This window comes from Janthinobacterium sp. NKUCC08_JDC (assembly GCF_019345575.1).
GTDB classification, from domain to species: Bacteria; Pseudomonadota; Gammaproteobacteria; order Burkholderiales; family Burkholderiaceae_D; genus Janthinobacterium; species Janthinobacterium aestuarii.
Map to the genome: position 1 here is coordinate 1 of NZ_JAHKQW010000007.1, position 56,580 is coordinate 56,580.

Below are 56,580 nucleotides of genomic sequence, written 5' to 3' on the forward strand. Positions count from 1 at the left end.
GCCACCAGAGCAAGCTCCGTGCTGCCGTTCGACTTGCATGTGTAAGGCATGCCGCCAGCGTTCAATCTGAGCCAGGATCAAACTCTTCAGTTTAATCTCTGTTACTTTGCCGTTTTACCGGCATGGTCGAACTATTTAACTAGTTCAAACCCCTCGCATTGCGAGGTGTTTGCTCACTCAAAAAACTGACAGGCTACTTCCGAAGAAGTATCCTATTTCATTATTTCTTGTGAACATTTGATATTTTAAGTATTACGACAATCCGAAGATCATCGCTGCACTACATCAAATGCCCACACTTATCGACTGTTAATTGTTAAAGAACTGTATTCGGTTACTGCTTTCGCGCTATCGACAAAGCGTTGTGTTTGTCAGCTGCGAAGAAGGAAGAGTATGAAGCGTTTGCAGCATTTCGTCAACCTTCTTTTTTCTCGTCTCATTCAGCATTTGCATGCGTCGTTCAGCGAGGGGGCGAATTATAGCCCTGCCCCACATTCCCTGCAAGCGCTATTTATCGCCCCTCACCGCCCAGCAAGCCTGGCCTTCACTTCAAGCGCCTTTTTGTGCAGCCTGTCGCAATCGGCTGGCGTAGTTCGTGGTCTTTAGGCACAGTGGCAACATCAGACTCTGACGCTACGCAACAAGCGGTTAAACTTGCCCGCTGCGTCGATTAACTCTTGTACTTGAAAGTGCCCCCATGCTTCCGATTTCCAGCCTGCCCGAATTGTTGAAAACCATCCTCGCTTGGTTGCAACGGGCATTCGACGCGACGACGACCTGGGTCACCCAACTGTCCTGGTGGAAATTCTTCCTGTTCGCTGCGCTGGCCCTGATCGCCGGTTCCATTTTGCAAGATGAACTGTTCTCGTCCGGCCCGGACGAAGAAGTTGTCATCAAGTCGCATAAACGCAGCAGCAAGGGCTCGGGTGAAACCAATATCCTGATCGACGATACAGGCATTCATTTCAATCCCCGCAACAGCAAGAACCGGCGCAGCAGCGCGGCCGATGCAGCCAGCGATCCGGCCGACGCCGCCGAGGCGGACGCGCAAGCCAGTGCCGTGCCGCCGGCACCGCCTGAACCGCCGGCCGCCCCCGCCAAACCCAGCTATCCGGTGACCACCAATGCATCGGGCGAAGAAGTCCATATTGAATTGCCGCCGCAAATCGGCGAAGAGCTGTCAAATGCCATCGAAGAAGCCGTCGATGATGCGGCGGAACAAAAAGTGTCGCGTTATCACCAGCAAGCCTCGACCTGGTTCAAGAGCTTTGTCTCCTTGCTGGTGTTGGCCCTGTTCGCCATGAAAGCCCTGGTCGGCGGCAAGAAACGTGCGGAAGCGGAAACCGTCACGGCAAACGAAGCGGCCGAGCGCGAATCCATGCAGCGCCAGCTCAGCGAAGCGAAGATGCAGATGATGCAGGCGCAAGTCGAGCCGCACTTCCTGTTCAACACGCTTGCCTCCGTCGAACACCTGATCCAGGTTGATCCGCCGCGCGCGGCCAAGATGCAGCGCAGCCTGATTCAATATCTGCGCGCCGTGCTGCCGCAAATGCGCGACAACGCCCTGATTACCAACCTGGGCCGTGAAGCGGACATGGTGCAAGCGTATTTGAACCTGCTGAAAATGCGCATGGAAGAACGCCTGACCGTCGATTTCCAGATTCCCGATGGCCTGCGCAGCGCCGCCTTCCCGCCCATGATGCTGCAATCGATGGTGGAAAATGCCATCAAGCACGGCCTGGAAGTCAAACCGGAAGGCGGTACCCTGCGCATCGTGGCCGAAGTGGCGCACAGCAAATTGCGCGTGACGGTCACCGACGACGGCCTGGGCTTTGGCGTGGTGCCCAGCGATGGCACGGGCCTCGGTTTACCGACCATCCGCGAGCGTTTGAAACTGCTGCATGGCGACCAGGGCAGCCTGACCATTACGCCAAATCAACCGTCCGGCGTGTGCGCCGTGATCGAAGTGCCCTATCAATTGTCCAAATAAGACAGAGTAGTTGATAAAAACGCTAAATCATTGAATAATCAATCTTCGCCCGTTCACACTTGAGACTTATGCCTACCGCTATTATTGCCGACGACGAAAGACTGATGCGCGACCAGCTGCGCCTGCGCCTGGGCCAGGCCTGGCCTGAACTGGAAATCATCGGCGAAGCCAAGAATGGCGACGAAGCGATCGAACTGGTGGAACAACTCAAGCCCGACTTTGCCTTCCTCGATATCCGCATGCCGGGCAAGACGGGCATGGAAGCGGCGCAAGTAATAGGCAGCAAGACGCATATCGTCTTCGTCACGGCCTATGACAGCCACGCCGTCGAAGCTTTCGAGCGGGGCGCCGTCGACTACGTGCTCAAGCCGCCCGAGCACGAGCGCTTGCTGGTGACGGTGGAGCGCCTGAAAACGCACTTGAACAAGCCGGCCCTGGACGTCAACAGCAGCGTCACGGCCATGCTGTCGCAGCTGGCGGAAAAAATCACGGCCAAGCCCACGTATTTGCAATGGATACAGGCCAGCATCGGCCAGGACTTGCGCATGATTCCCGTGGAAGAGATCCTGTTCTTCCGTTCGGACGAGAAATACACGTGCGTGCAGACAGCCAAGTACGAGGCGCTGATCCGCAAACCCGTGCGCGACCTGGCTGAAGAGCTCGATCCTTCGCTGTTCTGGCAAATCCACCGCGCCACCCTCGTCAATGTGAATGCCATCGAAGGCGTGACGCGCGACATCCGCGGCCGCCACCTGGTCCTCATCAAAGGCAAGTCCGACAAGCTCGAAGTGAGCCGCAGCTTCCTGCACCTGTTCAAGCAAATGTAAGTCTCCGCCGCCCGGTCCAGGCCGGCGCGGCGCATGCCTCTCTTCTGCCCCCTTTCTGCGCCACATCAAACCACGCCGCGCCAGCAGGCATAGGCTATATCAAGTCCCGCCCGTCATTCCTGCACTGCCTGCCTTCGCCCACGTTCGCAAGGAGACCCCAATGCCCGACCGAGGCAGTCCCGCGCTGCTGCGCATCTTGCCGCTGGGTATGGCGGCGGCGCTTTTGCTGTGCCTGTTTCCTCCACTGAAAGCCCGCCGGCAACAGCAGGCGCGCGGCCAGGCCATCATCGACAGCGCCAGCGACGCCATCATCAGTATCGACAGCCGGCAAATCATCCTGCATGCGAACGCGGCGGCGGCCAGATTGTTCGACGACACGCCGGCCGCCATGTGCGGCATGCCCCTGGGCCACTACATCCTGCGCGACTTGCGTACCCTCGGCAGCCTGGGCACGCACGATGGCGATCCGCCGTTTGACGACATCAGCCTGGAGCTGCGCCTGACGGGCCGGCGCGCCACCGACTACACCTTGACGGGAAGGCGCAGCGATGGCGCCATGTTTCCCCTCGAAGGCTCGCTCTCGTCCATGCAGGAAGATGGCCAGAGCGTGTTTACCATCATCGTGCGCGACATCAGCGCGCGCCAGCAGATGCATGAACAGCTGGCCCGCTCCTTTTCGCAATTGCGTGAATTGTCGAGCGCGCTGCAAACCATCCGCGAAGAAGAACGCAAGCATATCGCGCGCGAACTGCATGATGACTTGGGGCAATTGCTCGCCACCTTGCGCGTCGACCTGACCCTCGTGCGCCAGCACACGGACACCACCGCCTCCCTGCAAGCGTTGCTGCACAGCATGGACGGCTTGCTGGTAACGGCCATCACCTCGCTGCGGCGCATCGCCAGCAACCTGCGTCCGCGCGCGCTCGATGAAGGGGGATTGTATTTTGCGCTACAAAAACTGCGCCACGACTTCCTGTTGCGCCGCGCCATCCATTTCGACTTGCTGGCCGACGAAGCCGACCTCGTGCTTGACGACGCGCGCAGCACGGCCATCTACCGCATCGTGCAGGAAGCGTTGACGAATATCGCGCGCCATGCCGAGGCCAGCCACATCACCATCGCCCTGCACCGCATCGATTCCTCGCTGGCGATCACCATCCAGGATGATGGCCGCGGCATTGCCGAACACGACCTGGAAAAAGCCACGGCACTTGGCTTGCTGGGCATGCGTGAACGGGTATGGGGCTTGAATGGCAATATCCATATCGGTACCGATAGCGAACTGGGCGGCACGCGCATCGAAATCTCGCTGCCCATGCATGCCGAGGCGGCCGCCGCGGCGATGCAATAAAAAAGGCGCCCGCAGGCGCCTTTGCTTCGTCACATCGAATGATGCTTAGAATTTGTGTGCCAGACCGATCTGGTACGAAGTCAGCGACTTGACGCGCTCGCGGCCAGCGTAAGCGTACACATCGGTGCGCTTCGACAGGTGGTAGTCGTAACCAACGCCGAATTCCTTGATGGTGTCCTGATCCTTGAACTTGTTGTTGCTTTGCTCTTGCTTGCCGTACGACACTTTGGCATCGCCACCGCCAACCGTGTAGTTCAGGCCGATCAGGTAGGACTTGAATTCGCCAGTCGTGGCAACCTTGGTGTCGCCTTTCGAATAGGCCGCCGTGATCTTCGCTGGGCCGAATTTATAGCCGCCACCGATGGACCACAGGTCAGGCTTGGCAGCCGTTGCCGTCGCTTGCACGGCTTTTTCGTAGCCGGCGTGCAAGCTGATCGGGCCATTGTCGTAGGTTGCCAGGCCGATCACGCCTGCGTCAGCGCTGTTGACTTCGCTCAGCACGTATTGCAGGCTGCCCACGAAACCGTCAAAGCTTGGGCTGTTGTAGGTCACGGCATTGTTGACGCGCGACGTGCCGACGCCCGAACGCAGCAGGGTTTCATTGTTCTTGCCGACCACGCCGTAGGTGTTGAATGGGTCGACGCGGGCGATGGTGCCGTCGACCAGATTCTTAGTGCGGCCCAGGATGGTGGTACCGAAAGCGCCTTTCAAGCCCACGTAGGCTTGACGGTCGAACAACACGCCTTTTTGCGCGCCGGTGTCAGCCAGGAATTCACTTTCCAGGTTGAAAATTGCGGACAGGCCGCCACCCAGATCTTCCGTACCCTTGAAACCGAGGCGCGAAGCATTGTTTTCGCGTTGTACCGTCGGCTGGCCAGTGGTCTTGGCAATACCGAGGTCAACCAGGCCGTACACGGTGACGTTCGATTGTGCTTGTGCCGTAGCTGCTGCGAAGGTGCCGATGATCAATGCTGCCAGAGTAATTTTTTTCACTTGAGATTCTCTACATTAGGTTGGACAAGAGTGGTGCTGCTTAGCTGCTGAACCGAATCATGCCCACCAAATACTTCAACAATATGACATCGACAAGATGTTGCTTTTTGGCACAACGTCATGTCAGATAAAAACAACAGACGAAAAAAAACCGCCCGAGGGCGGTTCCTGCGGCAACAGCTTACTTCAGGCGGCAGCTCAGCAGCCAGTAGTATTCCAGGCGCTTCATGCGGATTTCGCGGGCCGAGTGGGCAAACTTCTTGCGCAGGTGGCTATCCGATGGGAAATTCTTCAGTACTTCATAGCGCTCGCCCGCGTCCGTCGTGCGGAACTGGTGGGTGTTGCCTTCCAGGTCGGTACGCGCGATCACGGTGCTGCTGCCATCGACATAGGAATTATCGATCAGCACCAGCAGAATGTCCTTGCCCAGCTTGCTGCGCAATTGCTTCAGGTATTTGTCCTGGTCTTCGCGCTTGACGTGCGACCACCAGAAACCGGCGAACACGGCCGTAAACTTGCCCAGCAAGTCATCGGGCAAGTTGAAGGCATCGAGCTTGGCGAAACTGACGTTGTCGGGCAAGCCGCGCGATTGGGCCAGCGCCAGCATTTCATCGTTGATATCGGTGGCCAGCACGGAGTCGGCCGACTCGGCGACCACTTCCGTCCAGTAGCCGGTGCCGCAAGCCAGTTCCAGCACGGTGTGGCCTTCCAGCACGTCGGCGACCTTGTCGCGCAACACTTCCAGGTCTTCCTGGCGTTCGGGCTTGTCATAGACGCGCTCGTACTGCTGCGCGATGGTGGCGTAATATTTGGCAAGCTGATCGGTAATCATTGTTTCTTCTCTTCTTAAATAATCTTGGCCAGGCAACTCGCCCGGCCGGCTTCATGCATTGTTTATAGTTCGTAGTGCTCTTTATCACCGCTCATCGCCTGCTCGATGAGCTTGCGGTTCAGGGTCGGCGTCAGCAACTCGATAAAGGTATAGATATAGCTGCGCAAATACGCGCCCTGCTTGACGGCCACGCGCGACACATTCATGCCGAACAGATGGCCGACAGGGATGGCGCGCAAGCCTTTGTCGCGCTCGGCATCGAAGGCCATACCCGCTATGATACCAATCCCCATGCCCAACTCGACATAAGTCTTGATGACGTCCGCATCGATGGCTTCCAGCAAGATGTCCGGTTTCAGGCCGCGCAGCACGAAAGCGTGGTCGATCTTGTTGCGTCCGGCGAACGCGCTGTCATAGGTAATCAGGGGGAAAGCGGCGATTTCTTCCAGGGTCACGGACTTCGACTTGAGCAGCGGATGGTCGACGGGCACCACCACCACGTGCTCCCATTGATAGCATGGCAAGGTAATCAAGCCATCGATGGCGGCGATCGATTCCGTGGCGATGGCCAGGTCCGCCTGGTCGCGCTGCACCATCTCGGCGATCTGGCGAGGATTGCCTTGCAGTAAAGATAATCTGACCTTCGGGAACTTCAGCATGAAGGCTTGCACGACCTTGGGCAAAGTGTAGCGCGCCTGCGTGTGCGTAGTGGCGATCGTAAAGCTGCCGCTGTCCTGCGCTGCGAATTCCTTGCCGATGCGCTTCATGCTGTCGATTTCCTGCATGATCAGCTCAACCGACTCCAGCACCAGGCGGCCCGGCTCCGTCAAGCCGCGGATGCGCTTGCCATGGCGGGTAAAAATATCCACGCCCAGCTCTTCCTCCAGCTCGATGATGGCTTTCGATACGCCAGGTTGCGACGTGAATAGGGCCTTGGCGGCGTCCGTCAGGTTGTAATTCTGCCGGACCGCTTCGCGCACGAAGCGCAGTTGATGGAGATTCATTGCTGGTTTGCCCTAGATTGCCGTGATTTGCCGAGTTTCCGCCCCACCCATGATTTTGCGTTCATGCATATACGCATATCGCATATAAGCAAATGCGTACTTAGTAGTTTGGAATAAACACTAAGTTTATTACTATTGCGGGTACTTTGGGGGTGCAAGCATGACTTTGTCTTATATAGTCTCAGGATTTGCCGTAGGATTACTCGTAGGAATGACCGGCGTGGGCGGCGGCTCGCTGATGACGCCGCTGTTAACCCTGCTGTTTGGCGTGCCGCCTTCCGTGGCCGTGGGCACCGACCTCGCGTTCGCCTCGATCACCAAGAGCGCCGGCACGCTGACGCACCGCCTGCGCGGCACCATCCGCTGGGATATCGTCAAGCGCCTGTGCATCGGCGCCCTGCCCGCCGCCGTCATCGCGACCCTGGCGCTCAAATCGTTCGGCACCCTGTCGCCGGAAATCGGCCAGATCATCCGCTACTCGATCGCCGGCTCCGTGCTGCTGACCGTCGTGGCACTGATTTTCAAGGGCCGCATGCTGGCCTGGATCAATGCGCACCCCGAGAAACAATTACAAGGCAATAAGCTTGCCGCTGCGACCATTATTGCCGGCGCCGTGCTGGGCGTGCTGGTGACGGTCTCGTCGATCGGCGCCGGCGCCATCGGCGCGACCCTGCTGGTGATGCTGTATCCACGCATGAGCTCGGCCGAAGTGGCGGGCACCGATATCGCCTATGCCGTGCCTCTGACGGCCATCGCCGCCCTCGGCCACTGGTGGCTCGGCTCCATCCACTGGGAATTGCTGGCCTCCTTGCTGGTCGGCTCCCTGCCCGGCATCACGCTCGGTTCCTGGGTCGCCCGCTCCGTGCCGGAAAAGTTTTTAAGAGTGCTGCTGGCGATGACCTTGACCGGCGTGGCAGTGAAGCTAATCTATTAATTACCGAACAAGTGACAAGAGCAGTATCAAGAACATAATCCCAGGCAATCTTCCAGCACCCCGGCTTTTTTAGGAATTGATATGTACCATTACGATCAGTACGACCACCTCATCATCAAAGAACGCATCGCCCAGTACCGAGACCAGGTTGCGCGCCGTATCGCCAATGAACTGACGGAAGAGGAATTCATTCCGCTGCGCCTGCAAAACGGCCTGTACATGCAACGCCACGCCTACATGCTGCGCATCGCCGTGCCGTACGGCTTGCTGTCGGCTAAGCAGATGCGCATGTTCGCGCACATCGCGCGCAAGTACGACCGCGGCTATGGCCACTTCACGACGCGCCAGAACATCCAGTTCAACTGGATCGAGCTGGAGCAGACTCCCGATATCCTGACGGACCTCGCTTCCGTGGAAATGCACGCGATCCAGACGTCGGGCAACTGTATCCGTAATACAACATCGGACCCGTTCGCCGGCGTCGCGGCCGATGAAATCATCGATCCGCGCCCATACGCGGAAGTATTGCGCCAGTGGAGCACCTTCCACCCCGAGTTCATCGCCCTGCCGCGTAAATTCAAGGTCGCCATCAATGGCGCCGAGGAAGACCGCGCCGCCATCGCCGTGCACGACATCGGCTTGACGGCCGTGCGCAACGCCGCTGGCGAAGTGGGCTTCAAGGTCATGGCTGGCGGCGGCATGGGCCGCACGCCGATTTTGGGCAGCGTCGTGCGCGACTTCCTGCCGTGGCAGCATTTGCTGACGTATATCCAGGCGATCATGCGCGTGTACAACTTGCACGGCCGCCGCGACAACAAATACAAGGCGCGCATCAAGATTTTGCTGAAAGCCATCGGCGTCGAAGAATTCACGCGCCAGGTGGAAGCCGAGTGGGTCGACTTGAAGGATGGTCCGGAAACCCTGACGGCCGAGGAAATGCAGCGCGTGGCGGACTTCTTCAATCCGCCCGCTTACCTGCCCTTGCCGGAACTCGACTACAAGAACGAACACGCGGACAACAAGGCCTATGTCAACTGGCTGGCGCGCAACGTCAAGCCGCATCAGCGCCCAGGCTACGTGGCCGTGGTGCTGTCCCTGAAGAAAACGGGCGTGCCGCCCGGCGACGCGACGGCCGAGCAGATCGACTTCGTGGCCGATCTGGCCGACCGCTACAGCTTTGGCGAACTGCGCGTGACGCATGAGCAAAACCTCGTGCTGGCCGACGTGGAACAGTCGAAACTGTTCACGCTGTGGCAGGAAGCCAAGGCGCATGGCCTGGCCACGCCGAACATCGGCTTGCTGACCGACATGATCTGCTGCCCTGGTGGCGACTTCTGCTCGCTGGCCAACGCCAAGTCGCTGCCGATCGCGGCCGCCATCGCGGAACGCTTCGACAGCATCGACTTCCAGCATGACATCGGCGAGATCGAACTGAACATTTCCGGCTGCATCAATGCCTGCGGCCACCATCACGTGGGCAGCATCGGCATCCTCGGCGTCGACAAGGATGGCAGCGAATGGTATCAAGTGTCGATAGGCGGCGCGCAAGGCAACAACGCGGCCATCGGCAAGATCATCGGGCCATCGTTCTCTTCCCTGCAGATGCCTGAAGTCATCGGCCGCCTGCTGCACGTCTACGTGCGCGACCGCCACGAAGGCGAGCGCTTCGTCGACACGGCCCAGCGCCTGGGCCTGGCGCCGTTCAAGGAACACGTATATGCAACGCCGATCACCGTCGGCAACCTGGTGGGAGAAGACGAATATGTTTGAAGTACGCGAAGAAATCATCAAGAACGCCGCCGTGGTGCCGAATACCTGGGGCTTGCTGCGCCTCGATGAAAACGACACGCCGGAAACGGTCGTCGTGCCTACCGGCAAGGTCATCGTGCCCCTCCTCGTATGGCAAGCCCAGCGCGAGACCCTGGCCGCCCGCCTGCCCGACATCGGCGTATGGCTGGCCAGCGACGAGCGCCCGGAAGAACTGGCGGCCGACGTGGCGCAACTGCCCGTCATCGGCGTGGACTTCCCGAAATTCACGGATGGCCGCGGCTATTCCATCGCGTTCAACCTGCGCGCCCGCCTCGGTTTCCAGGGTGAATTGCGCGCGATTGGCGACGTACTGCGCGACCAGTTGTTCTCGATGCACCGGGTCGGCTTTGACGCGTATGCGACACGCCCCGACCGCAGCATCCATGACGCCCTGAAAGGTTTATCGGTCTTTTCGGAAACCTACCAGGCCTCGTGGGATCAAAAATCGCCGCTGTTCCGCCGCCACCAGCGCGAAGGCCAGAATCCTGACCTCGACAACGCGGCCGGCATCTGAGAAAGCGAGCCATGAGCGACCTCTCTACTTTAATTGACGCCACCCAGCAAACGCTGACACGCATCGCCGCGGACTTTTCGCCGGCCGTGTTCGCCTCTAGCCTGGCAGCCGAAGACATGGTGCTGACCGACATGATACTCAAGGCGAAGCTGCCCATCGGCATCTTCTCCCTGGAAACAGGCCGGCTGCACCAGGAAACCCTGGCCGTGCTCGACAAGGTCAAGACCCGTTACGACCACGACATCACCTTGTACCGCCCGCAACCGGAAGCCGTGGCCGCTTACGTGGAACAGAACGGCCTGAACGCGTTCTACAACAGCGTCGAGATGCGCCGCGAATGCTGCCGCATCCGCAAGGTCGAGCCGCTGGGCCGCGCCCTGGCCGGCAACAAGGCCTGGGTCACGGGACAGCGCCGCGCCCAGTCCACCACGCGCGCCGAATTGCACGTGCAGGAAGACGACGCGGCCCACGCCATGACGAAATTCAATCCGCTGGCGGACTGGTCGGAAGAAGACGTGTGGGCCTACATCCGCGCCAACGACGTGCCGTACAACGCGCTGCACGACCAGGGTTACCCATCGATCGGCTGCGAACCGTGCACGCGGGCCGTGCAGCCGGGCGAAGATGTACGCGCCGGACGCTGGTGGTGGGAAAACCCCGACTCCAAGGAATGCGGCCTGCACATGGTGGACGGCAAACTGATACGCATCAAATCCGTGGCAGCCTGAACAGACACAACAGACTCAGCAGAACAAGAAAGCACCCATATGAGCAATATTTTGAACCAGCGTCACCTCGACAGCCTTGAATCGGAAGCCATCCACATCATGCGCGAAGTGGCGGCCGAATCGGCCAACCCTGCGCTGCTGTTTTCCGGCGGCAAGGATTCCGTCGTCCTGCTGCGCCTGGCCGAAAAAGCCTTCCGCCCAGGCAAGTTCCCGTTTCCCCTCGTGCATATCGACACGGGCCACAACTTCCCCGAAGTCATCACTTTCCGTGACAAGAAAGTGGCGGAACTGGGCGAGCGCCTGATCGTCGGCTCCGTGGAAGACTCGATCAAGCGCGGCACCGTGCGCCTGCGCAACCCGGCCACGGATTCGCGCAACGCGGCCCAAGCCGTTACCTTGCTGGAAACCATCGCCGAATACAAATTTGACGCCTGCATCGGCGGCGCCCGCCGCGATGAAGAAAAGGCCCGCGCCAAGGAACGCATCTTTTCGTTCCGCGACGAATTCGGCGCCTGGGACCCGAAAGCCCAGCGTCCGGAACTGTGGGATCTGTATAACACCCGCGTCCATCCCGGTGAAAACATGCGCGTCTTCCCGATCTCCAATTGGACCGAGCTGGACGTGTGGCAATACATCGCCCGCGAGCAACTGGAATTGCCGCCGATCTACTTCGCGCACGAGCGCCAGGTGATCCCGCGCAACGGCTTGCTCGTGCCGCTGACGGATCTGACGCCGCCGCGCGAAGGCGAAACGGTCGAAACGCAAGTCGTGCGCTTCCGCACGGTGGGCGATATCTCGTGCACCTGCCCTGTCTCGTCCGATGCGGCGACGGTCGACGCCATCATCGCCGAAACGGCAATCACGCAAATCACGGAGCGGGGCGCCACCCGCATGGATGACCAGACTTCCGAAGCCTCGATGGAAAAACGCAAGAAAGCAGGGTATTTCTAATGAACGCAGCAATCCAGAACACCAACCTCACCGACAGCCTGGAGCGCGGCATGCTGCGCTTCATCACGGCCGGTTCCGTCGATGACGGCAAGAGCACGCTGATCGGCCGTTTGCTGTTCGACAGCAAGGGCATCTTCGCCGACCAGCTCGACGCCATGTCGCGCTCCAAGCACAAGCGCACGGTGGGCGACACGGTCGACCTGTCGCTGCTGACGGACGGCCTGGAAGCGGAACGCGAGCAAGGCATCACCATCGACGTGGCTTACCGTTACTTTGCCACGCCGAAACGCAAATTCATCATCGCCGACACGCCGGGCCACGAGCAGTACACCCGCAACATGGTGACGGGCGCCTCCACCGCCGACGCCGTCATCATCCTGATCGACGTGTCGAAAGTGAAACTGGGCGACGACGGCAGCGTGGAATTGCTGATCCAGACCAAGCGCCATTCGACGATTGCCCACTTGCTGCAGATCGAGCACGTGGTCGTGGCCGTCAACAAGATGGACCTCGTCGACTACGATGAAACGGTGTACAACCGCATCGTGGCCGCCTACCGCGAATTCGCCCAGTCGCTGGGCTTGAAGGACATCACGCCGATCCCGCTGTCGGCACTCACCGGCGACAACGTCGTCGAACGCGGCGACAAGCTGGGCTGGTACACAGGCCCGACCTTGATCGAGCTGCTCGAATCGCTGTCCGTCTACGACGAATCGCACGACACGCCCTTCCGCTTCCCGGTGCAGCTGGTGGCGCGCCACAACGGCCACGAAGCGAACGACTTCCGCGGCTACATGGGCCGCATCGAGGCGGGCAAGGTCAGCATCGGCGACACCCTCGTGGTGCAGCCATCGGGCCAGACGGCAACCGTCAAGGATATCGTCACCCTGGACGGCTCGCTGAGCACCGCCGTGGTGGGCCAGTCCGTGACCCTGCTGCTCAATGAATACCTCGACATCTCGCGCGGCGACTTGCTGGCGAGCAGCGAGCGCCCTGCCACCCTGCTGAAACAAGTGGTGGCCGACGTGTGCTGGCTGTCGGAAGACGCGCTCGACTTGCGCCGCAAGTACTGGATCAAGCACGGCACCAAGCAGACGGCGGCCAAGGTGACGGCGATCGAATCGATCCTCGACATCAATACGCAGCAGCGCCATCCGGCCGAAGGCTTGAAGCTCAACGATATCGCCCGCATCAGCCTGAACGTGCAGCAGGCGCTGGCGGCCGACGCGTATGCCGATATCCGCGCCACCGGCGCCTTCATCCTGATCGATGAAGTCACCCACCAGACCGTCGCGGCCGGCATGGTTCGGCTCTAATCCCGTATCGTCCAGGAAAGGCAGCCACATGAACAGCTCCCCATCTCTCCCCGGCAAGGTCTACCTGATCGGCGCCGGCCCCGGCGCGCAAGACCTGATGACCTTGCGTGGCGCGCGCCTGCTGGCGCAAGCGGACGTCGTGCTGCACGACGCGCTGGTCACCGAAGAGATGCTGGAGCTGTGCCCGCAGGCGCAAAAGATTCTGGTCGGCAAGCGCTGCGGCCAGTTGTCGACGGCGCAGGCCTTCATCAACAAGCAACTGGTCGACAACGCGCGCAAGCACGCCATCGTCGTGCGCCTGAAAGGGGGCGACCCCATGCTGTTCGGCCGCGCCGACGAGGAATTGCGGGCGCTGGAAGAAGCGGGCATCGCCGTCGAAGTGGTGCCCGGCATTACCACGGCCCTGGCGGCCGCGGCCGCTACACAGCAGCCGCTGACCAAACGGGGCGTGTCGCGCAGCGTGGCCTTTTTCACGTCCAGCACGGCGCCCGGCGAACCGGACCAGACGCGCATCCCCGACTGCGATACCCTAGTGCAATACATGGGTGGCCGCGAAGCCATCGCCACGGCCCAGCGCCTGCTGGCCCAGGGCCGCCTTGCCGACACGCCGGTGGTGGTGATTGAAAACTGCAGCCGTCCGGACCAGCGCATCGTGCGCCTGACGCTGGGCGCCCTGGCGCATGGCCTGGGCGACAACCACGGCCCCGTGCTGGTGATGCTGGGCGACGCCATGGCCGCGCGCGCGCACCAGGCCATCGAAGAAACGGCCGCCATGCTGGCGCGCCATGCTTGAATAAACACAGCGTATTTTACCGACTTTAAAGTCAGTAACCGACGTCTTCAGAGGAAACATGATACGATGCTCACGCATCTTTTCTCGAGAAGTTGTTGCGTGTTAGCAATAAATTCACGCTTCGCCCCGCCATAGCGCTTGCCATGCGGTCTCCCGGCTGACGGGAGCCACTGACACTCTCCCCGAAAAAAGCTGCGCCCGCAGGCTGCAATACCGCGCCGCGCAACTTTAGCCTTACGACCACACATGAATTTCACCTCCATGCGCGAAGCCCTGACTTCGCTCAGCCGCAGCAATGTCGGCGTCGCCAGCGCTGTGCTGTTAAGCATGCTCGCCTCCATCGCCCTGTGGACGGTGTTCCCGAATATCGACGACGAAAACCATTTGCTCGAATGGCTGCAGGCACTGTTCCTGGCCTTGGCCTGCACCGTGCATGGCGTGCGCGCCTGGCAAGAGACCGACCGCCAGTCCCTGCGTTTCCTCATGCATGCGGGCCTGTGTGCGCTGCTGTTCGGCTTCCTTCTGCGCGAACTCGATATCGACCAGTTCGGCACCGCGCCCGTCTGGGCGCAGCTGGAAAAAGCCCTGCGCGTGGTGGAGTTGCTGATCCTGATACGCTTGCTGATCTTCTTCGCGCCGCGCGCGCGCAAGGTGTTTGCCCATGCGGGCCTGATTTTCAGCATGCGCATCACCATCCTGACGGCCATCGGCGGCTTGCTGATGGTCGCCGGCTGGCCCTTCGACAAGAAGGTCTTCCATGGCATGCCGGACGCCTACGCGCTGCTGGGCGAGGAAGTCTTCGAACTGGGCGCCTATCTGCTGCTGTTCCTCGCTTCGCTGTCCGACAGCACGGCCGCCGCCCGCATCAGCCTGGCGCCGAAGAAAAAAACGGCTTAAGCACTTTCAAATGAGGATGGCAGCGGCAGCAGCCGCTGCAAGGTAGCGGCCACGCGCAGCAGGCGCGGGTCGTCATCGTCGGCCTCGTCGCAGGTATCGTTGATACAGAAAAACGGCAAGCTGCCGAAACGCGCCGCCAGCTCCTCCAGCTGCCGCGGCGCCGCCACATCGCCGCTGGCGATATGCAGCGGATCGAGCATGCGCGACTTCGCGAATCCCTGATGCACCATCCAGCGCGGCACCAGGTCGGGCAGCAGTGCCGGCACCTGCCACGAGCGGAATACCGTCGCGCGCACGCCGGCAAACATGGCCGGCGCCAGCCCTTCCAGTGCATGCAGCGCGCTTTTCAGCATGGGCCGCGGCGCATGCGCATACAGGCGCGGTTCATGCAGGTATTCGGGGTACTGCGCCGACAGCCATTGCCGCGACAACGTAGCGCAGTTGACTGGCGCGGCCACGTCGGCGCGCAAGTCCTGCACGTCATCGTGCGGCGCACTCTCCGTGAACACACTCAAACGCCCCTCCCCTTCCTCCCCGAACCAGAACGCGGGCTCGAACGGCGCGCCAAAAAATACGTCGTCGTTCAGATACAGGAAGCGTTCGGACAGGCCCGGAATATGGTGCAGATACGATTCGATATGGCCGGAGTCGAACACGGGCAGCGATGCGCCGGGCATCAGGCTCGCATGGTCGATCACCGTCAGGCGCGGTGAGGCGCGCAGCCAGTCGGGCACTTGCCGGTCCGTCAGCAGGTAGATATGGCCGTGGCCTGGGAAGAAACGCTCGAGCGCGCGCAGGTTGTAGCGCAGTTCGCCGTTGTCGCGGTAGCGCCCCGCCACGTTGCCGTGCAGGGCCAGCTGGCCCGGATGCGCCCGCGCCCAGGCGGCATAGGCGTGCTGCCGGCGCGCGCGCCAGGCGGGATCGGCGCCGTCTACCCACAGGTAGACGATGTCGATACCGCTCAAGGGATAGGGCTGGAGCCTGGCGCCGCCACGCAGTAATCGGCGATGGCGGCCAGCACGCTGGCGTTCTCGCCGACCGCCTCGACCACCTTCAAGCGCAGTGCCGGATGCTGCTGGCGCAGTTCCTCCAGCAGCAGCGGCAGGTCGCGCAGCACATGCCCGCCCTGCCCCAGGAACACGGGCACCACGGTGACGTCCAGGATGGCGCCGGCGGGCAGCTCGGCCAGCAGGGTCGCCACCAGTTCGGGCAGGCGTGGCGTCATCAGTTCCAGGAAGGCCAGGTGCACGCCGGTACCGGGCATGCGCGCCTGTGTCAGGTCGCGCAGGCGCTCGAAGGGCGCGGCCCACGATGCGGCGCGCGCGCCATGGGCAAACAAGATCAGTGCCTGTTTCACGTTCGTCTCCATCAGTGCCGCTCCACCCACCACAGGGCGCCCAGCGCCAGCAGCAGATACAGGGCGCTCGGCGCCACCGCCGTCAGGAAGGCCGGCCAGGTGCTGAGCAGCCCAAGATGCGAGAACAGGGTGTTGACCAGCATGAAGCTCACGCCGATCATGATGCCGATGAAGATCTTCAGGCTGATGCCGCCGCTGCGCGTATGCATGTAGGCGAACGGCAGCGCCAGCGCCATCAGCACGAAAATGGCCAGCGGATCGATCAGCTTTTTCCAGAAGGCGATGCGGAAACGCTCCGTTTCCTGCTTGTTCTCGGCCAGGTGGCGCGTGTACACGGCCAGTTCGCTGGCCGACATACGCTCGGGATCGGAGGCCGACACCGTCAGGATCTTCGGCGTCACTTCCGACGTCATGTCCTTGCTGGCGCTTTGCACCGTGCGCACCAGGCTCGTTTCCTGCCCATAGTAGTTCGCCAGCTTCGGCTCGAAGCCTGGCGCGGTGGCCGCGCTGTTCGAGAACGAGGTTTCCGTCACATCGGTCAGGCGCCAGATATTATTGCCCTGATACGTCGCGCCCTTGGCCACGGTCAGGGTGCGCAAGCGCATATCGGTGTCGAACTCATACAGCTTGACGTTTTTCAGCTGGCCGTCCGGGCGCGCTTCGCCCACATTGAAAAAACGCGAGCCGGTGACGGTGCCCGTCAAGCCATCGCTCTTGACCATGTCCTTGGTCCACAGGCCAGAGCGAAACTCGCTCGACACGGCCGCGCCGCGCGAGGTCAGCTTGAGGCGCTCGGCCAGCGGCTCCGTGCGCGGCGTGATCAACTCGCCGAAGATGAAGGTGATGACGACGAAGACGATACCGATGCGGAACAGGAAACCGGCCGCCATCGCCGTCGACATGCTCGAAGCGCGCATGATGGTGAATTCGGAACTGGCGGCAAACTGCGCCATCGTGTAGATGGTGCCGATCAGCGCCGCGATGGGCATCACCTCGTACACATGCCCCGGCACCAGTACCAGCACATACAGGAAGGCATACTGGATGGTGTAGCCGTTGCGGCCTACCTTGGGCAGCTCGCCCGTCAGGTCGATGAAGGCTTGCAGTGCCAAAAAGGCCAGCAGCACGAACAGCACCGCCTGGAATATCGAGACCGCAAAATAGCGCTGTAAAATCTTCATTTCGGTGCCGCTTTACTTGTATTGCCGGCGCGGCGCGCGCGCTTGAAAGCCGCCAGCAGGACCAGCGGATGATAGCGGTGGTTCACATTCAGGCGCCACGCAAACAGCACCACCACGGCCAGCGCCGCCAGCAGGTGCAGCGGCCACCAGGCCAGGCCGAAGGTCATGCGGCCCTGTTTCACGCTCGCTTCGATGACCTTGATCAGGTTGCTGTACGTAAAGAAAATCAGCAGCGCGATGATCAGATTGGTCGAACTGCCGGCGCGTGGATTGACAAAGCCCAGCGGAATGGCCAGCAGGATCAGCATCAGGCCGATCAGGGGCGCGCTGACCCGCCACAGCAATTCGGCCATGGTGAACTGGTTGTTCGCCTCGACCAGCGCCATGGTGCTCATGGCGCGCACGCCCAGGTCCGCGCCCATCTCCTGCTGCTTGCTCTCGATGCGCATGATGTACTGTTCGAATTCCATGGTCTGGAAGTCCGCCTGCGTCGGCACGCCCTGGTAGCGGCGGCCGCTCTTGAGCACGAGGAAGCGTTCGCCCTTGGCGTCGGTATTGATCACGCCTTCCCTGGCGACGACGACGACGGCGCTGCCTTTTTCATCGACGGTATTGACGAAGACGTTCTGCACCACGTTCTTCTCGCCGCTCACGCCCTCGACAAAGAAGATACGGTTGCTGCCGGCCGATTCGCGGAACTGGCCCGGCGTGACTTTCTGCAGGTCCTCGCGCTTTTCAAAGCGCGCCACATATTCATCGCTTTTCTTTTGCGCCCATGGCGTGGCGTACAGGCTCAGGACGCCGGTGGCCAGCACCAGCGGCAGGCCGAAGCTGAGCACGGGCCAGATCCAGCGCGACAGGCTCAGGCCGGAGGCGAACCACACCACCATCTCCGACTCCTTGTAGCTGCGGGTGACGACCATCAGCACCGAAATGAATCCGGTGAGGATGATGATGGTGGGCAGTTGCATCAGGGCGGAAAAAACCATCAGGGACATGACGTCGGACGATGCGATCTTGCCGCCCGCCGCCTTGCCGAGAATACCGATCAGCATCCAGGTGAGCAGGATGCTGAACAAAACTGTGAAGGTGGCCCCGGCGGCACTAGCCAATTCACGTCGAAGGGCGCGTTGAAAGATCATTCGGAGTTTATAATTCGGGTCAGTTAGTTGAGTAACACGTTACTAGTAAATGAAAACGGAGAACCAAATGGACTTTAGCATAAAAGCATTCGATACCAAGAGCACCCTCGGCACGGCCAAAAGCGGATGCATCGCGGTTGCGGTATTCGAAAACAAAAAACTGTCGCCAGCGGCAAAATCGCTGGACAGCAAGGGTGCGATTTCGGCTGCGCTGAAGTCCGGCGACATCAGCGGCAAGCCTGGCAGCACCTTGCTGCTGCGCGCAGTCGATGGCGTCGCCGCCGAACGTGTTCTGCTGGTAGGCATGGGCAGCGATGATACTGTCAGCGAAAAAAGCTTCACAACCGGCGTACAAGCCGCACTGAAGGCCTTCGGCTCGCTGGGCGCTGCGGACGCCATTATCGCATTACCGCTGGCTGAAGTGAAAGAGCGCGACGTAAATTGGGCAATCCGTTGCGTGGTGCAAGCCGCCCACGACAGCGAATACCGCTGCGACTCGCAAAAAAGCAAAAAAGATCCGGCGCCAGCAGGAGTGCGCAAGATCGTCCTGGCCGCTCCCGCAACGGCAGCGACGCGCGGCGCGCTGGCGCAAGCCATCGCCATCGCCAACGGTTCCGACCTGACGCGCAACTTGGGCGACCTGCCGGCGAACATCGCCAACCCGACCTACCTGGCCAACACGGCCAAGCAGCTGGCCAAGGATTACAAGTTCGAAGTCGAAGTGCTGGACCGCAAACAGCTCGAAGCGCTGAAGATGGGCAGCTTCCTGTCCGTCACCAACGGCAGCGAGCAGCCGCCGAAATTCATCGTCCTGAAGCATATGGGCGGCAAGGCCAAGGATGCGCCAGTGGTCCTCGTCGGCAAGGGCATCACCTTCGACACGGGCGGCATTTCGATCAAGGCCGGTCCTGGCATGGATGAAATGAAGTACGACATGTGCGGCGCCGCTTCGGTGCTGGGCACCTTCCGCGCCATCGGCGAAATGAACCTGAAGCTGAACGTCATCGGCGTCATCGCCGCGTGCGAAAACATGCCGTCGGGCCGCGCCACCAAGCCAGGCGACATCGTCACCTCCATGAACGGCCTGACCATCGAAGTGCTGAACACGGATGCCGAAGGCCGTCTGGTGCTGTGCGACGCGCTGACCTACGCCGAACGCTTCAAGCCGGCAGCCGTCGTCGATATCGCCACCCTGACGGGCGCTTGCGTCGTGGCCCTGGGCCACCACAACAGCGGCCTGTTTACGCGCAGCGATGCGGCGCATGACCAGCTGGCCAATGAATTGCTGGCAGCGGGCAAGCAGTCGAGCGACACGGCATGGCGCATGCCGATCGAAGAGGCGTACAACGAGCAGCTGAAGTCGAACTTCGCCGACCTGGCCAACATCGGCACGCCAGGCGGCGGTTCGGTGACGGCAGCGGCCTTCCTGGAAAACTTCACCAAGAAGTACACCTGGGCGCATCTGGACATCGCCGGCACGGCATGGAAATCGGGCGGCGCAAAAGGCGCGACCGGCCGTCCAGTTCCACTCTTGACGACGTTCCTGATCAACCGGGTCTAAGTTGACGCCTTGCCGGCAGCGCCCTGCGCTACCGGCGTCGCGAAGCAGCCGCCATGGTCACTGACCCTGGCGGCTTTTTTTCGTGTGTATGAATCAGTAGACGACGGGATTGGGCAACGGCGATGGCGCCACCTTGGGCTGCACCACCGTTTCCGGCACGGCGGGCGCCGGCGGTTTCACGGCAACGGGCGGAGGCGGCGGCGCCAGGCGCGCGGGGTCTTGCATGACGATGGTCAGAATAGATGGGTAGTCGAAGCCGGCGCCCGTGTTACGGTCGACGAAATAGCCGACGCCCAGGGTCAGGATGACATTGCCCCAGACGCTGCCATTGAGCTTGGGATCGATATGGTCATCCGTCGCGATGGCGGGAGAGCCATGCTTGCGGCAATCGACCTTCAACGGTTCCTGGCTCTTGCGGATGGTGATGCGTCCGGGCGTGGTGACGAACCACTTGCCCACGTCGTTGCTGAGGATGCAGCCGGCGCCCGTCAGCTCGCGGTTGTCCTGGATGGTTTGCACCAGCACCATCTGCTCGGTGTTGCCCGTCAACGTGGCGCAGCCGCCCAGGCCAAACAGCAGCAGCGTCCTGGCGGCAAGGGCTGCAGACGATGGCATGCGCATGGGTAGCTCGCTTAACGGACGGGAATCGGCTGGTCGCCGGGCACGGCGACGGCGGTGACGCTGTTCTTCGGACTGCCCTCGATCAGGCGGTCGGAATACACGAGGTAGACGAGCGCATTGCGCTTGCTGTCGACCATGCGCACGACGCGCACGTGCTTGAAGAAGATCGAGGCACGCTCGGTAAACACTTCTTCCTGGCGCGGCAGCTTGCCCTTGAATTGCAGCGGCCCCACCTGGCGGCAAGCCACGGACGCATCGGCCTTGTCTTCGGCCAGGCCGACGGCACCCTTCAGCCCCCCGGTCTTGGCGCGCGACAGATAGCAGCTGACGCCGGCAACGCGCGGATCGTCATACGCTTCGACGACGATCTTGTGGTCAGGGCCGATCAGCTTGAACACCGTGTCGACCGAACCGATGGTTTCGGCATGTGCCGCGGCGCAGGCAAAGCCCAGCACCAAAGCGGCAGGCAGCAATTTACGCATGAAGAAAATCCCGGGCACGCACGCGGGCGGCCATCAGTTGATGGGAGCGAAACGCTGAACCATGACGCCTTCGACTTCGATCAGTTGAAAGAACACGTCTTTCGGCCGAGTCCAGATGGAACCATCCTCGGCGCGATAGACGATCATCGGCGTCAGATCCGCTTCCAGCGTGGCTTCGCACACCAGTTCGTAAATGCCGCCCTTGTAGTGCCGATAACGCATCGCCGTCCCCTCAAGCCGTTGAATCTTCGCTCTTGTCGTCGGCCAGCGCCTTCTGCTTCTGCTTCAGGCCCTGGATCACTTTCAGTATGCCTTCCATGCCGGCCGCGCCATCGGCGCCGCTGAAGGCGTCGAGCACCTCATTGAGCACCTTGTTGCGCACGGTCGCTTCATCGGAAGACATTTCCAGCGCGCGCTGGGCTTTCGCCGCCTTTTCGGCCGCGCTCACGCGCGGCTTGGCAGCCGTCTTGCCATGCGTCAGAGCTGCCTGCCAGATAACCCAGCGGCGCTGGGTCTCGAAAATCAGGTACTCATCCGGTTTGTCTTCTCTTCGCCGCACAATGTGGCCGTCACGCTGCGCCCACGCTTCAAATGCAGTTCGCATTTTCTTCCTTTGCAAATGCTACGCGCAAGTCTCACTATTAAAACTGCAACATTTCAAAATAGTACCATCTATTGATGTCGCAAAACAGTCTCATAGATACAGTACTGCAATTTATATAACAAGTCTGGCGGCGCCAGGGATGGAATTGACACTCCGTCCCCGGCACAGTGGTCATGTAATCGGAATAGCAATTACAACTAATTACAACTGCTTCCTGTTCGGTTCTTAACTGGGCTGTAACAAAGCCGTATGACACAGTTGTTACATTGTGCCATTTTAGTAGTTTTTATTGCGTTTTAGCGAGAAACTTTACACCTTTGTCGCGCTAAACAGCGAGACGCAGCCTGCCACGCCAGCCACTTATGCCAAATCAAACATAGGGGTTGATCAATGATACACAAAAACATAATATTCATGCGCCACGATTGGTTAAATACAAATACTTTTGTAGCAGCGCTTTTTTCCTGCCAGTAAATAAAGCTTATGCCCGGCAAGCGGGCCGGACGCCATCTGCACGCATGCGGTAAGATTCGCGCCTATCGCCACCTATTCAAGCAAGGATTTTTCCCATGAAACTCGCCACCTGGAACGTCAACTCGCTCAAAGTGCGCCTGCCGCAAGTGCTGCAATGGCTGACCGACAACCCGGTCGACATACTGTGCTTGCAAGAAACCAAGCTCACGGATGACAAGTTCCCCGTCGCCGAAATCGAAGCGGCCGGCTACCAGGTGGTCTTCAGCGGCCAGAAAACCTACAACGGCGTGGCCATCCTGTCGAAGCTGCCAATCACCGACGTGGTCAAGAACAATCCCCGCTATGAAGATGCGCAGCAGCGCATCCTGGCAGCCACCATCGGTGGCGTGCGCGTCGTTTGCGCCTACGTGCCGAACGGCCAGAGCGTCGATTCGGACAAATACGAATACAAGCTGGGCTGGCTGTCCGCCCTGCACGACTGGCTGGCCGAAGAAGCGCTGCAGCACCCGCAGCTGGCCGTCGTCGGCGACTACAATATCGCGCCAGATGACCGCGACGTGCACGACCCCGTCGCCTGGGCCGGCCAGGTACTGGTCTCGGACAAGGAACGCGCCGCCCTGCAGCGCCTGTTCGACATCGGCCTGACGGACGCCTTCCGCCTGTTCGAGCAGGTGGAAAAATCATTCAGCTGGTGGGATTACCGCCAGCTGGGCTTCCGCCTGAACAAGGGCCTGCGCATCGACCACATCCTGCTTTCGCCCGCCCTGGCCGGCCGCTGCAAGGCTTGCGTGATCGACCGCGTGCCCCGCAAGTGGGAACAGCCGTCCGACCATGCGCCAGTCGTTGCCACTATCGACTGACCGATACGGGCATCATCGACAGGGGACCACTTGCAACTGGCAACAGCCGTCCGATCATGCACCCGTCATCGCGACGATCGACTAAGCAGGCAAGCGTTCCAGCAGCGATTGCGCATTCGCAGCTGGAATCGGCGCGGAAAACAGATAGCCCTGCGCATAGCGGCAGCCGTTCGCCTGCAGCAGCGCGAACTGTTCTTCCGTTTCCACGCCTTCGGCCACGGCCGACAATTGCAGGCTGTCGGCCAGCGCGATGATGGCCGCCACGATGGCGCGGTCTTCCGCGCTGTGCTCGAGGTCCTTGATGAAGGCGCGGTCGATCTTGACCTTCTTCACGGGGAAGCGCTTCAGGTAAGCGAGGCTGGAATAACCTGTGCCGAAATCGTCGATCGACAGGCGCAGGCCCATGCCATTGATCTGCCGCAAAATCTCCAGCGTATGCTCGCCGTGCTGCATCAGCGCCGTCTCGGTGATCTCGAATTCCAGCAGCGACGGATCGATGCCCGTTTCCCGCACCACGGCGCCAATCGCCGCCACCAGGCCCTTGTGCATGAACTGGCGCGGCGACAGATTCACCGCCAGCGGCACGGGCTGCAAGCCCTGGCGCTGCCAGGCCATGCTTTGCTCGCAGGCCTGGCGCATCACCCACTCGCCCACCGGCACGATCAAGCCGTTTTCCTCCATGATGGGAATGAAGCGGTCGGGCAGCACCAGGCCGTGGCCGGGACGGCGCCAGCGCAGCAGCACTTCCATCCCGTGCAGGCGGCGCGTGGCGATATCGATGACGGGCTGATAAACCAGCTCGAACTGCTGCAGCGCCAGCGCCGTGCGCAAGCTGCTTTCCAGATCAAAATGCAGGGCCGCCGCCTGGTTCATCGTCTGCGTGAAGAACTGGTAGTTGTTGCGGCCATTGCCCTTGGCGTGGTACATGGCCGCATCGGCATGGCGCATCAGGGCGTCGACGTCGCCGCCATCGTCCGGATACACGCAGATGCCGATCGATGGCGTCACGTGCAATACATGGCCGTCGAGCGGAAAGGCGGGCGTGAGCGCCTCGATGATTTTCTCGGCCACGCGCGCCGCTTCGTCGCCACCGCGGATACCCGGCACCAGCACGACGAATTCATCGCCGCCCAGGCGCGCCACCGTGTCGCTGGCGCGCACGGCGCCGCACAGCCGGGCGGCCACTTCCTTGAGCAGCAAATCGCCCGTCATGTGGCCGAGCGAATCGTTGATCGTCTTGAAGCGGTCGAGGTCGATGAACATCACGGCCAGCTTGCGCCCCGAGCGCTGCGAGGCCAGCATGGCCCGTTCCAGCCGGTCCGACAGCAGCGCGCGGTTCGGCAAGCCCGTCAGGTTGTCGTGGTAAGCCATGTGGTGCACGCGCGCCTCGGCCTGGCGCCGCTCGGCGATCTCGCCCTGCAGCAGCAAGTTGGCGCCGGCCAGTTCGGCCGTGCGTTCCTGCACGCGCAATTCCAGTTCGTCGCGCGCGCGGCGCACCGCCTCGGCCGCCTCGCGGCGCGCCGTCACGTCGTCGACCAGCCACACGGAACGGCCATGCGCATGCGCCAGGTCGAACGGCCGGCCGGACAGGCGCGCCCAGAAGCGGCTGCCATCCTTGCGCACCAGCTGGTATTCCGACATGTGTACCCTGCCCGCCTCGAAATCGCGCGCCGTCTCGCCGCGCGCCACCTTCCACGCGGCCACGTCCGGATACAAGGCCCGCACCGACAGGCCGTTGATCTCGCCAGGCCCATAGCCGAACAGCTCTTCCATCTTGCTGTTGGCGCGCAAATTGTAGCCGCCCTCTATCACCGAGATGCCCAGCACGGCGCTGTCGAGGATGGCCTGGTTTTCCAGCAGCGCGTTGCGCAGGGATTCTTCGGCGCGCTTGGCTTCCGTGCGGTCCTCGATGATCCAGATGGTGCCGGCGGCCGGGTCGTCCGGGTTGACGACATAGGCGATCAGCTGCGCCCACAGCGTGCTGCCGTCGCGGCGCATCATCTCCACTTCCGTCTGGAACGGCTTGCCGACGGACAGGAAGGGAAACGCGGCCGCGCCCAGCAAATCGTAGGACTGCTGCGACACGTACAGCGCGCGCCCGGGCAGGCCCAGCGCCTCGTCGCCGCTGTAGCCGAACATCGCGGCAAAGCCCAGGTTGTAGCGCGTGATCTGGCGGTTCTTCGTGTACAGGATGCTGACCGAGGCATTCGTCATGATGGCCGCCACTTCCATCTGCGCCTGGCGGCTGGCCGTGATGTCTTCGAGGATCCAGATGGCGCCCTGCTCGCTGTGCGTCTGATCGACGGCCTTGGCGCGGATGCGGCACCAGAACAGGCTGCCGTCGCGGCGGCGGAACAGCGATTCGTCCTGCTCGTAAGGCAAGCCCTGTCCCAGCAGCGGAGTGGCTTGCACGCCGAATGCCTCGTAGGCGGCGGGCGAGGGAAACAGCTCGGCGGCGGGCAGGCCGATCATCTCGTCCTGCGTGTAGCCGAACATTTCGGCGAAGCGGGGATTGCAGCGCAGGATCAGGCGCGAACGCGAAAACAGGATGCCGACGGAGGCATTGTCGAGGATGGCCTGCTGCTCGAGCATCAGCTGGCGCGTCGCCTCCTCGGCCGCCTTCTGCGCGCTGCGGTCGTCGAACAGCCAGATCGTGTCGCGCAGCGCGCGGTCGGACTGGTTTTCCGGATTCAGCACATAGCCGTAGGCCAGCGCCCAAAAGGTCGAACCGTCGCGGCGGCGCATTTCCATCTCGCCCTGGAACGGCAGGCCGCGCCGCAGCAAGGGAGCGGCCTGCCGCACGACGCTCTCGTACGCCGCGCGCGACGGATACAGGTCGGCGACGGCCAGGCCTACGCCGCTGTCGCCATCGAAGCCGAAGCATTCGGCGAAGCGCCGGTTGTAGCGCAGCACGCCCTTGTCGCGCTGGAAGCCGATGGCCAGCGGCGCGTTGTCCATCACGGCCTGCATTTCCAGCATGGCGCGGCGCAACTGGTCCTCATCGCGCCGGTGGTCGCTGATATCTTCGATGATCCAGACCGTGCCGTCATGCGTATTGAGGGGATCGACGGCGCGCCCGTGCAAACGGCTCCAGAACAAGCTGCCGTCCTGGCGCCGCAATTCCAGCTCCGTGCGGTATGGCTTGCCCTTCGAGAGCAGCGGCGCCGCTTCCAGTCCCAGGGCGCGGCAATGCTCGGCGGAGCGGTACAGCACCGCGCCCGGCATGCCCGTCAGCTGGTGGCGCGCATAGCCGAGCATCTCGGCGGCGCGGATATTGCACTCCTCGATGAAGCCGCCCTTGGAAAAGATGATGCCGACGGCCGCGCTTTCCAGGATGGCCTGCTGCTCGAGCATGGACTTGCGCAAGGCTTGCTGGTCGCGCTGCTGCACGCGGATGTCGGCAAACACGAGGGTCGCGCCCGGCAAGCCGTCGTCCACCAGCAGCGGCCTCGACCAGACCTGCACGGCGATGGCGCCAGATACCCCTTGCAGACTGCTGTCCCACTGCCGCTCGCGCCCGGCCGCACCGAGCGCGCCGCGCAGCATGCTCGTGCTCGACGCGCGGTAGGCGTCCGTAAAACAGTCGGCCAGCAGCCGGCCCGCTATATCCGTGCCCAGCAAGGATTGCAACGCGCCATTCGCCGCCACCACCATGCCGCAGGCATCGCAGGCGCAGGCCGGCAAGGCGATCAACTGCAAGGCATCGGCGATGAAATCGGGACTGGTCGGTACGCGGTTCATGGACACCATGTGACGGTTAAGGACAAGATAAACATGTGCCTGGGCAAATACTCCTCCAAGCATCATGGTGCTGTCAGATCATAAACCAGTTTCCCGGGGTTTTTTCATATTCCTCATTGGCAATATCTGAAACGCCACAGACCACTTGCAACACGTTCGTTGCAACCCCGTTGCATGGCAAGAAAATGAAACAAATCGTTTAGAATAAAGTATGCGCCGCCCTCCCCAACCTCCGCTTGACCACCGCGACAAACCCGTCATCTGGACCGTCTCCGTCTCGCGGCTGTTCGACCTGTTCCGCGACATCACGCTCGAGTACGATGACCTGGCGACGATCGAACCGATCAACCTGGGCTTCGACGACGCCGTGCGCCATATCCGCGAACGCATGGCCACGGAGCGCTGCGACGCCGTCATCGCCGCCGGCTCGAACGGCGCCTACCTGAAAGGCCGGCTGTCGGTACCCGTCATCATCGCCAAGGCCAGCGGCTACGACGTGATGCAGGCGCTGGCGCGCGCGCGGCGCATCTCGCCGCACATCGGCGTCGTCACCTACCAGGACCCGATGCCGGAACTGGCCGAATTCGCCGCCACCTTCGGCTTCCAGATCGCGCAGCGCACCTACGCCACCGAGGAAGACGCGCGCGCGCAGATCAATGAACTGAAGGCGGCCGGCGTGAAAGCCGTCGTCGGCGCGGGCCTCGTCACCGACCTGGCCGAAGAGGCCGGGCTGGCCGCCGTCTTCGTGTATTCGGCCACGGCCATCCGGCGCGCCTTCGACGATGCGCTGGAGCTGGCGCGCCTGACGCAGATCGAATCGACGCGGGGCCGCCGCGCGGTGGTGGCCGACACCCTGCGCGCACGGCACGGCCTGCACGATCTGCGCGGCGAATCGGAAGCGATGGAAGCGCTGCGCCAGTCGGTGGTGCTGTATGCGCGCTCGCCGGCGACGGTGCTGATCCAGGGCGAGACGGGCAGCGGCAAGGAACTGGTGGCTCAGGCCATTCACCGCGAAAGTCCGCGCAGCCTGGGCGCGAACCGGCCCTTCATCGCCATCAATTGCGGCGCCATCGCCGAGTCCCTGCTCGAGTCGGAGCTGTTCGGCCACGAGGACGGGGCCTTCACGGGCGCGCGCCGTGGCGGCCATGCGGGCCTGTTCGAAGCGGCCAACCACGGCACCCTGTTCCTCGACGAAATCGGCGAAATGCCGCTGGCCCTGCAAACGCGCCTGCTGCGCGTGCTGGAAGAGCGCGAAGTGGTACGCGTGGGCGGCACGCGGCCCATCGCCATCAATGTGCGCATCATCAGCGCCACACACTGCGACCTGGAGCAGCGCATCCGCGAAGGACGCTTCCGCGCCGACCTGTTCTACCGCCTGGCCGTGCTGCGCCTGCATTTGCCCGCCTTGCGCGAACGCGCCAGCGATATTCCCGGCCTGGCCGAATGGTCGCTGAAAAATGCGCTGGCCGCGCTGGGCGCGCGTCCGCACCCCAACCTGCACGCGGAAATCCAGGCTTGCGCGCCGCTGCTGCGCCGCTACGGCTGGCCCGGCAACGTGCGCGAACTGCGCAACCTGGCCGAGCGCCTGGCCCTGTTCCTGGCCGCCGAACCGCTGCAGGCGCTGACGCCCGCCTTCGTGCTGGGCGTGGCGCCGGAACTGGCCAACGCTGCCGGCACGCCGGCGCTGCCGCCGCAGCCTGCCGCCACCGCACCGCGCCTGGAAGTCGAAAGCGCCAGCGCCGTGCTGGCGCGCTTCGGCGGGCGCCGCGACGCCACCGCCCACTACCTCGGCATCAGCCGCACCACGCTGTGGCGCCGCCTGCGCGCCGGCTGATTTTTCAACCATTCCCTACTCACCATGGACGACTGGCCCCACTTGCACGAGTTATGGCAACGCTGCACGGGACATGGTGGCGCGAGCGGCAACCAGGGGCTGGCGCGCGACCACCGCGACATCAAGGCGCTGTACGCGCGCGGCATTTCGATGGAAGACGCCATGCAGTTCCTGTTGCAGCAACGCCCTACCATGGAAGCCTTTCAGGCGTGGCTGGCTGGTCGCACGCGCGTGCGTCCTGCGCACGCCGCCAGCCCTCACCAGGACGTGCTGTCCGCCGCCGAGCTGCGCCATTTCGAGGAGCACGGCTATCTCGTGCTGCGCGGCGCCGTGCCGCGCGCGCAGTGCGCAGCTGCCCGGGCGGCCATCTGGGAATACCTGGTCGCCAGCCCCGATGATCCGGCATCGTGGTACCAGCCGCACCCGGGCAAGCGGGGCCTGATGCTGCAGTTTTCCGACCATCGGGCCCTCGAGGAAAACCGCCACAGCACGCACATCCGCCACGCCTGCCAGCAGCTATATGACACCAGCGCCGGTACCAGCACCGGCATCTACGCCAGCATCGACAAGGTCAGTTTCAATCCGCCGGAAACGCCGCAGCACCGTTTCCTGGGCAGCGCCCTGCACTGGGACGTCAGCCTACAACAGCCGGTACCCTTCAAGCTGCAAGGCATGCTGTACCTGAGCGACTGTCCCGCGCAGCATGGCGCCTTTCACTGCGTGCCCGGCTTCCAGCACCACATGGCCGACTGGCTGCGGCAAGTGCCGCCGGGCCGCCAGCCGCGCGAATGGGCCGTCGACAACTTGCGGCCCGTGCCCGTCGACGGCATGGCCGGCGATTTCATCATCTGGCACCAGGCCCTGCCCCATTGCGCCACGCCCAACCGCGGCCCGGCGCCGCGCATGGTGCAATACCTGACCTACCTCCCCGACCATTGCCAGGACCAGGATGTGTGGATATGAACCACTCATCCCGCCCTGCCGCCGCTCATCCCGCGGCGCTGGCGGCCGCACGCCGGCGCCGCTAGCATGGTCGTCAAGGAGGAGTACCCAATGAAACGAACACTGCACACTTGTATCCTGCTCGCCAGCGTGCTGCTGGCGGGGGCCGGCCAGGCCGCCGCGCCCACAGCCTTCACGGCCGAGGTCACGGGCCAGGGCCGCCCGCTGATCCTGATTCCCGGCCTGGCGTCATCGGGCGAAGTCTGGCAAGGCACGGTGGCCCGCCTGTGCGGTCCGCAAGCCAAGCGCCAATGCCATGTACTGACCCTGGCCGGCTTTGCCGGCGTGGCGCCCATCGAAGGCGACCTGCTGGCGCAGGCGGAACACCAGCTGGCCGACTACATCGTGGCGAAAAAACTGGGCCAGCCGGCCATCATCGGGCATAGCCTGGGCGGCTTCCTGGCCCTGAAAATGGCCATCGACCATCCGGCGCAAACGGGCAAGCTGGTGATCGTCGACTCGCTGCCGGCGCTGGGCGCGACGCAGCTGCCCTCCATCACGCCGCCGCAGCTGCAAGCCATGGCGACGCAGATGCAATCGGCCATGCGCGCGCAGGATGGCGCCACCTACGCCGCCAGCCAGCGCCGCGCCGTGACCAGCATGGCCAGCGCGCCGGCCGACGTGGAGCGCATCATCGGCTGGGGCCAGCGCTCGGACCGCGAGACGGTGATCAAGGCCATGGGCACCCTGATGGCCAGCGACCTGCGCCAGGACGTGGCGAAAATAAAATCGCCGACCCTGGTGCTGGGCACCTGGATCGCCTACAAGGACTACGCGCCGCGCGCCGCCATCGAAGCGACCTTCCAGCGGCAGTATGCACAACTGCCCGGCGTGCAGATCGCGCTGGCCGACACGGCGCGCCACTTCATCATGTACGACCAGCCGGACTGGATGGTTGCGCGCATCGAACAGTTCCTGGACTAGGCGGTGAACGCACCCTTGCACCGGCCGCCGCTGCTGGCCAGGATCAACTGGTACTGGACCTTCCAGCTGGCCGGCTGGGGTGCGCTCGCCCTGTTCAACAGCGTGTATGGCGGCGCCTCGCAGCTGCGTATCGTCGTGACGATTGCCTGCTGGGGTTCGCTGGGCGGGCTGCTGCTGTCGCACCTGTGGCATGGCGTCCTGCTCCGGCGCGGCTGGGTGGCGAGCGGCATGCGCTGGACACGCGTGCTGCCATCATTATTGCTGTTGGCCGCCATCCAGACGGCCAGCGTGACGGCCGCCTTCCACGTCATGTATCCGCCCGATGTCCTGCGCGGCCTGGCCTGGCTGCCCGGTGCGCTGCTGTTCTGGTTCGGGGTATTTTTGACCTGGACGGTGTTTTACTTTACCGCGCTGTCGCTGCGGCGCGCCGCCCACCTGGAAGCGGAAACCCTGCGCCTGCAGCTGCATGGGCGGGAAGCGGAACTGCGCGCCCTTCAGGCGCAAGTCAATCCGCATTTCTTCTTCAACAGCCTCAATAGCGTGCGCGCGCTGATCTTCGAAGACCGCGACGCGGCCGCGCACATGATCGACCAGCTGGCGGGCCTGATGCGCCACGCGCTGCAGTCGGGCCAGCACGCCACCGTGCCGCTGGCGGCCGAACTGGACGCCGTGCGCGCTTACCTGGCCATCGAGCAGATACGCTTCGAGGAACGCCTGCGCGTCAGCTTCGCGATCGAGATCAGCGCGCCCACTCTGGAACATGTGCGCGTGCCGCCCATGGCCGTTCAAACGCTGGTGGAAAACGCCGTCAAATATGGCGTCGAAGCGAGCGCCGATGGCGGCGACATCCGCATTGCCGCGCAGCGCAGCGCTGGCACGGGTACGTTGCAGATCGAGGTGGCCAACACGGGCCAACTGCGCGGCGCGTCCGGCTCCACCGGCATCGGCTTGCGCAATGCGCGCCAGCGCTTGCAGCTGGCCTGCGGCGAGCGCGCCAGCCTGGCCTTGCGCCAAGAGGCGGGCTGGATCTACGCCACCATCGACCTGCCGGAGCCGCCATGAATGGAGCGCCGCTCAAGGTCATGCTGGTCGATGACGAGCGCCTGGCGCGCGCCGAGCTGCGCCGGCTGCTGGCGCCGCATGTGCAGCACGGCGCCGTGGAGATCGTCGGCGAGGCGGCCAGCGCGGCCGATGCCGTCGCGCAGATCGGCAAGCTGCGCCCCGACCTGCTGCTGCTCGACGTGCAGATGCCGGGCGGCTCCGGTTTCGACCTGCTGGCCGCGCTCGATGAGGCGCCCGACGTCATCTTTTGCACGGCCTTCGACCAGTACGCGCTGCAGGCGTTCGAGGTGAGCGCCCTCGACTACCTGCAAAAACCCGTGCAGGCGGCGCGCCTGGCCACGGCGCTGGCGCGCGCCGGCGCGCGGGTGCAAGCCGTGCCGCCGCCTGCGCCGCGCAAGGTATTCATCAAGGATGGGGAACGCTGCTGGTTCGTCGCGTTTGGCGATATCCGCCTGCTGGAATCGGAAGGCAACTACACGCGCGTGCATTTCGGCGCGCAGCGGCCGCTGATGCTGCGCACCCTGAACCAGCTGGAAGAAAAGCTCGATCCCGCCCTGTTCCTGCGCGCCAACCGGCGCCAGATCGTCAACCTGGCGCAGGTGGCGCAGCTGGCGCCGAACGCCGCCGATGGCCTAGCCCTGCACCTGCTGGACGGCAGCGTGGTCGAGGTGTCGCGCCGCCGCGCGCAGCAGTTCAAGGCCGCCTGCGGCCTGTAGCGGGACTACCTGAGCGCGGGGATCGGCTGCGCCTGGAAAGCGGGGCGCGGCTGCTCCTTGAGCTTTTTCGCCAGCATGTCGAGCGCCACTTCCAGCTGGCGGTCGGCGCCATTGAAGGTGGCATGCGGCGGGTTTTCCACCTCCACGTCCGGCACCACGCCCACGCCTTCGATCAGCCACTGGCCGTCGATGCCGAACTGGCCGTTTTCCGCCACACGCGCCATGCCATTGTCGGCCAGGCGCGTATTGTCGCTGAGCCAGACGCCGGCGCCGGCCGTGCGCTTGCCCACCAGCGGCGCCAGTTTCAATGCCTTGATGCCGGCGGCGAAAGTCTCGCCATCGGAATACGTGAGTTCATCGACCAGCACCACCAAATGGCCGCGGAAGGTGTTCTGCATGTTCGACGACGGCTGCACACCCGGCGGCGCCCAGTAGGCCCAGGCCTTGCGCAGCAGTTTTTCGATGATCCAGCTGTCGATATTGCCGCCGTTATTGCGCCGCACGTCGATGATCAAGCCTTCGCGGTTGATATTCGCGTAAAAATCGCGCGCGAACGAAGCGATGTCATTGGCGCCCATGGCGCGCAGGTGCAGGTAGCCGATGCGCCCCTGCGAGGCGGCCGCCACCTGCTCGGCGCGGCTCAATTCCCAGTCGCCATAGCGCAGCGCCGTCTGTTTCGCCATGTTGACGGGCGTGACGATGACGGCGCGCGGCGCGCCCTTGCTCCGTTTGACTTGCAGCAGCACCTGCTTGTCGGCCTGGTTCAACAGTAAATCGCTGATGTCGCGCGCGGCCAGCACGTCCTTGCCGTTGACGGCCGTGATCACGTCGCCCGCCTTCACGTCCACGTCGGGGCGCGACAGCGGTGCGCGCGCCGACGGCAATTCCGCTTCGCTGCGGTAGACATGCTCGACCCGGTAGCCCTCGCTGGTGCGCGCCAGCACGGCGCCCAGGCCCGCCGGCGTGCCTTCCTGCTCCGTGCGGCGCAATTCGCCGGGACGGATCTGCGAATGCAGGGCGCCCACTTCGGCCACCATCATGCCCAGCACGTCATTGAGTTCGGCGCGGTCCGTGACCCGCTCGACCAGCGGCGCATATTTGTCGCGCGCCGCCTTCCAGTTCACGCCCCGCATCTTCGCGTCGTACAGGAAGTCGCGGTGCAGGCGCCAGGCATCGTTGAACATCTGCTTCCATTCCAGGCGCGGATTCGACACAAACGTCCAGTCGTCGACCTTGACCTTGGCTTTCGACAGGTCGGCCGGCAGCTTGGCGCCCGCCTCGATCACCAGCATCTCGCCCGGGCCGGTGGCTGCCGCCGTCCTGTAGTACAAATGCTTTTTATCTTGCGCCAGGTCGAATTCGCGCACATTGGCCACAAGCAGTTCCGGCTTGGAGCCGGTATTGCCAATCGCTAAGGTCTTCAGGCTGGACTTGTTCTCGCCGCTGTCGCGCTCGAGGAAATACAGGCGCTTGTCGTCGGCGGCCAGCGCGCTGTAGTTGCCCGCCGCCAGCGGCACTTCATACAAACGCTCGGCCAGGCCCTGGCTGACGATGGCCGGCAAGGCGGCCGGCGCTTTCTTCACGGCCGACTTGCCGCCGGCCTTTTCCAATGCCTTTTCCGCCGCCTGTTCGGCCGCCTTTTCATCGTCCGTCTCGGCCGGCTTGACGCCAGGACGGCTCAGCTCATCGTCGGGCTGGAACGGGAAACGGTTGCCCGGCTGCAGCGCCAGCGCATACACGCCGACGCGCTTGTCGAACACGGGACCCATGTTGCGGTCGCCCCATGGCGAGCCGTTGGCCAGCTGGAAATTGCGCGCCGACAGGAAGTACAACCACTTGCCGTCGGGCGAAAACACGGGCGAACCGGACGTGTAGCGGTCGCTGGTGACGAACTGCAGCTGTTTCGATGCGAGGTTATACAGGCCGATCTGCTCGCGCTGCTCGTTGCTGGCCACGCGCACGATGGCCAGGTTGCGGCTGTCGGGCGACCATTGCACTTCGTCATGCTTGTCCACGCCCGCCTTGCCCGCATCGTCGATCAGCTGATTGCCCCTGGTCGTTAGGTCCAGCAGCCAGAAACGGCCCTTCTTGTCCGTGTGGGCCAGCCAGCGCCCGTCCGGCGACGGGTACAGTTTCCAGCGGTGGTTATCGCCCTGCGTCGTCAGCTGCTCGCCCTTGCCCGAGCCATCGGCGGCGTATTTCCAGATTTCATTCTCTCCGCTCGTGTCGACGATGGCGAACACGGATTTTTCGTCGCTGGAAAAGACGGCGTCGCGCGCCCTTGCCCCGTCGGGAATGGCGATGTCGACACGGCGCAGGCTGCCCGTGCCGGCGATGCTGACCTTGCCGCGCGCCGTCAGGATGATGCGCTCATCCTTGCCCGAGAGCTGCACATTGGAGAGGGTGTCGAGCGGCGAACGGATCTGGCGCGCGCGCTGCTGGTCGAAGTCGGACACGAGGCTGATCGGCAATGGCGGCGAGTCCGTCCCTGCCGCCAGGTCCAGCACGTGCAAATCAGCGCCCAATTGATACACGATCTTGCCATCGCCCAGCTGGGCATTGCGCACATCCCACTGCGTATGGGCCGTCAAGGCGCGGCGGTCGGCCCCGTCGGGCAGCATGCTCCACAGATTGTCGCTGCCGCCCTCGTCGCTGATGTAATAGACGCGGCCCTGCCACCACATGGGGCGCTTGTTGTTGCCAGCCGACACGGCAGGCTGCGTATGCATGCGCACGGCCTCGCCCTTGCCATCGAGCTCATAGCGCCACAGCGTGGCATGCGCGCCGCCCCGGTAGTTGCGCACGTTGTCGTTGGTCATGGCCAGGCCGAAGCGCGTGAAGAACAGCGTCTTGCCAGAGTCGTCGAGCACGGCGTCGTTGGCGTCGGCCACGGGAAATACGCGCCGCGTCTGTTTCACGGGATCGATGGCGGCGACGATGCGGCGCGAAGCGGGACCATCCGTATTTTGCGTGCTGACCAGCACCTCGCCCTGCGCCGTCCAGCCCAGCACCAGCACGCCGCCATTGTCATACGAAATGCGGCGCGGCAAGCCGCCTGCCAACGGCATCACATACGCTTCCTGCGCCCCTTCATAGGCGGCGGAAAACGCCAGCCACTGGCCGTCGCGCGAAATCGCCGCGTTCGTTTCATAGCCGGGATGCGTGGTCAGGCGCTGCGCCGCGCCACCGCGCAGATTGCTTTTCCACAAATCGCCTTCGGCCGTGAAGACGACGGTGTCGCCGCGCACGGCGGGAAAACGGAAATAGCTGGCAGCAGGAGCGGCGGCAGCCGCGTCAGCCAGCAGGCCGGCGGACAACAGGAGCAAGGCAAGATTGCGGGAAATTTTCATGTGGGCATCCAGATAGCGGTCAGGCGGCACGGACATCATGTCGATACCGGACAGCAATTCTGGCATAACTACGACCAAAGAAAACCTTCTTTATTGCCCACAAAGACGTAAAAAAACCCGCGCCACTTGCGTGGGCGGGTTTCTGGATCGCACTTGGCGAAGGAGCCGATTACTCCACTTCCACCGTTTCCGGTGCAGCCGTCGGCGCCGCGTCTGGCGGTTCCGGGAATTCCAGCAAGACCTGGTCCTTGTCGTCGAGGTCGACCGTGACACGTCCACCGGTGACCAGGCGGCCGAACAACAGCTCGTCGGCCAGGGCCTTGCGGATCATGTCCTGGATCAAGCGCGCCATCGGCCGCGCGCCCATCAGCGGATCGAAGCCTTTCTTGCCGAGGAAAGCACGCAGCTTCTCGGTAAACACGGCTTCGACCTTTTTCTCGTGCAACTGCTCTTCCAGCTGCATGAGGAACTTGTCGACCACGCGCAGGATGATTTCCTGATCCAGCGCACGGAAACTGATGGTCGCGTCGATACGGTTGCGGAACTCCGGCGTAAACATGCGCTTGATGTCGGCCATCTCGTCGCCAGCCTGCTTCGAGTTGGTGAAGCCGATCGACGTCTTTTGCAAGCTTTCCGCGCCCGCATTGGTCGTCATGATGATGATCACGTTACGGAAATCGGCTTTGCGGCCATTGTTGTCCGTCAAGGTACCGTGATCCATGACTTGCAGCAGGATATTGAAAATGTCCGGATGGGCTTTTTCAATTTCATCGAGCAGCAAGACTGCATGCGGCTTCTTGGTGATCGCTTCCGTCAGCAAGCCGCCCTGGTCGAAACCGACATAGCCCGGTGGCGCGCCGATCAAACGGCTGACGGCGTGGCGTTCCATGTATTCCGACATGTCGAAACGGATCAGCTCGATACCGAGGATAAACGCCAATTGCTTGGCCACCTCGGTCTTGCCGACGCCGGTCGGACCGGAGAACAGGAAGGAGCCGATCGGCTTGTCCGTCTTGCCCAGGCCTGCACGGGCCATCTTGATGGCCGAAGCCAGCGCGTCGATGGCGGGATCTTGCCCGAACACGACATTGCGCAAGTCGCGGTCGATCGTCTGCAGCTTGCTGCGGTCGTCCTGGTTGACCGTTTGCGGCGGAATGCGCGCGATCTTGGCGATGATGTCCTCGATCTCGGCCTTGCCGATGGTTTTCTTTTGCTTCGACTTCGGCAAGATGCGCTGCGCCGCGCCCGCTTCATCGATGACGTCGATCGCCTTGTCGGGCAGATGGCGGTCGTTGATGAAGCGCGCCGCCAGTTCGGCCGCCGTCGACAGGGCCGAGGCCGAGTATTTCACGCCATGGTGCTCTTCGAAGCGCGATTTGAGGCCGCGCAAGATTTGCACGGTTTGCTCGACGGTCGGCTCGTTGACGTCCACTTTCTGGAAGCGGCGGGAGAGCGCATGGTCTTTCTCGAACACGCCGCGGAATTCCGTGTACGTGGTCGCGCCGATGCATTTCAGCTGGCCATTCGCCAGTGCCGGTTTCAGCAGGTTGGACGCATCGAGGGTGCCGCCCGACGCCGAGCCCGCACCGATGATGGTGTGGATCTCGTCGATGAACAGGATCCCGTTCGGATTGTCCTTCAACTGTTTCAGCACGGCTTTCAGGCGCTGTTCGAAGTCGCCGCGGTATTTGGTACCGGCCAGCAAGGCACCCATGTCCAGCGAATACACGACGGCATTCTGCAGGATTTCCGGCACGTCGCTTTGCGTGATGCGGTAAGCGAGCCCTTCGGCGATGGCCGTCTTGCCCACGCCCGCCTCGCCGACGAGCAGCGGATTGTTCTTGCGGCGGCGGCACAGGATCTGGATCACGCGGTCGACTTCTTCCTCGCGGCCGATCAGCGGATCGATCTTGCCTTCGGCAGCGGCCTTGTTCAGGTTTTGCGTGAACTGGTCGAGCGGGCTTTCCTTCGGCTGGCCATCGACGGGCGCTTCTTCCACGCCTTCGGAAGCTTTCGCGCTTTCCGTCGACTGGTCCTTGCGCACGCCGTGCGAGATGAAATTGACCACGTCCAGGCGCGTCACGCCCTGCTGGTGCAGGTAGTAAACAGCATGCGAATCCTTTTCGCCGAAGATGGCCACGAGCACATTGGCGCCCGTGACTTCCTTCTTGCCGTTCGAGGCGGACTGGACGTGCATGATGGCGCGCTGGATCACGCGCTGGAAACCAAGCGTCGGCTGGGTGTCGACTTCGCCCGTGCCAGGCACGGTCGGCGTGTTATCGCCGATGAAATTGGTGAGGGTCTTGCGCAGGTCTTCAATATTGACCGCGCAGGCACGCAACACCTCGGCAGCGGAGGGATTGTCCAGCAGTGCCAGCAGTAAATGCTCAACCGTGATGAATTCGTGCCGTGCCTGCCGAGCTTCGACAAACGCCATGTGCAAACTTACTTCTAATTCCTGCGCAATCATACTTCCTCCATCACGCACTGCAGGGGATGCCCCGCCTTGCGCGCATGCGTTAAAACGAACTCCACTTTGGTACACGCTATATCTTTAGAGAACACGCCGCACACTCCTTTGCCGTAGCGATGAACACTGAGCATGATTTGCGTCGCCGTTTCACGGTCCTTGTTGAAATACTCCTGAATGATGGCCACCACGAATTCCATCGGGGTGTAGTCGTCATTGAGCAAGGCCACCTGGTAGAGCGGTGGCGGCTTCAGCACTTGCCGCTCCAGCAGGGTTTCTGTGTCGTGCTTGGTTGCCATACGCTTATTCTAATGCTTTCACAGTGGTTGTCATGCGCAATATCTACGCCTTTCCAATTGTTTTCAATCTTACGCGTTTTCTTAATAGTGCGCAGATGGCGACCTTGCCGCCAAAATCAAGAGTTGCTTTTTTGGTTGTCGTGAAGAATTTGGCAATATCGATGGAAAAGCGCTTGACTTCATTATTTATTCCGCCAACAATGCTGTATCGACTGTTGCAGTAATGTACAGCTTGATAAGAAGTGAGACGTCGAGGAGGGGGCAAGAAGCTTCTTGCTTTTATGGCTCGTGTGATTTGTTTTAATTTTGAAAGTTCTTTTTATGGCAACAGGTACAGTTAAGTGGTTCAATGATTCCAAAGGTTTTGGCTTCATCACTCCAGATGATGGCGGCGAAGATTTGTTTGCTCATTTCTCCGCAATCAACATGAACGGTTTCAAGACCCTCAAAGAAGGTCAAAAAGTTCAATTCGAAGTCACGCAAGGCCCTAAAGGCAAGCAAGCTTCCAACATCCAAGCAGCCTAAGCATCGCCGGCCCTCAGATGTGAAAAACCCCGTTTTCGAACGGGGTTTTTTTTCGTCCGCAGGGCGCACGGCGCCCTACCCCTCTATTACATGTGCTCGATCATCACCTCGCCGAAACCGGAGCACGACACTTGCGTCGCGCCTTCCATCAGGCGGGCGAAATCATAGGTGACGCGCTTCGAGGCGATCGATTTTTGCATCGAGGAAATGACCAGATCGGCCGCTTCCAGCCAGCCCATATGGCGCAGCATCATTTCCGCCGACAGGATCAGCGAACCGGGATTCACATAATCCTTGCCCGCGTACTTGGGCGCCGTGCCGTGCGTCGCTTCGAACATGGCGACGGAGTCGGACAGGTTGGCGCCCGGCGCGATGCCGATGCCGCCCACTTGTGCCGCCAGCGCGTCGGAAATGTAATCGCCGTTCAGATTCAGGGTGGCGATGACGCTGTATTCGGCCGGACGCAGCAAAATCTGTTGCAGGAACGCGTCAGCGATGGAATCCTTGACGATGATGTCGCGGCCCGTCTTCGGATTCTTGAACTTGCACCATGGACCGCCATCGATCAGCTCGGCGCCGAATTCCTTTTGCGCCAGCGCATATGCCCAGTCGCGGAAGCCGCCTTCCGTGTACTTCATGATATTACCTTTGTGCACGATCGTCACGGATGGCTTGTCATTGTCGATCGCGTACTGGATGGCCTTGCGCACGAGGCGCTCCGTGCCTTCGATGGACACGGGCTTGATGCCCAGGCCCGACGTGGCCGGGAAGCGGATCTTCGTCACGCCCATTTCATTGACGAGGAAATCCATCAATTTCTTGGCTTCGGGCGAGCCTTGCTGGTATTCGATGCCGGCATAGATATCTTCCGAGTTTTCGCGGAAAATCACCATGTCCGTCTTTTCCGGCTCTTTCACGGGCGACGGCACGCCCGTGAAGTAGCGCACGGGGCGCAGGCAGACGTACAGATCGAGCTGCTGGCGCAGGGCCACGTTCAGCGAACGGATGCCGCCGCCGACAGGCGTCGTCAGCGGGCCCTTGATGGACACCACGTAATCTTTGAGTACTTCCAGTGTTTCTTCCGGCAGCCACACATCGGGGCCGTACACATTCGTCGATTTTTCGCCTGCGTAGATTTCCATCCAGATGATCTTGCGCGCGCCGCCGTAGGCCTTGGCCACGGCAGCGTCGATCACCTTGATCATGACCGGGCTGATATCGATGCCCGTGCCATCGCCTTCAATGAAGGGAACGATGGGATTATCTGGTACATTCAGCGAAAAATCGGCGTTGACGGTGATTTTTTGGCCGTCAGCAGGTACAGTGATATGTTGATACATCGTGATCTCCGAAGTGGGACACACCGCTGGCGGGCAACACAGGCCGGCGACGCGCTCTGCGGTTGCAGAGTTTACAAAAACAAGTCCGAACAGGGCGGCAACAACGCACTTTAGCAGGGAAAGAACACCCGGGCCATCCGCATCGCCAAAGAAGCGCATCGCCATAGTCTTCTATAAGACATAAGACTAACGTTTCACATTATGCACCAGTATCTTACAGGGCGCCACGCTTTTGCGGCGCCGACCAGCAGCCACCATCGTTTGCATCCATTTATCCAGCATGCCACTCATTCTCTTCAATAAACCATTCCAGGTCCTGTGCCAGTTTTCGCCGCAGGATGGCCGCACCACCCTGGCCGACCATCTCACCATCCCCGGCATCTATCCGGCCGGCCGGCTCGACGCCGACAGCGAAGGCTTGCTGCTGCTGACAGACGACGGCCGCCTGCAGCACGAGATCAGCCACCCGGACCGCAAGGAAGCGAAAACCTACCTGGTGCAGGTCGACGGCGTGCCCGATGCGGCCAGCCTGGCGCGCCTGCAAGCGCCGCTGGACCTGGGCGACTTCATCACCAAGCCGTGCAAGGCCGTGCGCATCGCCGAGCCTGACTGGCTGTGGCCCCGCAATCCGCCCATCCGCGCGCGCGCCGACAAGCCGACCTCGTGGCTGGCGATCACCTTGAAAGAAGGAAAAAACCGGCAAGTGCGGCGCATGACGGCGGCCGTCGGCCTGCCCACCCTGCGCCTGGTGCGCAGCGCCATCGGCCCGTTCTCGCTGGCCAGCCATCCATTGATGCCCGGCGAATGGTGCGAAGTGCCGGCCGAGAACATTGGAAAGATGTGAACAGGCCAGGAAAAGACGGCTGCGGCGCTAAATTTTGCCAACAAGAACTATTTATTTTTAGATAATGTATTAAAATCATCTGACCTTCACATGACGGAAAAGGAAAGATGATGAAAAAAGTAATTTCGAGCCTGGCCGCATCCCTGCTTGCCGGCGCCGCACTGGCCCAGTCGGGCGCCCAGGTGCACGCATCCGCCGCAACCGATGCCGTCAAGCCGCCACCCGCATCGGCAGCCAGCCACGCCTCGGCCGCCACCGACGCCAGCAAGCCCGTGCCGCCGGCGTCCGCCTCCGTCAACGCATCGGCCGCAACCGATGCGCCGCGCCTGATTCCCCAGGCGCGCAAGACGAAGCAGCCGGCCGCTGAAGCGGGCAAGCCCGTGAAATAAGCGCAGTCCCGGGCTGACGACGGCGAGCATGTTGCTGTAACCCCACGCTTTCGATGCGGCCGGGCAGCATGCTTGACCAGCCGGCCGCCAGCGTGGCTTAATCGCCGCTTCGCAGCCACCGTCCCGCCCCATGAAAAATTCCCTTTGCCGTCTCAGCCTGTCCATCGCCCTGCTGTCTTGCGCCAGCATGGCCCAGGCGCAAACAAAGAGCTTGCAACTGTCGGCCGGCATGCATTTGATCCAGGCGGAAGTGGCCGCCACGGAAGAGCAGCGCGAACAGGGCTTGATGTACCGTGAAAAGATGCCGGCCAATGCAGGCATGCTGTTTGTCTTTGGCAATCCGTCCACGCAATGCATGTGGATGAAAAACACGCCGCTGCCTCTGTCGGTGGCCTTTATCGATGCCAGCGGCAAGATCGTCAACATCGAAGACATGCAGCCGCACACGCTCGACAGCCATTGCTCCACGAAGACCGTGCCTGTGCGCTATGCGCTGGAAATGCATCTGGGCTGGTTCAAGCAAAAGAACATCAAACCGGGCATGAGCATCGGCAACTTGCCGGCGGCGCGCTAGGCCATGGCGGCGGGCCGCTAGCGGATGCGGCCTTAAAAATCAGAATAAAAACGCGAAAAAACCCGCCAGAACGAATCTGCGGGTTTTTGCTTTTCAACCAGTGCCAGCGTACCGGCACAGACAAGGCCACCGTGGTGGCTTGCCTGCTGGCGAATATTAAGCGGACAGTGCTTTCAAAGCAGCTGCCAGACGGCTCTTATGGCGAGCTGCCTTGTTTTTGTGGATGATCTTCTTGTCAGCGATACGGTCGATGGTCGACACGGATGCTTGGAAGATTGCAGCAGCAGCTGCCTTGTCGCCGCCCTGGATCGCTTTGCGAGCAGCTTTGATAGCCGTGCGCAAGGTCGAACGTTGGGACGAATTGTGTGCGTTTTGCTTAACTGCTTGACGAGCGCGTTTGCGCGCTTGTGCGGTATTTGCCATGGAATTTCCTAAAACAGGGTCAAAGTGCGTTTGCAAACATTAGTGTTTGCCAACCGGTGCGTTCTGTGCGTCTGCCGAACCATGTGTGCCAAACCAGTGCCTGTCAAACATTAGTGTCTGCGTAACAGAATTCTGTACAGCCTTCGATTATAGCGATATTTTCAAGCGGGGGCAAATCAAAAAACCGTGTGTCACGCCAAAAACACGTGAAAATGGGGCGGGCAAGGGCGAATCGGTGGCAATTGTTACCATATTTTAACCGTTTGCCAGTACCGCTCCCGGCTATAATCTGGCCCCATGAACTTGCTTAAAACCCTCGCCGCCATCTCCAGCATGACCATGCTGTCCCGTGTAACCGGATTATTGCGCGAAAGCCTGTTCGCGCGCGCCTTTGGCGCCGGCGCCTACACGGACGCCTTCATTGTTGCCTTCCGCATCCCCAACCTGTTGCGCCGCTTGTTTGCCGAGGGGGCGTTCTCGCAAGCCTTCGTGCCGATCTTGTCTGAATACAAGAACCAGCACGGCCAGGAAGCGAGCAAGCAGCTGGCCGACCACGTGGCCACCACGCTCGTCTGGGCCACTCTGCTCGTGTCCGCCATCGGCATCATCGGCGCGCCCTGGTTCGTGTATCTGATCGCCACGGGCCTGACCAAGGATGCGGGCGCTTTTGACGCGGCCGTGTGGATGACGCGCTTGATGTTCCCTTATATTACTTGCATGTCCTTCGTGGCCCTGGCTGGCGGCATCTTGAATACCTGGCGCGAATTCAAGATTCCCGCGTTCACGCCGGTGCTGCTGAACCTGTCGTTCATCGCCGCCTCGCTGTTCCTCGCGCCCTATTTGAAACAGCCGATCTACGCCATGGCGATTGCCGTGTTCGCCGGCGGCCTGCTGCAGGTGGCCATCCAGATTCCCGCGCTGATCAAGATCGGCATGCTGCCGCGCCTGTCGATCAATCCCGCCATCGGCCTGTCCGACGGCGGCGTGCGCCGCGTACTGAAGAAGATGGGACCAGCCGTGTTCGCCGTCTCGGCGGCACAGATCAGCCTGATGATCAACACGAGCATCGCGTCGCGCCTGGCCGAGGGCAGCATTTCCTGGCTGTCGTATGCGGACCGACTGATGGAGTTCCCCACCGCCATGCTGGGCGTGGCCCTGGGCACCATCTTGCTGCCCAGCCTGTCGAAGGCGAACGTGGATGGCGACAAGACGGAATACTCGGCCTTGCTGGACTGGGGCTTGCGCCTGACTTTCCTGCTGGCCCTGCCCGCCGCCGTCGGCATGGCAACCCTGGCCACGCCGCTGATCGCCACCCTCTTCCACTACGGCAAGTTCACGGCCGAATCCGTGACCATGTCGACGCAGCCGCTCGTGGCCTACAGCCTGGGCCTGATCGGCATCATCCTCGTCAAGACCCTGGCGCCCGCGTTCTACGCGCGCCAGGACATCCGCACGCCCGTGAAGATCGCCATCGGCGTGCTGATCGCCACGCAGTTGATGAATCTGCTGTTCGTGCCCTACATCGCCGTGGCCGGCCTGGCCCTGTCGATCGGCCTGGGCGCCTGCCTGAACGCCAGCTTCCTGTACTGGGGCTTGCGCAGGCGCGGCATCTACCAGCCGAAACCGGGCTGGGCCAAGTTCTTCCTGCGCCTGCTGCCGGCACTCATCGTCATGGGCGGCGTGGCGTATGCGGGCGCCGTGCGCATCGACTGGATCGCCATGCAAGCCCATCCGTTGCTGCGGGCCGGCGCACTGGCCCTGGTGGTGGCCCTGTGCGGCGTGGCGTACTTTGCCACCTTGTTCCTCGTTGGCTTCCGCTTCCGCGATTTCAAGCGCCACGCGTGATTGCGCAGGACGCTGTTGCCGGCGTCTTGCATCAAGCAGCTGATCCAGACGAAAAAAAACCCGCCGAAGCGGGTTTTTTTCATTGCAGCGAAAGCTTAGTCAGCTTTCTTGGCGCGGCGGCGGGCCACGGCGCCAACCAGCGCCAGACCGCCCAGCAGCATGCCATAGGTTTCTGGTTCTGGTACTGGCAGGGCCGAAACCGTGCCTACGTACTGAACATTTTTCACCAGGGTCAGGCCCGTGACTTGCACCGTGTAGGTGCCTGCGGCCAATTGACCTGCCCAGCTCAGATTCTGGATGCCGCTAGCCGTGCTCTTGGTCAGGTCGCCATAGCCGACCAGAGTAGCAGCGAAATCCTTGATCGCGCCGTTAGCAACGGAGAACGTTTGCAATGCACCGAACGAGGTCGACGATGGGGCCAGCAACTGGAAAGTCCACGAATCATTGATATCCGAATTGATGGCGAACTTGGTCGTGAAAGCCGACAGGGTATCGGAACCGGTTGGATCCAGGATGCCCAGGTCATAGGTTGCTGCCGATGCGCTGAACGATGCTGCTGCCATGATACCTGCAGCGATAAATTTCAATTTCATAGTTTATCCCTTAAAAAGTAATTTATGGCTGCAATGCGCAGGCCACCAATAGTTTTAGTACCGGAAGTACTGAACAGAATGGTAGCATAATCACATCAAATTACTTATAAATATTTTATCGAAGTTTCATCTGAGATAAGTATTTTCGAAATGAACTATTTGCCGCTATCTATTAATTTCCACACAAGAATAGTTACCGGCGCATACATTTATTTTTGTTACGTTTTGAGGTGAAAACGCCTACTCGGCAGTGTTTTCATCTGAATTTTGCGGTTCAGGCTGCTCAATTGGCGCTGATGGCGATTGTTCTTGCGGTGGAGTAACAGGGCGAGAAAACAACGGTGGCACCGGCAAGACAGGCGCGATGCCCGCCTCATCACTCGCCGGCACAGCTGCCGGTCCCGCAGTCGGCACGGAAGACACCCGGGCATCGACCATGAAGCGCCATTCCGAGAAATGCGCCTTGCCTTCGAAGCCGGCGAACCGGGCCTCGAAATTGCCGACCTTTAATGGCGCCGCCTGCGACAGGCTGTGCACGCCAATGATGCCGTTGCTGCCGGGCTGGTAAAGCAAGCCCCACTCGGCGCGGCCCGTGATGGGGTCGACAAACAGCTTGCGCAGATGCCGGCGCAACTGGGGCGTACGGGGATCGCGCAGCAAGGCGGCAAGGCTGGGCGGCTGTTGCGGCTGGCCCGGCGGCGTGGCGGCCGCATAACTGTAGAGGGCATCCGAAAACTGCGCGCCGATGTCGAGCAATTCCTGCTCGGCCGCCTGGCGCTGCAGCAAGGAACCCATCTTCAGCCCGGCCGCCCCTACCAAGCCCAGGATGGCCACCAGAATGATCAGGCCCAGATACGTAAAACCGCGCTGGCGGCGCGCAGAACGGTGCATGGCCGCTACCAGTCGGCAAACGGCGTGCCGCTGCGGTCCTTGCCGGGCGCGCCGCTTTTCACGTCATACACCTGGCCCGGCGTATCGTCGGGCGGCGGTACGATGAGCCAGCTGCTGTCGCTCTCCGTGATGGGATCGATGGGCATGGCGCGCAGGTATTTCTTTTCCACCAGTTGCTCCAGCGAATCGGGATAGCGCCCCGTATCGCCGTGGAACTGGTCGATGGTCGTGCGCAAATTGCGCAAATTGTCCGCCAGCACGGTTTCCTTTGCCTTGTCGAGGCTGGGAAAGTAGCGGGGCACGGCCAGAGTCAGCAGCAGCGCCACGATGCCGAGCACCACCAGCAATTCGATCAGGGTAAAGCCGCGCGTGCGGACTTGGGTGTTTTCAGCGGCCATGGTTCACCATAGACGGTAAGGCACGTTGTTCAAGCCGGTCTTGCCGGACGTGGAGTACACATCGTAGACATCGTCGCCCTCGCGCGGTTCGGCCGCCTCGCTGGCGTAGCTGCGCTTGCCCCACGTTTGCGCATCACTGAGGCCAGCATCCCCATTGAACGGGTCGCGCGGCACGCGGCGCAAAAAGAACATCTTGCTGCGCTTCGGGTTGCGCTGGTCCGCCACGCCCTCGACCAGCAGTTCCAGGCTTTTCGGATAACCGCTGGCGTCTGTCGCGCGCACAATGCGACCTTCGTCGCCAGCCCGTTTATACGCATCGATCCCCTGGCGGATCTCGCGCAGCGCGCGCCGCAATTCCTGCTCCTGGCGCCGCTGCACCGTCACCTGCGTGACGGGAATGACCAGGGTGGCCAGCACGCCCAGGATGGCCAGGGTCACCAGCAGCTCGATCAGGGTAAAACCTCCCTGCCCCCTCTGCGCATGCGCCAGTCTCATTTGGCAGGCGGTGGCGGCGGGCTCACCGGTACCGGCTGGCTCGACGACAGCGGCAAGGGCGCCGCCTGCAGCGGTACGGGCTGGCCCGACGATATCGGCAAAGGCGACGGAGACGGCTCGGGCGACGGCGCCACTTCCGGCGCGGGCACCGTCTGCGGCAGCGGCGCTGGCAAAGCGCCCGGCGTCATCATCGGCTGCGCCGGTGCCGGCTGCATGCCGACGGCCGACGGGCCGGAACGCACGATCACCGTGCCCGGCATCTGCGTGGGCGCCTTGGCCGCCATGTCGGGACGGCGGCGGAAGCTGCCTTCCGTGCCGGCCGAGAATTCCGACTCCTTCGCTTCCGGACGCTGCACCGTGCGCACCAGGTGCGGCGTGATCGACAGCACGATTTCCGTCTTCTGGCTGTCGTCCTTGCTGCTGCCGAACAGCCGCCCCAGCACGGGGATGTCGCCCAGACCCGGCACCTTGTTGCCCGAGCTGCGCTCTTCATTGTTGATCAGGCCCGCCAGCACCTGGTTTTCGCCATCCTTCAGCTGCAGCATGGTCGACGCCTGGCGCGTGCCGATCTGGTACAGGGTCGAGCCGCTGCGGGTGGTGGTGGCCGCGCCCAGGTTGCTCACCTCGAGCGAGATGCGGATGCCCACCTCGTTGTTCAAATAGATGGTCGGCTCGGCGTTTACCGTCAGGCCCACGTCCAGGTAGCTGATCGACTCGGAAGCGAAGCCGCCCGTGCCCGGCGAAATCGTGGTGGTCACCACGGGTACCCTGTCGCCGATGACGAACTTCGCCTTTTCCCGGTTGCGCACGCGGATGCGCGGGTTGGCCAGGATGTTCGCGTCGCCGTCCGTCTTGTTGGCGTTGGCCGTCACGGACAGGTCGCTCACGCCGATGGTGCGCTGGTTCAGCTTGTTCAGGTCGCTGATGGTCAGGCCGATTCCGCCCGAGGTGGAAAGCGGCGTCAGTGTCAGGCTCGATGGCCAGGCCACGCCCAGCTCCATCAGGCGGCTGCGCTTGACTTCGAGGATTTCCAGTTCCAGCACCACTTCCGCCTCGGGCACGTCCTGCAGCGCGATCAGGCGCTCGGCCAGGCGGATCGCCTCGGGCGTGTCGCGCACGATGACGAGGTTGAGCTTTTCATCGGCTACCACGTCGCGCGTCTTCAAAATCGTCTTGAGCGTATTGGCCACCTGCTTGGCGTCCGCGTTCGCCAGGAAGAAGGTCTTGACCAGCACTTCCTGGTACTCCTTCAATTTTGCCGCCACGTTCGGGTAGATCAAGATCGTGTTCGCATCCATCACCTGCTGCTCCAGCTGGTTCGTCACCAGCAGGAAGTAAACGGCCGATTCCACCGTGCTGTTTTTCAGGAAGATCGAGGTTTTCGCGTCCGCCTTGACATCCTTGTCGAAGACGAAATTGAGGCCGGAACGGCGCGCGATCAGCTCGAACACCTGTTTTAACGGCGCGTCGCGAAACTCGATCGTGATCGGCTGCTTGTACGACTTGGCCAGGCCCGACTCGACCACGGGCGGCGCCGTTTTGTCGTCGACCTCGCGCAGCAGCGTGCGTGCGCCCGCATGGTTCGGCTGCTCGGTCAGGATGGCGTTCAGGCGCTGGCGCGCGGGGTCGTAGCGCTTGGCGTCGATATCCTTCTGCGCTTCGGCCAGCAGCTTGCCCTGGCGCTGCTCGCGCTCGAGCGCGCGCAAGCCGCTGTTGGCCCGCTCGTTCTGCGCATCGATTTCCAGCACGCTCATGAAAGAAGCGCGCGCCAGATCGCCCTGCCCCGCCTGCGCCTGGCGCTCGGCCTGCTGCAAGCGGCTGCCGGTCGCCCGTTCGCGCGCCTGCAGATAGGCGCTGCGGTATTGCGCGTTGCCGGGGTCTTGCTGCAACGCTTCCTGCAGCTTTTGCAGGCCGGCCGGCACCTGGTCTTGCGCGATCAGCTCGCGCCCGTCGCGGTAGGCTTGCTGCCCTGCGCAGCCGGACAGCAACAAGAGCAACAGCGCCGATGAAAAGGAACGAGACATCACTCGGAAACTCCAATGTTGAGCTGCTGAACCTGGTTCAACGGCAGATAAGTAAGCGTCATGACGGGCGGCGCGATCGTCACGACCTTGTAGGCGCCATCGATGACGGTATTGGCGCGCACGATATACGTCTTGTCGGCGCGCGACAGAAACACTTCCCAGGCGCCGTCGGCGGCCGCCTTGCCCAGGTAGACGAAGGGCAGCGGCGGCGCCATTGGGGGCGGAGGCGGCGGCGCGGCCGTCACCGCCATTTTCGGCGGCGGCGGAGTCCAGTTCTGGCTCTGGAAGACAGCGCCGGCGCCGCCAAAGGTGTCGCCATCCTCGCCCGCCACTTCGCTGCGCGGCAGCAGGGCCAGGATGGCCGGCTGCGCGGCTGGCGCCTTGGCGGTGGCATGGCGCGCGGGCGCGACGGCCCGCTCCACCGCCTCGGCCACGTCGGCCACGGGCTGGCGCTCGCCGAACAGCAGCAAGGCGCCCGCGCCCAGCACGCCGGCCAGCATGAGACTATGGCGCGGCGTCATGGCGCCACTCCCGCATCGCCCGGTGTATCGGTCAGATAAAACGTCAGGCGCAAGCGCGCTTCGAGATCCGTATCGGCGATCTGCTCGCGGCGAAAACTCAGTTCGTCGAGCGAGGCGAAAGGGACGGCGCGCAGCGCTTGCAGCGCGAACTGCGACACGGCCGCATAACTGCCCTTCAGCGGCAAGGTCACCTGGTAGGTGGCGACCCGGCTGGCCTTGTCGTAGCCGCTCTTGTATTCGCCCTGCGCCAGCAGCAAGCCGTTTTTTGCGGCCAGGTCGAACAGCTGCTTGACCTGCTGCTCGGCATGGCGCTGCTGTCCCAGCGCGGCATAAAAGCGCGCCAGGTTTTCGCTGGCTGTCGCCGGCGGCGCGGCGGCCACCACGGCCAGCGCTGGCTGCGGCAAGGGCCGCGCTTCCAGCTGCGCCGCCACGGCGCGCTGCTGCCAGGCCCAGACCCAGGCGGCCACGCCCAGCGCGAGCAATGCCACTGCCAGACAGGCGGGCGCGCCCAAACGGCGCAGCAGCAGTTGCGCGCGCAGGCGCAAGCTATTGAGGTCGATGGCCGTCATGGCGTGCCCCAGCGCGCTTCGAGCTGGAAGCGCAACGGTTTGTTCGGATCGAGCGCGTTGATTTCATGGCGCAGCAGCTGCACGCGCGTGCCGAACAGCTCCTGCCGCTTCAATTGCGCCACATACGCCACCATGGCGTCGCTGCTGGTCGTTTCGGCCGTGATCTTCAGCACGCGCTTGCGCGCGTCCGGCTCCAGCGCCAGCAGCGCGACTGCCGGTGGCGTGGCGCTGGCCAGCGCATCCTGCAAGTCGCGCCACGGCAGGTTCAATTGCAGGATGGCCGCATTCACGGCCGCCGCCTGCGCGGGCGCGATCGGCGTGAACACCACCGGCGCCGATCCCTGCGTGGCGGCCAGCACGCGCTGCTGCGCGCGCTGCAACTGTCCTTCACGCAGTTGCTGGCGCTGCAGCGCGGCGCTGCCGCTGTACGCCGCCGTGACGGCCAGCGCCACACCCAGCGCGCCGACGCACCACGCCCACACGGGCACGCGGTGCAGGCTGCGGCGCCAGTTTGGCGGCGCGAAATCGATATCGAGGCGCGTCATGCCACGCCTCCGCTATGCGCCAGCCGGGCGGCCGGCGACAAGCCGTTTTCGCCATCCGGCGTGGAAAAAACCTGGCAGCGGAACTCTTTCGCCGGCGTCAGCCAGCCCGCTGGCGGCGCGCCGCACAGCTGCAGCAGTGCCGGTGCGCATACGCCTTGCAGCAGCGCCTCGCGCGCCAAGGTCTGCACCAGCCAGTCCCTGCCAGCGCCAGGCGGCACGGGCAGCGCGCGCACGGCGCGCAAACGCCCTTCGTGCCGCACGCCCAGGGTCAGGGCGCTCTCCTGCAATTGGCCAAACCAAGCGCCCGGTTTCAAGGCGCCGTGCCAGCGGTTCCAGTGGCGCGCGAATTGCGGCGTAATGAAAATCAGGGCCAGCTTGCGTGCTTCGGCCACGCGCGTCAGCTGCGCCAGCAACGCACGCGGCACGGCGCAAAAGAACGGCGCGCGCGCATCCCAGGCGCTGCTGCTGTGCCACAGGCCCGGTGCATCGCCATACAGCGATTGGAAGCGCAGCGCGGCGGCCGCCTCGATATCGGCCAGGCGCGCGGCGCCCTGCGGCATGTCCACTTGCCACAGGCGCGCCAGTCCATCGTCGAGCACCACGGACAGGGGCCAGCCCGCGTATTGCCCCGCTGGCAGAATCTGTTCCAGCGCCTGGCCCAGGGCGGAAAAGTTGCCATGCAACGCGTCGTCCGGCGCATACGCGGCTTCACCGAGCGAGGTCCATGCGGGCGCGCGCCAGCGGCTGCTGCGCCACAGGCTCACCTTGCCCGCCGCCACGCCCAGGCGCAATCCTTGTCCAAGACCTCTACGCATGCAGGGTGACCCTCTTGATTTCCGTGATGGTGGTGGCGCCCCGCTTGACCAGTTCCAGCGCCGCCAGGCGCAAGCTGCGCGTGCCGTTCGCATACGCGGCCGCCTTGATCTGGCGGATCGGTTTTTTATCGACGATCAATTCGCGGATTTCATCGGTCAGCACGAGAATTTCGGCGATAGAACGCCGCCCCTTGTAGCCCGTGCCGCGGCAATCGCCGCAGCCCTTGCCCTGCTTGAATTGATAGTCGGCCACGTCGGCGCGCGCCAGGCCCACGCTGGCCAGCTCGGCATCATCGGGCGTATACTCGGTGGCGCAATGGGGGCAGTTGGTGCGGATCAGACGCTGCGCCCAGATACCGTTCAGGGCCGAGACGAACGCATACGGATCGATGCCCATGTGGGTAAAACGGCCGAACACGTCGAACACATTATTCGCGTGCACGGTGGTGAGCACCAGGTGGCCCGTCAAGGCCGACTGCACGGCGATTTCCGCCGTCTCGCGGTCGCGGATCTCGCCCACCATGATCTTGTCGGGGTCGTGGCGCAGGATCGAGCGCAAGCCCTTGGCAAAGGTCAGCCCCTTCTTTTCATTGACGGGGATTTGCAGAATGCCGGGCAGCTGGTATTCGACGGGGTCTTCGATGGTGATGATCTTTTCGCGCCCGTTATGGATTTCCGTCAGCGCCGCATACAGGGTCGTCGTCTTGCCCGAGCCGGTCGGTCCCGTCACGAGCAGCATGCCGTAGGCTTCCTGCGCCAGTGCGCGCAAGGCGACCAGCGATGGCGAGTCAAAGCCCAGCGCTTCAAGGGTCAGCGCGCCATACGCCTCGATCATGGCGCGCTTGTCGAGGATACGGATGACGGCGTCCTCGCCATGGATGCTGGGCATGATGGAGACGCGCAAATCGATTTCGCGCCCGCCCGATTCGACGCGGAAGCTGCCGTCCTGCGGCACGCGGCGCTCGGCGATATCGAGTTCGGCCAGCACTTTCAGGCGCGAGATGATGTGCTCGGCCACTTCGATGCCGTTGACGGACGTGGCGTGATCGAGCACGCCGTCGACCCTGTACTTGACGGCCAGGCCGCCGGCCGTGCTTTCCAGATGGATGTCCGAGGCGCCCGCCTTCAGCGCGTCATACAGGGTCGAGTTGACCAGCTTGACGGCAGGGCTGGCCGCTTCCGAGACGCTGGCAAACGACAGCACGGCGGCCGTCTTGCCATCGCGCCGCGCGTCACTGGCGGCGCCGGGCAGCAGGCTGTCGACGGCGCGCGCCGACTCTTCCTGTTTCGACAGGTAGGCGCCGATGTCGGCCTGCAGCGCCAGACGCACGTCCAAGACGCCCTGCCCGGCGCGCGCACTCAGCCAGGTTTGCAGGTCGAGGTCGAACGGGTCGGCGATCACGCCCACCAGCTGGCCGCCGGCGGCGCGCAGCAGCACGCTGTGGCGCGCCAGCGCCTGCGACAGGGGCAGCACATCGAAGGCGGGAGACAAGGCCAGCATGTCGGCCGTTTCCAGCACGTCCAGGCCGAACGGGCGCGCCAGTTCGCGCACCACGGCGCGCGCCTCGATGCCGCTCAGCTCCTGCAATTCCTCGACCAGGCTGCGCTTCGATTGCCGGCTCAGGATGCGCGCGCGCTGCAGCAGCGCGGGGTCGATGGCGGCGGGAACGGAAGAAATCTGGTTCATGAAATATCGCCAGCAAGGTCAAAGATGGGCATGTACAGCAGGATCACGATGGCGCCCACGACGAGGCCGATGGCAGCCATCAGCAAGGGTTCGAAGGTGCGCGTAAAACGGTCGATCCAGCGGCTGATTTCACCGTCATAAAAGGCGGCCGACTGCGTCAACATGGGGCCCATGTCGCCCGTGCGCTCGCCCACGCGCAGCATGCGCAGGGAAATCGGTGTCGTCAATTGATGCTGCTCAAACGCCGACGACAGCGGCTGGCCCGCCTCGATGGCGCCGCGCGCGCCCTGCAACGATGCCTGCATGCCCGGCGAGACCATCGCCTGCACGGTGGCAATCGCCTGCACGATGGTGATACCGCCCTCGGCCAGCATGCCCAGGGTCAGGTACAGGCGCGACAGTTCATAGATGCGCACGCGCTCGCCGATGCCGGGCAGTTTCGCCAGCAGGCGCGCCACGCCGCCGTTGCGCAGCACGCGCCGCACGGCAGTGAACACGATGCTGCCGACGAGTGCCAACCCCAGCAACAGCAGCACGCCATGCTGCGTGACGAACTGGCCCCAGCTGAGCATCACTTGCGACATCCATGGCAGGTTGCGTCCCGCGCCCTGGTAGACCTCGGCGAAACGGGGCACCACATAGCTGATCAGGAAGGCGCTGACGCCGCCGCCCACGGCCAGCAGGATGGCGGGATAGATGGCGGCGCTGACGATTTTGGACCGCACCGCATCGATGCGCTGCTGGTAGTCGATGTAGCGCGACAGCGCGCGCGGCAAGTCGCTCGTGCCCTCGGCCGCCTTGACGATGCCGATATACAAGGGAGGAAACAGTTCAGATTGCTCGCCCAGCACGGCGGAAAAGCGCTTGCCTTCGCGCAAGCCTTCGAGCAGACGCGTGAGCACGCTGCGCGTGGCCGGCGACGCTTCCTTTTCCAGCAAGGCTTCCAGCGCTTCGACGATGCCCAGACCCGCTTGCAGCAGCGCCAGCAATTCCTGGCTGAACAGCAGCAGGGGCAAGGCCCGCGCGCGCTGGCGCCCGGCCGCACTGAACGGCGTGGCCCGCAAGGGGCGGATGGCGCTGACAAACAGGCCGCGCGCTTCGGCCTGGCGGCGCGCGTCGGCTTCGTCGCGGCCGTCGATCACGCACGTCTGCAAGGTAGTTACGGCCTGGTCCGTGGAAAGCGCGCGTACTTCGAACTGCATGATGGCTTGTCCGTAGGAAAAAGAATGGCGCTGGCGCTATTGCGAGCTGATGTCGGCGTTCTCGCCGCTGCCGCCCGGCTGACCATCCTTGCCCATCGAGACGATGTCATATTCGCCCTTGCTGCCCGGCGCGCGGTATTGATAGGCATGGCCCCACGGGTCGAGCGGCACGGCCTTTTTCAGGTAGGGGCCATTCCAGCGCGTGCCGGCGGCGGGCGGTGCCACCAGCAGCGCGGCCAGGCCTTCTTCCGTGGTCGGATAGCGCCCCACGTCGAGGCGGTAGGTGTCGAGCGATTTTTCAAACGCCTCGATCTGCGCCTTGGCCACCGTCACTTCCGATTTGCCCAACTGGGCGAAATACTTGGGGCCGACATAGGCCGCCAGCAAGCCGATGATCACGATGACGACCAGCAATTCGAGCAAGGTAAAGCCGCGCGCATGGCGCGTTGCCGCAAGGTTCTGCCTGTGTGCTGCATGCATCCGGTAACTCCTTATTGCCTACCTTCAATACATTGCGTCGCTGCGCGCGGCGGATGGCCACGCACGGGCGACACGCGCTTGCCTGATGCTTATCAGCCTACCATGCCGGTTATGGTTAATACAATCTTTTCTTTGCTCTGTGAACAACAAATTCCTGCGGAAACCATCCAGTGTGCGCGAAACCGCCACCGCGCCGCGCGCGCTTGCCTGGCTGCTTGGTGATTCAACTATTTTCAATGCAGAAACTATCTACTCCTGGTTACCAAATCATAGTAAGTGATGAATTTTATTCATTCATTATTTGTAACTTTCAAATTAAATTTGCAAGAATATCAAACAATGAAATTGCCTCTTTTGCTATAGTAAAAGTCAATTTTCTACGTATTGGTCTTATCCGTCCACGCAGAAAAGAGCATCCCAGACGCAAAACATATTGCATCCTACATAATCACCAAGGGAAATTCATGACTCGTATTGTGCATTCGAAGGCAACTGCCGCAGCAAGTCCTTTCTCGGCCAAGCAGTGGACCGGCGCCGCCATCCTGGCCCTGTCCGCCGCTTGGGCCCCCGCCGCCATCGCGGACGTGATCAACTTTGACAACGTCGACAGCCAGTTCGTCGGCCACGGCGACTCCCTGGAATTCGGCAAATTCCTGCTGACGGGCGCCTCGAATGCCGCCGGTGCCAGTTATGGCGACCTGGTCGGCGCCGTGTTCGACGGCACGGATCCGGCCGCCTGCGGCATGGCGTGCCCGACCAACAATACGAGCAATTACTATGCATCCCTCAACGACGGCATCGTCTACCTCGATCCGCTGACGACGGGCGGCAGCGTCAGCCTGCAGGGCTTCGACGCCAGCTTCATCGGCTACGCCCAGGGCGTCACCTATCCGGCCGTAGCGGGTCTGTTGCGCGTGCAAGGCTTCTACGCCAACGGTTCTTCCATCTATGAAACCTATCAACTGGGCGGCCCCATCGGCGGCAACTTCCAGTTCCAGCGCTACAACACGAGCGCCAACTTCGGCAGCCAGCAATTCGCCTCGCTGGCCTTCTTCGGATTCACTTGCAACACGGCCGGCAGTTGCAACGCCTTCACGAGCAACAAGGGCCAGTTTGCACTCGACAATATCGTCGCCTCGGTACCGGAGCCATCGACCTACGCGATGCTGCTGCTGGGCCTGGCCGGTGTCGGATTCGCTGCGCGCCGCCGCAGCAAGCAAGCCTGATTGCCGCCTCTTTTTGACTCCGATACCGATACAGGAAACCCTACATGACATTCCGTCCCGCCTTGCGTCCCATTTCGCTCGCCGTGCTGAGCCTGTTTGCCAGCCTCAGCTTCCAGGCCCACGCCGACGACCTGCGCCGCCCCTACATCGTGCAACTGACCGACAAACCGATCGCTTCCTACACCGGCTCGGTGGAAGGCCTGAACGCCACCCAGCCTGCCGCCGGCGGCCGCCTCGACCTGGCCAGCACGCAAGTGCAGCTGTACGGCGACTACCTTGAACAGAAACAGGCCCGGGTACAAGCGCTCATCGCCGCCGCGCCTGTGCAATACCAGTACAAGATCGTCCTCAACGGTTTTTCCGCCTTGCTGACGGACGCCGAAGTGCGCCAGCTGCAGGCGAGCGGCGAAGTGGCCAGCATCGCCCCCGACGAACCGCGCGCCCTGCAAACGAACTACACGCCCACCTTCCTGGGCCTGGACCAGCCGGGCGGCCTGTGGAGCCAGCTGGGCGGCAAGCAGCATGCGGGCGAAGACATCATCATCGGCATCGTCGATGGCGGCGTGTGGCCGGAA

The 56,580-nt window shown here is 62.6% G+C and carries 53 protein-coding genes, 1 rRNA gene and 1 pseudogene (1 of these 55 only partly in view); 25 read left to right on the top strand and 30 right to left on the bottom strand.

Annotation, left to right across the window (positions count from 1 at the left end; all coding sequences use genetic code 11):
* Positions 1-93, bottom strand: a 16S ribosomal RNA gene (locus tag KO538_RS17455); the annotation flags it as partial.
* A gap of 604 nt (positions 94-697) precedes the next feature.
* Here KO538_RS17455 and KO538_RS17460 point away from each other — a divergent pair.
* The 3 genes from KO538_RS17460 to KO538_RS17470 all read left to right on the top strand — a co-directional run bounded on the left by KO538_RS17460 (position 698) and on the right by KO538_RS17470 (position 4,168).
* Positions 698-1,990, top strand: coding sequence for a sensor histidine kinase (locus tag KO538_RS17460; RefSeq protein ID WP_072454519.1), 1,293 nt, complete (start codon positions 698-700; stop codon positions 1,988-1,990).
* 68 nt (positions 1,991-2,058) lie between these two features.
* Positions 2,059-2,817, top strand: coding sequence for a LytTR family DNA-binding domain-containing protein (locus tag KO538_RS17465; RefSeq protein ID WP_034751497.1), 759 nt, complete (start codon positions 2,059-2,061; stop codon positions 2,815-2,817).
* A gap of 160 nt (positions 2,818-2,977) precedes the next feature.
* Positions 2,978-4,168, top strand: coding sequence for a PAS domain-containing sensor histidine kinase (locus KO538_RS17470; RefSeq protein WP_070303810.1), 1,191 nt, complete (start codon positions 2,978-2,980; stop codon positions 4,166-4,168).
* Positions 4,169-4,213: 45 nt separating this feature from the next.
* Here the strand turns inward: KO538_RS17470 and KO538_RS17475 are convergent, their stop codons facing one another.
* The 3 genes from KO538_RS17475 to KO538_RS17485 form a co-directional block, all read right to left on the bottom strand.
* Entirely contained in the window at positions 4,214-5,161 is a 948-nt protein-coding gene (locus KO538_RS17475) for a porin (protein ID WP_219329145.1), read from the bottom strand.
* 181 nt (positions 5,162-5,342) lie between these two features.
* Complete coding sequence (locus KO538_RS17480) at positions 5,343-5,993, bottom strand: class I SAM-dependent methyltransferase (protein WP_034751502.1); 651 nt, start codon at positions 5,991-5,993, stop codon at positions 5,343-5,345.
* A gap of 62 nt (positions 5,994-6,055) precedes the next feature.
* Positions 6,056-6,997: a CysB family HTH-type transcriptional regulator gene (locus KO538_RS17485; protein ID WP_034751505.1), complete on the bottom strand. Its 942-nt coding sequence runs from the start codon at positions 6,995-6,997 to the stop codon at positions 6,056-6,058.
* Positions 6,998-7,157: 160 nt separating this feature from the next.
* Here KO538_RS17485 and KO538_RS17490 point away from each other — a divergent pair, with 160 nt between their 5' ends.
* The 8 genes and pseudogenes from KO538_RS17490 (at position 7,158) to KO538_RS17525 (ending at position 14,939) form a co-directional block, all read left to right on the top strand.
* A complete protein-coding gene (locus KO538_RS17490) occupies positions 7,158-7,931 on the top strand; it encodes a sulfite exporter TauE/SafE family protein (protein WP_034751508.1) in 774 nt (257 codons plus the stop codon).
* 81 nt (positions 7,932-8,012) lie between these two features.
* Complete coding sequence (locus KO538_RS17495; RefSeq protein ID WP_072454516.1) at positions 8,013-9,701, top strand: nitrite/sulfite reductase; 1,689 nt, start codon at positions 8,013-8,015, stop codon at positions 9,699-9,701.
* Complete coding sequence (locus KO538_RS17500; RefSeq protein WP_219329146.1) at positions 9,694-10,254, top strand: DUF934 domain-containing protein; 561 nt, start codon at positions 9,694-9,696, stop codon at positions 10,252-10,254. The genes KO538_RS17495 and KO538_RS17500 overlap by 8 nt, the downstream gene beginning before the upstream one ends.
* A gap of 11 nt (positions 10,255-10,265) precedes the next feature.
* A complete protein-coding gene (locus KO538_RS17505; RefSeq protein ID WP_070303816.1) occupies positions 10,266-10,982 on the top strand; it encodes a phosphoadenylyl-sulfate reductase in 717 nt (238 codons plus the stop codon).
* Between the two features lie 33 nt (positions 10,983-11,015).
* Positions 11,016-11,933, top strand: a pseudogene (gene cysD / locus KO538_RS17510) (sulfate adenylyltransferase subunit CysD); the annotation flags it as partial.
* A complete protein-coding gene (locus KO538_RS17515) occupies positions 11,933-13,249 on the top strand; it encodes a sulfate adenylyltransferase subunit 1 (RefSeq protein ID WP_070303818.1) in 1,317 nt (438 codons plus the stop codon). The pseudogene cysD and the gene KO538_RS17515, both read left to right, overlap by 1 nt.
* 28 nt (positions 13,250-13,277) lie before the next feature.
* On the top strand, positions 13,278-14,042 hold the full coding sequence (cobA, locus tag KO538_RS17520) for a uroporphyrinogen-III C-methyltransferase (protein ID WP_219329147.1): 765 nt from the start codon (positions 13,278-13,280) through the stop codon (positions 14,040-14,042).
* Between the two features lie 246 nt (positions 14,043-14,288).
* Positions 14,289-14,939 carry a hypothetical protein gene (locus KO538_RS17525; RefSeq protein WP_219329148.1) on the top strand — a complete coding sequence of 217 codons (651 nt, stop codon included), beginning with the start codon at positions 14,289-14,291 and terminating at the stop codon, positions 14,937-14,939.
* Here the strand turns inward: KO538_RS17525 and KO538_RS17530 are convergent.
* Genes KO538_RS17530 through lptF form a run of 4 tightly spaced genes read right to left on the bottom strand, consistent with a single transcriptional unit; the run spans position 14,936 to position 18,619 of the window.
* The gene (locus KO538_RS17530; RefSeq protein ID WP_219329149.1) at positions 14,936-15,904 is read right to left on the bottom strand and encodes a stealth family protein; all 969 of its coding nucleotides are present in this window, start codon (positions 15,902-15,904) and stop codon (positions 14,936-14,938) included. The two genes, KO538_RS17525 and KO538_RS17530, sit on opposite strands and share 4 nt — an antisense overlap.
* A complete protein-coding gene (locus KO538_RS17535; protein WP_072454513.1) occupies positions 15,901-16,308 on the bottom strand; it encodes a sirohydrochlorin chelatase in 408 nt (135 codons plus the stop codon). The genes KO538_RS17530 and KO538_RS17535 overlap by 4 nt, the downstream gene beginning before the upstream one ends.
* Positions 16,308-17,477: an LPS export ABC transporter permease LptG gene (gene lptG / locus KO538_RS17540; RefSeq protein WP_034751534.1), complete on the bottom strand. Its 1,170-nt coding sequence runs from the start codon at positions 17,475-17,477 to the stop codon at positions 16,308-16,310. Before lptG ends, KO538_RS17535 begins: the two co-directional genes overlap by 1 nt.
* Entirely contained in the window at positions 17,474-18,619 is a 1,146-nt protein-coding gene (lptF, locus tag KO538_RS17545; RefSeq protein ID WP_034751537.1) for an LPS export ABC transporter permease LptF, read from the bottom strand. The genes lptG and lptF overlap by 4 nt, the downstream gene beginning before the upstream one ends.
* Positions 18,620-18,686: 67 nt before the next feature.
* On the opposite strand from lptF, the gene KO538_RS17550 reads away from it, so the two are divergent.
* Positions 18,687-20,180 (top strand): leucyl aminopeptidase, encoded by a 1,494-nt coding sequence (locus tag KO538_RS17550; RefSeq protein ID WP_072454512.1) that lies wholly within the window; start codon positions 18,687-18,689, stop codon positions 20,178-20,180.
* 93 nt (positions 20,181-20,273) lie between these two features.
* Here KO538_RS17550 and KO538_RS17555 read toward each other — a convergent pair whose 3' ends face one another.
* Genes KO538_RS17555 through KO538_RS17570 form a run of 4 tightly spaced genes read right to left on the bottom strand, consistent with a single transcriptional unit; the run spans position 20,274 to position 21,887 of the window.
* Positions 20,274-20,795, bottom strand: coding sequence for a hypothetical protein (locus tag KO538_RS17555; RefSeq protein WP_219329150.1), 522 nt, complete (start codon positions 20,793-20,795; stop codon positions 20,274-20,276).
* 17 nt (positions 20,796-20,812) lie between these two features.
* Positions 20,813-21,283 carry a CreA family protein gene (locus tag KO538_RS17560; RefSeq protein WP_034751542.1) on the bottom strand — a complete coding sequence of 157 codons (471 nt, stop codon included), beginning with the start codon at positions 21,281-21,283 and terminating at the stop codon, positions 20,813-20,815.
* Positions 21,284-21,316: 33 nt separating this feature from the next.
* Positions 21,317-21,505, bottom strand: a complete 189-nt coding sequence (locus KO538_RS17565) for a DUF1653 domain-containing protein (RefSeq protein WP_034751545.1) — start codon at positions 21,503-21,505, stop codon at positions 21,317-21,319.
* Positions 21,506-21,515: 10 nt separating this feature from the next.
* Positions 21,516-21,887, bottom strand: coding sequence for a hypothetical protein (locus KO538_RS17570; RefSeq protein ID WP_034751548.1), 372 nt, complete (start codon positions 21,885-21,887; stop codon positions 21,516-21,518).
* A 569-nt stretch (positions 21,888-22,456) separates the two neighbouring features.
* On the opposite strand from KO538_RS17570, the gene xth reads away from it, so the two are divergent.
* Positions 22,457-23,221 carry an exodeoxyribonuclease III gene (xth, locus tag KO538_RS17575; protein WP_219329151.1) on the top strand — a complete coding sequence of 255 codons (765 nt, stop codon included), beginning with the start codon at positions 22,457-22,459 and terminating at the stop codon, positions 23,219-23,221.
* Positions 23,222-23,302: 81 nt separating this feature from the next.
* On the opposite strand, the gene KO538_RS17580 is transcribed toward xth, so the two are convergent.
* Positions 23,303-26,962, bottom strand: coding sequence for a bifunctional diguanylate cyclase/phosphodiesterase (locus KO538_RS17580; protein ID WP_219329152.1), 3,660 nt, complete (start codon positions 26,960-26,962; stop codon positions 23,303-23,305).
* A gap of 211 nt (positions 26,963-27,173) precedes the next feature.
* Here KO538_RS17580 and prpR point away from each other — a divergent pair, with 211 nt between their 5' ends.
* The 5 genes from prpR (at position 27,174) to KO538_RS17605 (ending at position 32,500) form a co-directional block, all read left to right on the top strand.
* Positions 27,174-28,796, top strand: coding sequence for a propionate catabolism operon regulatory protein PrpR (gene prpR / locus KO538_RS17585; protein ID WP_219329153.1), 1,623 nt, complete (start codon positions 27,174-27,176; stop codon positions 28,794-28,796).
* A 24-nt stretch (positions 28,797-28,820) separates the two neighbouring features.
* Entirely contained in the window at positions 28,821-29,759 is a 939-nt protein-coding gene (locus KO538_RS17590; protein ID WP_219329154.1) for a phytanoyl-CoA dioxygenase family protein, read from the top strand.
* Positions 29,760-29,849: 90 nt separating this feature from the next.
* The gene (locus KO538_RS17595) at positions 29,850-30,722 is read left to right on the top strand and encodes an alpha/beta fold hydrolase (RefSeq protein ID WP_219329155.1); all 873 of its coding nucleotides are present in this window, start codon (positions 29,850-29,852) and stop codon (positions 30,720-30,722) included.
* A 3-nt stretch (positions 30,723-30,725) separates the two neighbouring features.
* Positions 30,726-31,784, top strand: a complete 1,059-nt coding sequence (locus KO538_RS17600) for a sensor histidine kinase (protein WP_374106860.1) — start codon at positions 30,726-30,728, stop codon at positions 31,782-31,784.
* Complete coding sequence (locus KO538_RS17605) at positions 31,781-32,500, top strand: LytTR family DNA-binding domain-containing protein (protein WP_219329156.1); 720 nt, start codon at positions 31,781-31,783, stop codon at positions 32,498-32,500. The genes KO538_RS17600 and KO538_RS17605 overlap by 4 nt, the downstream gene beginning before the upstream one ends.
* A gap of 5 nt (positions 32,501-32,505) precedes the next feature.
* Here KO538_RS17605 and KO538_RS17610 read toward each other — a convergent pair whose 3' ends face one another.
* The 3 genes from KO538_RS17610 to clpS form a co-directional block, all read right to left on the bottom strand.
* Complete coding sequence (locus tag KO538_RS17610; RefSeq protein ID WP_257620431.1) at positions 32,506-35,916, bottom strand: S41 family peptidase; 3,411 nt, start codon at positions 35,914-35,916, stop codon at positions 32,506-32,508.
* Positions 35,917-36,019: 103 nt separating this feature from the next.
* Positions 36,020-38,320, bottom strand: coding sequence for an ATP-dependent Clp protease ATP-binding subunit ClpA (gene clpA, locus KO538_RS17615; protein WP_034751575.1), 2,301 nt, complete (start codon positions 38,318-38,320; stop codon positions 36,020-36,022).
* Complete coding sequence (clpS, locus tag KO538_RS17620) at positions 38,317-38,619, bottom strand: ATP-dependent Clp protease adapter ClpS (RefSeq protein ID WP_034751577.1); 303 nt, start codon at positions 38,617-38,619, stop codon at positions 38,317-38,319. Before clpS ends, clpA begins: the two co-directional genes overlap by 4 nt.
* Before the next feature lie 321 nt (positions 38,620-38,940).
* Between clpS and KO538_RS17625 the strand changes: the two genes are divergently transcribed.
* Entirely contained in the window at positions 38,941-39,144 is a 204-nt protein-coding gene (locus tag KO538_RS17625; RefSeq protein ID WP_010395943.1) for a cold-shock protein, read from the top strand.
* An 86-nt stretch (positions 39,145-39,230) separates the two neighbouring features.
* On the opposite strand, the gene icd is transcribed toward KO538_RS17625, so the two are convergent.
* On the bottom strand, positions 39,231-40,484 hold the full coding sequence (gene icd, locus KO538_RS17630) for an NADP-dependent isocitrate dehydrogenase (protein ID WP_219329157.1): 1,254 nt from the start codon (positions 40,482-40,484) through the stop codon (positions 39,231-39,233).
* 280 nt (positions 40,485-40,764) lie between these two features.
* Here icd and KO538_RS17635 point away from each other — a divergent pair, with 280 nt between their 5' ends.
* From KO538_RS17635 to KO538_RS17645, 3 genes are all read left to right on the top strand, one after another.
* Positions 40,765-41,328: a pseudouridine synthase gene (locus tag KO538_RS17635; protein WP_219329158.1), complete on the top strand. Its 564-nt coding sequence runs from the start codon at positions 40,765-40,767 to the stop codon at positions 41,326-41,328.
* 110 nt (positions 41,329-41,438) lie between these two features.
* On the top strand, positions 41,439-41,717 hold the full coding sequence (locus KO538_RS17640; RefSeq protein ID WP_219329159.1) for a hypothetical protein: 279 nt from the start codon (positions 41,439-41,441) through the stop codon (positions 41,715-41,717).
* Between the two features lie 130 nt (positions 41,718-41,847).
* Positions 41,848-42,291 carry a DUF192 domain-containing protein gene (locus KO538_RS17645; RefSeq protein ID WP_070303848.1) on the top strand — a complete coding sequence of 148 codons (444 nt, stop codon included), beginning with the start codon at positions 41,848-41,850 and terminating at the stop codon, positions 42,289-42,291.
* A gap of 156 nt (positions 42,292-42,447) precedes the next feature.
* Here the strand turns inward: KO538_RS17645 and rpsT are convergent, their stop codons facing one another.
* Positions 42,448-42,714: a 30S ribosomal protein S20 gene (rpsT, locus tag KO538_RS17650; protein ID WP_010395935.1), complete on the bottom strand. Its 267-nt coding sequence runs from the start codon at positions 42,712-42,714 to the stop codon at positions 42,448-42,450.
* Positions 42,715-43,011: 297 nt separating this feature from the next.
* Here rpsT and murJ point away from each other — a divergent pair, with 297 nt between their 5' ends.
* Positions 43,012-44,559, top strand: coding sequence for a murein biosynthesis integral membrane protein MurJ (gene murJ / locus KO538_RS17655; protein ID WP_219329160.1), 1,548 nt, complete (start codon positions 43,012-43,014; stop codon positions 44,557-44,559).
* Between the two features lie 95 nt (positions 44,560-44,654).
* Here the strand turns inward: murJ and KO538_RS17660 are convergent, their stop codons facing one another.
* From KO538_RS17660 to gspG, 12 genes are all read right to left on the bottom strand, one after another.
* On the bottom strand, positions 44,655-45,152 hold the full coding sequence (locus tag KO538_RS17660) for an FxDxF family PEP-CTERM protein (protein ID WP_051991193.1): 498 nt from the start codon (positions 45,150-45,152) through the stop codon (positions 44,655-44,657).
* A 240-nt stretch (positions 45,153-45,392) separates the two neighbouring features.
* The gene (locus tag KO538_RS17665) at positions 45,393-46,043 is read right to left on the bottom strand and encodes a type II secretion system protein (RefSeq protein ID WP_034751594.1); all 651 of its coding nucleotides are present in this window, start codon (positions 46,041-46,043) and stop codon (positions 45,393-45,395) included.
* A gap of 5 nt (positions 46,044-46,048) precedes the next feature.
* A complete protein-coding gene (locus KO538_RS17670) occupies positions 46,049-46,441 on the bottom strand; it encodes a type II secretion system protein (RefSeq protein ID WP_034751597.1) in 393 nt (130 codons plus the stop codon).
* Between the two features lie 3 nt (positions 46,442-46,444).
* Complete coding sequence (locus tag KO538_RS17675; protein WP_034751600.1) at positions 46,445-46,936, bottom strand: type II secretion system protein; 492 nt, start codon at positions 46,934-46,936, stop codon at positions 46,445-46,447.
* Entirely contained in the window at positions 46,933-48,960 is a 2,028-nt protein-coding gene (locus tag KO538_RS17680) for a secretin N-terminal domain-containing protein (RefSeq protein WP_219329277.1), read from the bottom strand. The genes KO538_RS17675 and KO538_RS17680 overlap by 4 nt, the downstream gene beginning before the upstream one ends.
* Complete coding sequence (locus KO538_RS17685) at positions 48,960-49,481, bottom strand: hypothetical protein (protein ID WP_219329161.1); 522 nt, start codon at positions 49,479-49,481, stop codon at positions 48,960-48,962. The genes KO538_RS17680 and KO538_RS17685 overlap by 1 nt, the downstream gene beginning before the upstream one ends.
* A complete protein-coding gene (locus KO538_RS17690; RefSeq protein WP_219329162.1) occupies positions 49,478-50,050 on the bottom strand; it encodes a hypothetical protein in 573 nt (190 codons plus the stop codon). Before KO538_RS17690 ends, KO538_RS17685 begins: the two co-directional genes overlap by 4 nt.
* Positions 50,047-50,595: a hypothetical protein gene (locus KO538_RS17695; RefSeq protein ID WP_219329163.1), complete on the bottom strand. Its 549-nt coding sequence runs from the start codon at positions 50,593-50,595 to the stop codon at positions 50,047-50,049. The genes KO538_RS17690 and KO538_RS17695 overlap by 4 nt, the downstream gene beginning before the upstream one ends.
* A complete protein-coding gene (locus KO538_RS17700; protein WP_219329164.1) occupies positions 50,592-51,410 on the bottom strand; it encodes a hypothetical protein in 819 nt (272 codons plus the stop codon). Before KO538_RS17700 ends, KO538_RS17695 begins: the two co-directional genes overlap by 4 nt.
* Positions 51,403-53,097, bottom strand: coding sequence for a GspE/PulE family protein (locus tag KO538_RS17705; protein ID WP_034751612.1), 1,695 nt, complete (start codon positions 53,095-53,097; stop codon positions 51,403-51,405). The genes KO538_RS17700 and KO538_RS17705 overlap by 8 nt, the downstream gene beginning before the upstream one ends.
* Entirely contained in the window at positions 53,094-54,299 is a 1,206-nt protein-coding gene (locus tag KO538_RS17710) for a type II secretion system F family protein (protein ID WP_219329165.1), read from the bottom strand. Before KO538_RS17710 ends, KO538_RS17705 begins: the two co-directional genes overlap by 4 nt.
* A 36-nt stretch (positions 54,300-54,335) precedes the next feature.
* Positions 54,336-54,779, bottom strand: a complete 444-nt coding sequence (gspG, locus tag KO538_RS17715) for a type II secretion system major pseudopilin GspG (protein WP_034751618.1) — start codon at positions 54,777-54,779, stop codon at positions 54,336-54,338.
* 464 nt (positions 54,780-55,243) lie between these two features.
* On the opposite strand from gspG, the gene KO538_RS17720 reads away from it, so the two are divergent.
* Together KO538_RS17720 and KO538_RS17725 are read left to right on the top strand one after the other, a co-directional pair.
* Positions 55,244-56,005 (top strand): NF038120 family PEP-CTERM protein, encoded by a 762-nt coding sequence (locus tag KO538_RS17720; RefSeq protein ID WP_219329166.1) that lies wholly within the window; start codon positions 55,244-55,246, stop codon positions 56,003-56,005.
* A 44-nt stretch (positions 56,006-56,049) separates the two neighbouring features.
* Positions 56,050-56,580, top strand: the 5' portion of a protein-coding gene (locus tag KO538_RS17725; protein ID WP_219329167.1) for a S8 family serine peptidase. It continues 2,622 nt past the right edge of the window; the window shows 531 of its 3,153 coding nt (coding positions 1-531); it begins with the start codon at positions 56,050-56,052; its stop codon lies beyond the right edge, outside the window.

Bases quoted from the DNA above. Each gene is read 5' to 3' on its own strand.
- prpR (WP_219329153.1), top strand. From the start codon at position 27,174: ATGCGCCGCCCTCCCCAACCTCCGCTTGACCACCGCGACAAACCCGTC.
- KO538_RS17720 (WP_219329166.1), top strand. From the start codon at position 55,244: ATGACTCGTATTGTGCATTCGAAGGCAACTGCCGCAGCAAGTCCTTTC.
- KO538_RS17465 (WP_034751497.1), top strand. From the start codon at position 2,059: ATGCCTACCGCTATTATTGCCGACGACGAAAGACTGATGCGCGACCAG.
- rpsT (WP_010395935.1), bottom strand. From the start codon at position 42,714: ATGGCAAATACCGCACAAGCGCGCAAACGCGCTCGTCAAGCAGTTAAG.
- KO538_RS17470 (WP_070303810.1), top strand. From the start codon at position 2,978: ATGCCCGACCGAGGCAGTCCCGCGCTGCTGCGCATCTTGCCGCTGGGT.
- KO538_RS17570 (WP_034751548.1), bottom strand. From the start codon at position 21,887: ATGCGAACTGCATTTGAAGCGTGGGCGCAGCGTGACGGCCACATTGTG.
- KO538_RS17635 (WP_219329158.1), top strand. From the start codon at position 40,765: ATGCCACTCATTCTCTTCAATAAACCATTCCAGGTCCTGTGCCAGTTT.
- KO538_RS17535 (WP_072454513.1), bottom strand. From the start codon at position 16,308: ATGGAGACGAACGTGAAACAGGCACTGATCTTGTTTGCCCATGGCGCG.
- clpA (WP_034751575.1), bottom strand. From the start codon at position 38,320: ATGATTGCGCAGGAATTAGAAGTAAGTTTGCACATGGCGTTTGTCGAA.
- KO538_RS17595 (WP_219329155.1), top strand. From the start codon at position 29,850: ATGAAACGAACACTGCACACTTGTATCCTGCTCGCCAGCGTGCTGCTG.
- KO538_RS17645 (WP_070303848.1), top strand. From the start codon at position 41,848: ATGAAAAATTCCCTTTGCCGTCTCAGCCTGTCCATCGCCCTGCTGTCT.
- KO538_RS17660 (WP_051991193.1), bottom strand. From the start codon at position 45,152: ATGAAATTGAAATTTATCGCTGCAGGTATCATGGCAGCAGCATCGTTC.
- KO538_RS17565 (WP_034751545.1), bottom strand. From the start codon at position 21,505: ATGCGTTATCGGCACTACAAGGGCGGCATTTACGAACTGGTGTGCGAA.
- KO538_RS17480 (WP_034751502.1), bottom strand. From the start codon at position 5,993: ATGATTACCGATCAGCTTGCCAAATATTACGCCACCATCGCGCAGCAG.
- KO538_RS17560 (WP_034751542.1), bottom strand. From the start codon at position 21,283: ATGCGTAAATTGCTGCCTGCCGCTTTGGTGCTGGGCTTTGCCTGCGCC.
- gspG (WP_034751618.1), bottom strand. From the start codon at position 54,779: ATGCATGCAGCACACAGGCAGAACCTTGCGGCAACGCGCCATGCGCGC.
- xth (WP_219329151.1), top strand. From the start codon at position 22,457: ATGAAACTCGCCACCTGGAACGTCAACTCGCTCAAAGTGCGCCTGCCG.
- KO538_RS17505 (WP_070303816.1), top strand. From the start codon at position 10,266: ATGAGCGACCTCTCTACTTTAATTGACGCCACCCAGCAAACGCTGACA.
- KO538_RS17680 (WP_219329277.1), bottom strand. From the start codon at position 48,960: ATGTCTCGTTCCTTTTCATCGGCGCTGTTGCTCTTGTTGCTGTCCGGC.
- KO538_RS17670 (WP_034751597.1), bottom strand. From the start codon at position 46,441: ATGGCCGCTGAAAACACCCAAGTCCGCACGCGCGGCTTTACCCTGATC.
- KO538_RS17515 (WP_070303818.1), top strand. From the start codon at position 11,933: ATGAACGCAGCAATCCAGAACACCAACCTCACCGACAGCCTGGAGCGC.
- KO538_RS17485 (WP_034751505.1), bottom strand. From the start codon at position 6,997: ATGAATCTCCATCAACTGCGCTTCGTGCGCGAAGCGGTCCGGCAGAAT.
- icd (WP_219329157.1), bottom strand. From the start codon at position 40,484: ATGTATCAACATATCACTGTACCTGCTGACGGCCAAAAAATCACCGTC.
- KO538_RS17695 (WP_219329163.1), bottom strand. From the start codon at position 50,595: ATGACGCGCCTCGATATCGATTTCGCGCCGCCAAACTGGCGCCGCAGC.
- KO538_RS17705 (WP_034751612.1), bottom strand. From the start codon at position 53,097: ATGAACCAGATTTCTTCCGTTCCCGCCGCCATCGACCCCGCGCTGCTG.
- KO538_RS17685 (WP_219329161.1), bottom strand. From the start codon at position 49,481: ATGACGCCGCGCCATAGTCTCATGCTGGCCGGCGTGCTGGGCGCGGGC.
- KO538_RS17500 (WP_219329146.1), top strand. From the start codon at position 9,694: ATGTTTGAAGTACGCGAAGAAATCATCAAGAACGCCGCCGTGGTGCCG.
- KO538_RS17460 (WP_072454519.1), top strand. From the start codon at position 698: ATGCTTCCGATTTCCAGCCTGCCCGAATTGTTGAAAACCATCCTCGCT.
- KO538_RS17550 (WP_072454512.1), top strand. From the start codon at position 18,687: ATGGACTTTAGCATAAAAGCATTCGATACCAAGAGCACCCTCGGCACG.
- lptF (WP_034751537.1), bottom strand. From the start codon at position 18,619: ATGATCTTTCAACGCGCCCTTCGACGTGAATTGGCTAGTGCCGCCGGG.
- KO538_RS17605 (WP_219329156.1), top strand. From the start codon at position 31,781: ATGAATGGAGCGCCGCTCAAGGTCATGCTGGTCGATGACGAGCGCCTG.
- clpS (WP_034751577.1), bottom strand. From the start codon at position 38,619: ATGGCAACCAAGCACGACACAGAAACCCTGCTGGAGCGGCAAGTGCTG.
- KO538_RS17610 (WP_257620431.1), bottom strand. From the start codon at position 35,916: ATGCCAGAATTGCTGTCCGGTATCGACATGATGTCCGTGCCGCCTGAC.
- KO538_RS17710 (WP_219329165.1), bottom strand. From the start codon at position 54,299: ATGCAGTTCGAAGTACGCGCGCTTTCCACGGACCAGGCCGTAACTACC.
- cobA (WP_219329147.1), top strand. From the start codon at position 13,278: ATGAACAGCTCCCCATCTCTCCCCGGCAAGGTCTACCTGATCGGCGCC.
- KO538_RS17665 (WP_034751594.1), bottom strand. From the start codon at position 46,043: ATGCACCGTTCTGCGCGCCGCCAGCGCGGTTTTACGTATCTGGGCCTG.
- KO538_RS17490 (WP_034751508.1), top strand. From the start codon at position 7,158: ATGACTTTGTCTTATATAGTCTCAGGATTTGCCGTAGGATTACTCGTA.
- murJ (WP_219329160.1), top strand. From the start codon at position 43,012: ATGAACTTGCTTAAAACCCTCGCCGCCATCTCCAGCATGACCATGCTG.
- KO538_RS17555 (WP_219329150.1), bottom strand. From the start codon at position 20,795: ATGCCATCGTCTGCAGCCCTTGCCGCCAGGACGCTGCTGCTGTTTGGC.
- KO538_RS17590 (WP_219329154.1), top strand. From the start codon at position 28,821: ATGGACGACTGGCCCCACTTGCACGAGTTATGGCAACGCTGCACGGGA.
- KO538_RS17525 (WP_219329148.1), top strand. From the start codon at position 14,289: ATGAATTTCACCTCCATGCGCGAAGCCCTGACTTCGCTCAGCCGCAGC.
- KO538_RS17625 (WP_010395943.1), top strand. From the start codon at position 38,941: ATGGCAACAGGTACAGTTAAGTGGTTCAATGATTCCAAAGGTTTTGGC.
- KO538_RS17690 (WP_219329162.1), bottom strand. From the start codon at position 50,050: ATGACGGCCATCGACCTCAATAGCTTGCGCCTGCGCGCGCAACTGCTG.
- KO538_RS17675 (WP_034751600.1), bottom strand. From the start codon at position 46,936: ATGAGACTGGCGCATGCGCAGAGGGGGCAGGGAGGTTTTACCCTGATC.
- KO538_RS17640 (WP_219329159.1), top strand. From the start codon at position 41,439: ATGAAAAAAGTAATTTCGAGCCTGGCCGCATCCCTGCTTGCCGGCGCC.
- KO538_RS17700 (WP_219329164.1), bottom strand. From the start codon at position 51,410: ATGCGTAGAGGTCTTGGACAAGGATTGCGCCTGGGCGTGGCGGCGGGC.
- lptG (WP_034751534.1), bottom strand. From the start codon at position 17,477: ATGAAGATTTTACAGCGCTATTTTGCGGTCTCGATATTCCAGGCGGTG.
- KO538_RS17495 (WP_072454516.1), top strand. From the start codon at position 8,013: ATGTACCATTACGATCAGTACGACCACCTCATCATCAAAGAACGCATC.
- KO538_RS17580 (WP_219329152.1), bottom strand. From the start codon at position 26,962: ATGAACCGCGTACCGACCAGTCCCGATTTCATCGCCGATGCCTTGCAG.